Source organism: Natronorubrum sulfidifaciens JCM 14089, from assembly GCF_000337735.1.
Lineage (GTDB): Archaea > Halobacteriota > Halobacteria > Halobacteriales > Natrialbaceae > Natronorubrum > Natronorubrum sulfidifaciens.
The window spans coordinates 1-49,422 of the sequence record NZ_AOHX01000033.1; the positions used below are offsets into that span (position 1 = coordinate 1).

Below are 49,422 nucleotides of genomic sequence, written 5' to 3' on the forward strand. Positions count from 1 at the left end.
GAGATGTGTATAAGAGACAGGTTGCCGTGTCCGCGACTGGAAACCCGTTCTCGAGGTACGGTCGGTCTTCCTCACCGTCGCTGTCCTCGTAGGCGTACGTCTCGTCGTCGGTAGTGTCTTGATGGACCGTCGCTGTCAGCCGGCCGACGAGGTCGACCTCGTCGCGTTCGATCGTCACGTTCTCGTGTGTTCCAGCACCGAGGTAGTCGGAGACGACGAGTGGCTCCTCACCGCTGTCGGTGATGACGATGAAACCGCCGTCCGAGAGGGTGACCTCCTCGATGATGACCGACTCGCCGTCCTGTTGTTGGTCCTCGAATGCGATCGACGCCGTCGGGTCCTCATCGACGCCGAAGATGGCGGGTGCCTGACCGACGACGATCCCCGCGGCGAGCACGACCACGATCGCGATCAGGATCGCGCCGACGCGTTTGATCGTGCCGAAGGTCACTCTCGAACTCATGTGGCTGGGATCGTCCTCGTGTAAGGGCTCGAGCGACGTAAAACGCGCCGTCCGTTCGCAGAAACGGAGTGACTGGACGAGTGTCAGCGAGCAGGACTGTCCGTTCGTTGATAGTACCACAACGCTCTTGTTCCGTGCTGGACACTAGTCAACTATGAAACAAAACGTGGGCAGAACGGACCAGCTCGTGCGTTTGGCCCTCGGTGCGGTTTTGGGACTCGCCTCGCTGGCGATTCTCGGTGGCGTCGTTTCGCTGCCGATGGTCCTCTCGCCCGTTCTCGGCGTGTTCTCGCTCGTGTTCCTCGCAACCGCCGTCACCAGCGTCTGTGGGCTCTATTCGGCGCTTGGCATCAGCACGAAGTAACAAGAGACACCTCCCGCCGTTGGCCACGGCGACACCGAAATGGGTCGACTGTGTAATTCTTGTGCCCACGTCACGGGCGTTTCGGTTACTGTCGCCGGTCATCCGAAGGGCGTTTAGTCACGGCACGCCGACCATCGAGCGATGCCACTGCGCGTGACGTTTCTGGGGACGGCTGGGGCGATTCCGACGACCGAGCGAAACCCGAGCAGTATCTTCGTCGCTCGGGCGGGCGACGAGTTGCTGTTCGACGCCGGCGAGGGAACCCAGCGCCAGATGATGCGCTTTGGAACCGGATTTTCGATCTCACACCTGTTCGTCACGCATCTCCACGGCGACCACGTGCTCGGGATTCCCGGACTGCTCCAGACGATGGCCTTTAACGACCGTGAGGAGCCACTGGCGATCCACACGCCTCACGGCACGCGCCGTCAGATACAGAGCTTAGTCAACGCCCTCGGCAACCGCCCTTCGTTTCCAGTGCGAGTCAACGAGGTCGGCGACGGCGACGTCGCCTATCGGGCCGACGAGTACGAGGTCCGCGTCTTCGGAACCGACCACGACACCCGCTCGGTCGGCTACGCGCTCGTCGAAGACGACCGTAAAGGGCGGTTCGACCGCGACCACGCCGAGGACCTCGGCGTTCCTGTCGGACCGAAGTTCTCAAAACTCCACGCGGGCGAGTCGGTCGAACTCGAGGACGGGACCGTCGTCGAGCCCGAACAGGTCGTCGGCGAGCCCCGCCCCGGTCGTTCGATCGTTTACACCGGCGATACGCGACCGACGACGGCGACGATCGAAGTCACGGACGAACCCGAACTGTTGATTCACGACGCCACGTTCGCCGAGGACCGCGCCGACCGTGCCGGCGCGACTGCCCACTCGACAGCTCGGCAGGCGGCCGAAATCGCCAACCGCGCCGGTGCGGATCGTCTCGCCCTGATGCATCTCTCCTCACGATATGCGGGCTACGCCGACGATCATCTCGAGGACGCCGAGGCGGTCTTCGACGGCGAGGTGTTCGTCCCCGACGACGGACAGACGCTCGAGATTCCGTATCCGGACGACTGAGACGGAGTGCTGTCCCGATCTCCCGCCGATCGCCAGCACGGGTCGGCGATCAACGGTGATCGACTCCAGTAACCGTATCAGACGGTTCGCTGTCACCCGTCAGCTCGCCGGACCGAACGGTGCTATTTCGCCACACGGTTACACCCGTCGCGTTCTCAGTGCGGTATCAAAAGTACCATACCACCCCACGACTCAGTAGACCGTATCAGGTGGTTTCTGTGACCGAAAAACGCGAGTACAAAGACGACTATCCCGACAAGACGCTGTATATTCCGGGTCCGACCGAAGTGCGCGAGGACGTCATCGAGGCGATGTGCGAGCCGATGTTCGGCCACCGCATGGACCAGATGACCGACCTCTATACGACCATCGTCGAGGACACCAAGGAGTTCCTCGGCACCGACAACGAGGTCGTCATCCTCACGGGCTCGGGAACGGAGTTCTGGGAGGCGTCGACGCTCAACCTTGTCGACGAGAACATCCTCGTCCCGACCTGTGGCAGCTTCAGCGAGCGCCACGCCAACGTCGCCGAGCGACTGGGCAAAAACGTCGACCGCCTCGAGTACGAGTGGGGCCAAGCCATCAAACCCGAGGACATCCGCGAGGAACTCGAGGAAAGCGACACCGACTACGACGTGGTCGCAACCGTGATGAACGAGAGTTCGACCGGCGTCCGCAACCCCGTCGAGGAGATCGGTGACGTCGTCGCCGACTATCCGGACACCTACTTCGTCGTCGACGCCGTCTCCTCGCTCGGCGGCGACTACGTCGATATCGACGAGCACAACATCGACGTCATCTTCGCTTCCTCACAGAAGGCCTTCGCCATGCCGCCGGGGCTGTCGATCTGTGTCGTCAGCGACGACGCCTACGAGCGCGAACTCGAGAAAGAGTCCGCGTCGTGGTACGGCGGCTTCCAGCGGACGATCGACTACTACGAGCGGAAAGGACAGACTCACTCCACGCCGGCGATCCCGATCATGCTCGCCTACCGCAAGCAGATGAAACACATGCTCGAGGAAGGCCACGAGGCGCGGAGCGAGCGCCACCGCGAGATGGCCGAGTACGTCCGCGAGTGGGCCGACGAACACTTCGCCATGTTCCCCGAGGAGGGCTACGAGTCCCAGACCGTGGCCTGTATTGAGAACACGCAGGGGATCGACGTCGCCGAAACGATCGAGACCGTCAACGAGGAGTACGACATGGCCTTTTCGAACGGCTACGGCTCCCAACTCGGCGAGAAGACGTTCCGTATCGGCCACATGGGCGAACACGACCTCGAGTCGATCAAAGAACTGACCGACGCCATCGAAGACGTCGCTGACCTCTAAGTCGGCGCTCGAGGACGTGACTCGAGTCTAGGGGTACTCTCGATCAGTTGTCGGATCACGCGCTCAGTGTTCTTTTACAGGAGATCGTCGCACGAGTGTGTTGTTTAGGACTGTCCGCGAGAAACCCGGTAAGTACAGCTGAAGGAATTACTACAGAACTCTCTGCCAATATTGAGCTAACACTGTTCCGTTTCAGCAGAGATGTCACAGGTTTCAGTAACCGTAAATCCGACGTGATCGAACGTGGTGACTTTGATAGTGACGGCTACACAATCAGATTCGGCGTTAGTGAGCTCGCGTTCAACCCACTCTTCATCTCCCTCCAGCTGGCCTGCAATAGCGAACTGGCCCGGTTCACGTGGCCATGTACAGTTGAGGAACGTCCAAGAGTCCTCTGGGGGAGTTCATGAGTAGATTTATCAATGATTTCCCCCTCGTTCGTAATTCGAACGGACAGTGTCCGTTCCTTACTCTGCATATTTCCGAGGGCAACGCCGAGTAGTTCGACATCATCGTTGAAAAAGCCCGTACAGCCAGAAAAGCAGATTGTGGCACCAGCGGTAACTACAGAGAGATACTGCCGTCGATTCATACTATCTATTGATAATAAGTATGTAAATTCTTTTTGGGGGAGAGTGACACGGATACTGTTCAATACGCACACGTAGTTGCCATTCAGTATCGGTGAATCACAAAACAGTCAGCGAGGAACTTGAGTAGCACAGTTGAAGAAAAACTTATGGGTAAATGAAATGAACTTGACAGTGTGTCATCTAAAGAACGTTCATTGCTGATCCCGAGTCTGGTTTATCTTGGTGCCACTATACTAATCGGAATACCAGCAATAATCGCTTCACTATCGGTTTTGACCCATCTCTCCGGTGTAGTACTCAATACCGTAGGGAGTGAACAAATACCGCCAGTCGGCGGCATCTTGTTGCTCGCGGTATCAGTCCTAATTGGTCTTCAGTTAGCCATCGAAGCCGCTGCTGTTCAATTAGGCGGGATTGAAGCATTAGGAAGAGGGTCTCCGCGTGCTACCCTCGCTCGATATGGGTTCTTAACCCTGTGCGTGTTTATCGCGCTGGCAGCCGTTACGTGGGCAGGCCTTTCCGCAGTAGTAGGCGGATATGGGTGGAGCATTATCGTACTTGGACTGCTGGTCGGGTGTGCTGGGTTCATTGTCCTCTGTAGGAGTACACACGCCTTTATTACAGGATTCCGTAGCAGCGAGGTATAAGCATCTGTCGTTGCCGAATCGACCGTTCCAGTTTCACATCCCATTGCGAATAGAGTAGCTACTGAAAGTCGACGTGAACCCGCGTCGGATTTATACGCGACTCGCCCCTAGGGCCGCCTGTGAGTACGCGAACGAGTGCCCTCGATGCAGTCGTCTTCGGGGTCGATATTCAAAGCGGTGACGTGCGGGGCGATGCGCCGTCGTACGCCCTCGTGGTCTACGACGGTGACGACCTCACGCGGGATGTCGTCACTCACCGCAAACTCCGGCGGCTGATCGACGACGAGGAGCCGGCGATCATCGCGACGGACAACATGTACGAGCTGGCGGCCGACAAGGATCAGCTGATTCACTTCCTCGGCTCGCTGCCTTCCGAGACGATGCTCGTGCAGGTAACGGGTGCCGAACAGCCCGAACCACTCTCTCGAGTCGCGAAACGCCACGGCATTCCCTACGGCAAACAGCCGATGGAAGAGGCCGAAGCCGCCGCGCGGCTGGCCGCCCACAACGTCGGCCACGAGGTCTCTGCGTTTACGGATACGACAGAAGTCAAGGTCTCTCGAGGCCGTTCAACCGGCAGCGGTGGCTGGAGCGAGGATCGCTATACGCGTCGCATCCACGGCTCGGTTCGGAAGCGGACGCGAGAGGTCGAGTCCGAACTCGAGGCCGAAACCCTCGAGTACGATCGGGAGATCCGGGAGGCCTACGGTGGCTACGCGAACGCCGTCTTCACCGTCTCCGCCCGCCCCAGTGACATCCCCGTCTCGAGAAATCGGTCGGGCGACGTCCGCGTCGAGATCGAACGCGAGCGCCGCGATGGGATCGAGTTCCGCCCGCTCGCCAAACGCCGGGATCACGTCATCGTCGGTATCGATCCCGGCACGACGACTGCGGCCGCGATCGTCTCTCTCGAGGGTGAGGTGTTAGACGTCTGGAGTTCGCGGACCAGCGACACCGCCGACGTGATCGAGTGGATCGTCGAACGGGGTCGTCCGATCATCGTCGCGGCGGACGTGACGCCGATGCCCGAGACGGTCGAGAAGTTCCGCCGGAGCTTCGACGCCGCGGGCTGGATGCCCACGAGCGATCTGCCGATCGACGAGAAACAACACCGCACGCGTCACGACCCCTACGACGACGACCACCAGCGCGATGCGATGGCCGCGGCGCTGTATGCCTTCGACGCCCACGAAGACCAGTTCGAGCGCATCGCCACAAAGCTCCCGCCGGGGCTCGACCGTGGCGAGGTGACGGCGCGTGTCGTCGCCGACGAGGAAAGCGTCGAGGCCGTCCTCAGGGATCTGGACGACGACGAGGAGAGCACGGAGGAGTCGACCGAGCACGAACCACGCGAGCTGACGCCCGAAGAACAGCGGATCAAAGACCTCGAGCGACAGGTCGAGCGGCTTCAGTCACACGTCGGGACCCTCGAGGGACGGCTTGAGGACCGCGACGAGCGTATCGACGACCTCGAGTCGAAGCTCACCCTCGCGCGTCGCGAGGAACGAACGCAAGTTCGGAAGGATCGTGAGGTGAACCGCCTCGAGCGGAAGGCGAACCGTTTAGAGCGCGAACGCGACACGGCCCGTGAGGAAGTGGACGACCTCGAGCGGAAAGTCGAGCGGATGAAAGCGCTCTGGAAGCTCGATCACTCGAACTTCAGCGACGTGTCGGCCGAAAAGGAGGGGCTGGTCCCAGTCAAGGTCGTCGAGAAGTTCACGAAGGGCGCGCTCCGCGAGGCCAACGAGCAGTACGGGATCGCAGCCGGCGATATCGTCTTCTTGCGGGATGCGAGTGGGGCGGGCCGCTCGACGGCCGAACTGCTTGCCGGCTTCGAACCGCGGGTCGTCTTGAAACAGGGCGGACTCTCGGAGGTCGCCGACGAAATCCTCTTCGACGCCGACATTCCGGTCGGTCCCGCCGACGACGTCGCCATGCAGGAAGTCGACGAACTCGCCGTCGCCCGTGAGGACGACGTCGAGGCGGTCATCGACGACTGGCACGAGCGTGCGACAGAACGAAAACGCGACCGCAAGGCGGCGATGGTCGATCAACTCATCAGCGAACACCGAGCGGGCGACAACCAGGCGTGAACTGCGCTCGCGGGCCGGCTCGGAGTCTCACTCCGCCGACCCCATCGGCGACAGCACCTGCGGCACTTCCTCGACCTCGAGCTCGTCGGTCAGGTCCTCCGGCTCGTCGACCGGACCGTTGACGAACAGCGCGTGCCCGATCAAGCCGATCGCGATGACGCCGAAGACGGCGAGCGCGGGCTCGAGTGGGACCGACGTCACGTAGCCGATCCCGGCACCGAGGCTGAGACTTGCGGCGATACAGGCCAACACGAGATCGTAGTAGTGAAGCGTGTATCCCATACGTCCTCGAGGTGACGCAGCGACAAAATCCTTCGCTGCAGCGTCGCCGGACTGTGACTGTGCGTCAGAACATCCCGAAGCTCTGGAGCATGCCCGAGACCAGTGCCTTGACGACGATGCCGAGACCGGCGAGGACGAGCGCGATGCCGGCGGCGATCAGGAGGTTCTGAGAGGCGATCAGTCCGACACCGGCGAGAAGGATCAGGAGACCGGCGATTCCTTGCGGACCGAGATTTTTCAGCATATGAAGGGCTGGCCAGCCGAGGGAAATAAACGGCGTGGTTTTCCGGGTTCCGTGGCCGGCGGCGACCCGGAGACTGTCAACGGAATCGATAAAGGGTTAAACCACTCGAATGTGAACTACGGGCCATGAGTGACGACGGTGAGGGCGGTCGGAAGAACCTCCGGATGCCTGAGGACGACGAGGTTTTCGCGACCGTCACGAACATGCTCGGAGCGAACCGCGTGAAAGTACGCTGTGCAGACGGGACAGAGCGCACCGCACGTATCCCCGGCAAGATGCAAAAACGCATCTGGATCCGCGAGGACGACGTCGTCCTCGTCGAGCCGTGGGACTGGCAAGACGAGAAAGCCGACATCACCTGGCGTTACGAAAAAAGCGAAGCCGACCAGCTCCGCCGCGAAGGCCACATTCAGTAAGTCCACCCGTCTGTGCTGTGCGTACAGCGAGACGGCGTCACCGACGGCCACGCTTGCGGACCGAACTGCGTTCTCTCGAGATTTCTGCCCGGTAGCGGAGCCGATACCGTCCGTTTGTCAACTCGAGGCCGATGAACCGCGGCTGGGTCACTCGACCTGCAGGTCGCCGACCATCGTCACTTCGTGGGGCGCACAGACGTACTGTGCTATCTCGGAACTGGCCGTGAACGCGAGGAACTGACCGTCGCCACCCTCAGAAGTCAGCTCCGTCGCGAGATCGTCGACGACGTTTCCGTCCGCGTCTCGGAGCTCGAGGTTGTGCACCATGCCGTCGCCCTCGGCCCAGCCGATCTCGTAGGTTTCGCCGTCCTCGAGGACGAGCGTCGGGTTCTCGACGCCCTCGATCGGCGCTGGCTCGAGGCCCTCCCACGCGGCTGTCCCGCCGTAGAGGACGATACGCGTTCCCGGCTCGATCTCGATCGGTCCCACCGACTCGAGTTCTTCGTGGTCGTCGTCTGGCGTGGTCTCCTCCTCGAGATCGGACTCGGGCGCGGTCTCCTCGCCGGTGTCGGTCGACGTGTCCGCGTCGGCGTCCGCTCCGTTGGGGTCGTCGTTTTCGTCGCTCGAGGGCGTCTCGTCGTCCGTGCCGTTGGTCTCGGTAGTCGTGTCGTTCGCATCACCACCAGCACCGAGCGATGACTCGGAATCGACGCGGCTCCGGTCGAGACAGCCGGCGAGGATCGACGCGACCGCCGCGCCGCCGGTGACCTGCAGCACTGCTCGACGCCGTACCCGATTCGTGTCATCCATGTATCCATTTCTCTCCCACGTTGTTATATACCTATGACATTATGGCCGAGTAACAGTTCGATGGCGCAGGCTCGAGTCTGCCGGAGATGGACACCGACGGTCGGATAACAGTGAACGCCACACCGCTTCGATCGAACGGCTACGACACGGACCGGTGTCTATCTGGTACGATACTGCCGTCAAAAAAACGCCTATAGAACCGTATTATTCGACCTGAAGGTCGCCGATCATCGACGTCTCGTGGGGGTCACAGACGTAGGTCGACATCTCTTCGCTGGCCGTGAAGTCGAGGAACTGGTCGTCGCCACCCTCGGAGACCTCCTCGGTCTCGAGGTCGTCGACGACGTCGCCGTCGTCGTTTCGGATCTCGATGTTGTGGGTCTGACCGTCGCCTTCGTTCCAGCCGATTGTGTAGTCTTCGCCCTCCTCGAGGACGAGGGTTGGGTTCGTGACCTCGTCGATGTCGGCGGGCTCTTCGCCGATCCAGCCAGCCGTCTCGGCGTAGAGAACGATTTCCGTGCCTGCTTCGATATCGTAGGTGTCGTCGCCGTCGTCGCCGTTACCGTTGTCGTCGTCGGAACAACCGGCGACGAGCGCCGTCGCCGCTGCCGCACCCGTGACCTTCAGCGCCTTCCGCCGCGTGATTGGGTTATCTCGTGCCATCGAGCGTGAATTAGGGCCGAGCACATAAAAATTGATATCCTCCACCTCTGCGCTGTCATGCGTTTACATACCACATTTATCGGTGGTATTTCTCACTCAGTTACCGGTCGAAATCTCGATGAGAGCGATCAGATGCGATCGCAATCGTCCGCGGTGAGTTGTCGGTCACCGAACGAACGGCGGAGAAACGCCGGCGCGGCGAGGAGGGCGATCGCGATCTCGAGGCCGCCGACGGCGAGAAACGCGACGGCGTAGCCGTAGCTGCCGGCGACGGTCCCGCCGACGAGAAAGCCGGCGAGAAAGCCGAGGCTGCCGGCGATGTTGAAGCCGGCCATCGACACACCGCGTTCGCGGTCGCCGGCGATATCGGTGACCAGCGCCATCGTCGCCGGCGAGACCAGCGCACCGAGGACGCCGACGGTGACCATCGCGACTGCGGCCGTGGCGACCGATGGCGCAGCGCCGACGGCGAGAATGCCGACGCCGTAGCACAGCGAGCCGACGACGATCGGGATCGCCCGCCCGATCCGATCGGACAGCGCGCCCATGGGGTACTGCAACAGGGCGAACGGGGCGAAGAAACAGGCCAGTAACAGGCCGGTCGTGGCGGGCCCGAGACCGAACGTCTCCTGGAAGTACAGCGTCCCGACGAGGGCGAAAAAGCCCGCCGTCATCCGGTCGACGAAGCCGAACGTGTACGGGATCGATAGCGTCGGCCGTCGCCGAACGCCGTGCAGCAGGGCTCGAGCGCTCCGACGACTGTTCGGTGTCCGGTCGTCGACGACCGTCACGAGCGCGCCGACGCCGACGAGCAAGACGGCGGCACCGACCAGTGGCGCGATCGGGTCGAGTTCGGTGAGTTGGCCCCCGATGGGGGCACCGAGGGCGGCCCCGAGCCCGATCGCGATCCCTGCAGCACCCATGTTTCGGCCGTGGCCGCCGTCGAGGTCCATCAGCATGGTCATCGTCAGCGAGAACGCGCCGATGGTCATCGACCCCTGAACGACCCGCAAGAGGAGGACGCCTTCGAACGAGATCGATCCCACCGCGGGAACGACTGCAAGCGCCGCGTAGCCGACGGAACCGGCGAGCGCGCCGGCGATGATAAACGGCGTTCGCCGTCCCGTCACGTCGCTTGCGAGCCCCCAGACACCGACGAAGGCGATGTAGGCGACGAACTCGGAGACGAGAAACCACATGCTCGCATCGAGTGCCGTCGACGCGAACGGCGAGGTCGTCGCGTCGGCTCCAAGCGTTTCTACGAGCGTCGCGACACCCGGATAGAGCAACAGCTGTGAGAACAACACGGCGAAGACGACGGCCGCGAGCACGACTCGGTCCCGGTCACTCGAGTGCACGGCCGATACGTTGCCACTGGGAGACTATCAACCCGTTCGTCTCGTGTGGGCGATGCGGTGTGCGTCTCCGGTCTTCGGGCCAGTCGAAAGCGATACGCTTTCGCCGCTCGGTCCCCTGTTTCTGTCGATGACACCCACACGCCGACGCCTGCTCGCGGCGGGAGCGACTGCCGGCATGGGACTCGTCGCCGGCTGTAGCGACCTCGCTCAGGAGTCGCTTGCCGCGTCTCCGGCGACCGTCTCCCCGGCGGCGCTTACGGAAACCGGCTACGGCGAACACACCGTCGATGAACTGCACATCGAGCGAACCGTCGGCCGGTTCGGACTCGAGCGAACGATCTCGGTTCGAAACTGGAACGCCGAGTACGACCGTTCGCTCGCGCTCGAGGCACTCGGATTCGGTCGGCTGCAGATGGCCGTGGTCTCCGTGCTCAGTACGCCACAGATCGCCGTGCTCGGGCGGACGTTCAACCCCGTCGGCGAGTACTCGACGGACGAACTCGTCGCCCTGATTCAGGACCGCTACGCCGAACTCGAGGCCGTCCAGTACGTCGACGAGGAGCCCGTTTCGGTGCTCGGCAGTGAGACGACGCTGGCTCGCTATCGAGGGCGTGCGCGACTGGTTTCGGCCGGAACCACGCTCGAGGTCACCATGCTGGTCAGCCAAGCCGTCGAGCACGGCGACGATTTCGTGGTCTGTGTCGCGGTCTTCCCTCGGTCGGGGAACGTCGACGCCGAGCGCGAGGCGGTCAGAACGCTGCTTGCAGGTATCGAACACGGATGAGGTGCGAAGAGAGCGGTAACCCGTCCGTCTACGGGTCGCTCGAGCCCGCTCTGCGTAACGGAAACGGGCGGGACGTGTGTGAACGCGACCGAATCGACTACGGTTTTTGCCGTTACTGCGACGCATATGAATCTGCAGGAGTATGCATACTAAACATGAGCGACGACGCAAGCGACGGGACGAACACAGGCTGTCCCGAGCGCGGCCTCGGGACACGAAGCGTCCACGCCGGACAGTCCCCCGACCCGGAGACGGGGGCGATGGCACCGCCGATCTACCAGACGACATCCTACGTCTTCGACGACGCCGACACCGCCGCTGAACGCTACGCCTTGGAGGACGACGGCTACATCTACTCTCGGATCGCCAACCCGACCGTCACGGTCCTCGAGGACCGACTCGCCTCGCTCGAGGGCGGGGCTGGTGCAGTTGCAACGGGCAGCGGTATGGCGGCCCTCGACTCTGCGGTTCTCATCCTCGCACAGGCGGGCGACAACGTCGTCTGTTCGACGGACACCTACGGCGGGACGACCGCCTACTTCTCGAAGACGGCGAGCCGTCGGAACATCGAACCACGATTCGTCCCTACCCTCGAGTACGACGCCTACGAGGAGGCGATCGACGACGACACCGCGTTCGTCCACGTCGAGACGATCGGCAACCCGTCGCTCGTCACTCCCGATTTCGAGCGCGTCGCCGAGATCGCCCACGACAATGGTGTCCCCCTTGTCGTCGACAACACCTTCGCGACGCCGGCGCTGTGTCGACCGCTGGAACACGGCGCGGACGTCGTCTGGGAGTCGACGACGAAATGGCTCCACGGTTCGGGGACGACGGTCGGCGGCGTCCTCGTCGACGGTGGCTCGTTCCCGTGGGGCGAGCACGGCTACGACGAGATCGCCGGCCAGAACCACGCCTACCACGACGTCGATTTCTCGCGGGATTTCTCCGACGCCCCCTTCGCCGCCACGGCTCGCTTCCGGTCGCTGCGCAGTCTCGGCAACCAGCAGTCACCTTTCGACGCGTGGCAGACCTTACAGGGCCTCGAGTCGCTGCCCCTCCGAGTCGAAAAACACTGCGAGAACGCCGCCATCGTCGCCGAGTACCTCGACGACCACGACGACGTCGCCTGGGTCACCCACCCCGGCCTCGAGGACCACCCAACCCACGACAACGCCACGAACTACCTCAACGACTTCGGCGGCATGGTCGCGTTCGGCCTCGAAGCAGGGTACCAGGCAGGCAAGACCTTCTGTGAGAGCGTCGAGGTCGCTTCCTTCCTCGCGAACATCGGCGACGCGAAGACGCTCGTCATCCATCCCGCGAGTACGACCCACGGACAGTTGACCTCCGCAGAGCGCGAAGAAGCGGGCGTGACCGACGACTTGATCCGGATGTCCGTCGGCATCGAAGACCCCGAGGACATTCTGGCCGACCTCGAGCAGGCGATCGAGACGGCGACACGAGCCGCGACCGTCGCAACGAGCGAGGACTGCTAGCCATGACAACCAGAGACACTGTCGATCTCGGCGAGTTCCAGTTCCTTTCCGGTGAGTCGATCCCCTCCCTCGAGGTCGCCTACGAGACCTACGGCGAGTTCACTGGCGACAATGCGGTGCTGGTCTGTCACGCATTGACCGGCAGCCCCCACGTCGCCCGTCGGCCCGACGCCGGTGGTGACACCGCCGGCCAAGCGCGGGCCTGGTGGGGCGACGTCGTCGGTCCTGGGAAAGCGATCGACACCACCGAGTACTACGTCGTCTGTGCGAACGCGCCGGGCTCGTGTTATGGCACGACGGGGCCGGCAAGCGAGAACCCCGAAACTGGCGAGCCTTACGGCACCGACTTCCCACCCGTCACCGTCGGCGACTGGACGCGCTCGCAGCGTCGGCTGCTGGATGAACTCGGCGTCGGCCGACTCCACGCCGTCATCGGCGGCAGCGTCGGTGGCATGAACGCCCTCGATTGGCTGCGACGGTTCCCCGACGACGTCGATCGGGCGGGTGCCGTCGCCACCGCCGCCCGACTCGACCCGCAGTGTCTCGCGCTCGATACGGTCGCCCGCCGGGCGATCACCAGCGATCCCAACTGGAACGGCGGCCACTACTACGGCGGCCCCGAACCCGAAGACGGACTCGCACGCGCACGCCAGATCGGCCACATCATGTATCTCTCGAAGCCCTCGATGGCCCGGAAGTTCGGCCGTCGCTCCGCGGGCCGTGAGACGGTTCGCGAGGAGCCACCGGACCCGGCGGCCGCCTTCTTTCCCTACCGAGAGGTCGAGTCCTACCTCGATTATCAGGCCGACAAGTTCACCGACCGCTTCGACGCGAACAGCTATCTCTACATGACCCGTGCGATGGACGACTTCGATCTCTCGGCGGGGTATGAGTCCGATGCCGACGCGCTGGCGGCGTTCGAGGGTGAGCTGCTGCTCATCTCGTTTACCGGCGACTGGCATTTCACCGTCGAGCAGTCGGAAGCGCTGGCCGAGGCCTGCCGCGAGGCCGACGTCGACGTCGCCCACCACGTCGTCGAATCCGACCACGGCCACGACGCGTTCCTCGTCGAACCCGAAAAAGTCGGCCCGCCGCTTGACGAACTGCTCGAGGACGGACTCGCCGGACGGACGATTACTGATACGGCACCTGAACCCGACCTCGAGGACACAGACTCGTTCGCGCCGGTGCATACGAGTCTCTTTTCAGAATAAGGGTCGCTCACCGACACGACCGGCTTTGTTATCGATGATGATAATGCTGAGCGACGCTCCTCTCACGTGATAACGCGACAGAAAGTACAGCAGGATAGAATATATAGAAATATATAACGTCTGTTCCTTTGATGTATCACTGATGGCAGATAATAGTCAACTCGAGTACGACGACGACGAACAGACAAACGAACAGCCGACACAGCGCGTGGCGACCGGACAGGACGCTGATCTGCCGTTCAAGCAGGGTGCAGTATTCGGTGCGATCGCAGTCGTTCTCTCGTATTTCGCACACCTCTTCTCGACGATCGTTTCGACCGCACAGACGACTCCAGCGACGTACACCGATGATGGGTCGCTGGTCGTCACGGAGATGGTTGCCTCCTGGGAAGCCGCTGGCTGGAGCTACCTCGCTGCGTTCGGGACTGGATTCGAGGCAGAGGGCGAACCCGCAACGCTTGGCGATGCGCCGAACCACGCCGCTGCGGCCGCGTCCCCACCGTTCTTTCTGATCGACACGGCGCTGTTCCTGCTCACTGCCGGTCTGGTGGTCGGGGCCGGATATGCGATCGCCACGTACGTCGACGCCGACGACGCTGTTGGGGCAGTGAAAGCCAGCGTGACGGTCGTTCCAGTGTATCTGGTGTTTGCGGTGCTTGCCGCGTTCCTGATGACGACCACCTACAGTGATCCGGCACTCGTCAGCAGTGTCTTCGACAGTGTCGGTGCACTCGAGGCTGAGTCATTCCTAAACGATTCGGGTGAGGTCACGGGCGAGATTACGTTCGGTCCGGCGACCATGAGCGCGATTCTCCTTGCTGGACTCGTCGTTCCTGCCGTCCTCGCGGCTATCGGTGGCGTGTTAACCCAGCGTCAGGATGCCCTCGAGACGCTGATGGCGAAAGCCACCGATCGCTAACGTCATCGATCACGAACTGCCGAACCAGCCGGTGACGGTTTGGTTTGTACGGAAAATCAGTCTGCAGGTGTTTCCGTCGTGTGCTGGTAGCCGTGTTGCTGGCCGTATGCAGCGTCAGCAGCGACGTACTGTTCGACAGCTGACGACGAGCCGAAACTGCCGAGCCAATGTCGCAGATCGTGGATGAACAGAGCCGGGCTTTCCATGCGGAACAGTCGCAGTGAAATGGCGATACCACCCGGCGAGCGGATCAGCGCGATCAGCGACCACATCGTCCCGGCTGCGAACGCACCAATAGCGGAAAAGGTCATGCCGAGCGTCGCGAACGTCACCCCGTAGACGAAGCCGATCCCCATCGACGGAAGACTCGTCCCGAGCGGAACGCGCGCACTGGCGTCGCGAAGCGTCGGCGCGAGAAAGATGATCGAAAGGCCACTGCCGAGCATGAACACAAGGTCTTGCCACATCATACAACCACTTACTCGGCCCCGAGTTAATAGGCTTCTCGGTATCAAAAACGGCTCTCGAGCCCGATTTTCGCCGAGAGAAGATGTTCGTCCGAACTGGGAAACGAGTCGTTACTGATCGGCGACCGGGAGGACGTCGGCCTCGAGCAGCTCCGCTCGGGCCTCGTCCATCGAGGTCACGACGACGTCACAGTGGGGTTCGACCGCCGGCTTGGGTGCGAAGCCGATCGCGAGGCCGGCGACGTTCAACATCGGGAGGTCGTTTGCGCCGTCACCGACGGCGACGGTGTCTTCCATGTCGGCGCCGACGTCTTCGGCGAGGTTCTCGAGGGCGTCGTCTTTGGTGCCTTCGATGAGTGGTCCGTCGACGTCGCCAGTCAGTTCGGTTTCGTCGTCGGTCATCGGGAGTCGGTTCGAGACGATGTGATCAACGGTGGCTCCCTCGCGCTCGAGAGCGGCCGCGACGCCGCGTTCGAAGCCGCCGGTGAGGATCGCGGTCGTCACGCCGGCGTCGTTTAGCTCCTCGATCAGGTCGGCTGCACCCTCGCGGAGTTCGACCTGATCGTACGCCGCCTCGGCCTCGTCGGCCGGCAGGCCCTCGAGGAGGGCGGCCCGCTTGCGGAGGCTCTCGGCGTAATCGATCTCGTCGTTCATCGATTGCTCGGTGATCTCGGCCATCTCGTCGGCGACACCGCAGCGATCGCCGAGCAGTACGGTCATCTCGGAGTCTGAAAGCGTCCCGTCGAAGTCGAAAGCGACGACTGTCATCGAGCGCTGCTTGTCGCGCCCCGAATAAACCAGTTCAGGTTTTCGTCTGTGCTGTCGTGCGCTGGCCGACTCCTACTCGTCGTCCTCGACCGGCGTCTTCACGATCGTTACCGGTCGCGAGGCCAGTCGTGCGACACGATCGGTGACGCTTCCCAGCAGCCGGCGGTACTCGCCCGAGCGGGCTTTCGACCCCATCACGAGCAGGTCGACGTCTTCGTCGTCGGCGTACGCGAGGATCTCCTCGTGTGGCGCGCCGTGTCGGACGGCTGTCGCCGGCTCGAGGCCAGCCTCGCGTGCCGCCTCGGCGGCCGACTCGAGGGCCTCCTCGCCTTCTTGCTCGAGGGCGGACTCGAGGCCTTCGAACTCGTGGACGTACTCGTCGCCGGTGTAAGAGCTGTAGACGTCGCTGTCGACGACGTACAGCAGGTGGAGTTCGGCACCGCTTGACTCCGCGACGGCGATTGCGTGTTCGGTTGCCAGTTCCGCCCCTTTCTCGGCGTCCGTCGGAAGGAGAATGCGGTCGTACATCGACAGTTCCTACGTGACGAACTAAAATAAGAATCGGTGCCAGTTCGCTCCGTGAGAGACCGGTAACTCGTCTGATCTGACGAGTCGTGCTCGATCACCTGACGATGGGGGCTCAGTCACGATCGGGTGCCGGCTCATCCGTGGCCAGTCGTTCGTCGAACTCGTGGCTGGTGTCCGATGGCTCCTCCAGAAAGCTGAGTTCCCGCTGTGGGAACGGGATCGTAATGTCGGCCTCGTCGAAGGCGTCATAGACGCCTCGATTGATGCTGTCGAGCGCGCGTTTTTCGACCAGCGGATGGTTGATGTAGGCCCGGAGTTCGAAGCCAAGCGCGGAGTCGCCGAACTCAGCGAAGATCACTCTCGGCGTCGGCGTGTCACGGACGAACTGACACTCTTCACAGACCTCGAGGACGAGTTTCTCGACGGTCTCGTAGTCGGTTCCGTAGGCGGCCGTGATCGGCACCCGAAGTCGCATGTGGCGCTGTGGTGCGCTTTCGTTGACCACCTGTGAGGAGTTCAGGATCGCGTTCGGCACCGTTACGAGCAGGTTGTCCTCGGTCAGGACGGTCGTGCTTCGAATGCCGACGTCGGTGACCGTCCCGCGCATGTCGTCTTCGACTCGGATCACGTCGCCGACTTTGTACGTGTTGTCGAAGTACAGCGCGACGCCGCCGATCAGGTTGCCGATCGCATCCTGGGCGGCAAAACCGATTACGATCCCGAGGATGCCGGCCGAGGCGAGAAAGGGGGTGAGATCGAGGTTCCAGATCGAGAGCAACAACAGGACAGCACCGCCGACCACGGTAATCGTCCAGAGGTTCCCGAACATCGGTGCAAACTCGTACCCCGACTGGCCTTCCTGAAGCACCTCGATCCAGCGACGGCCGATCCGGATCGACGCTCGAGCCCAGAGGATAACCAACACCGTGGCGATCCCGCCAACGATCAGCGTCGTCGACTCGAGGAGATCGAGCACGAGCAAGCTGAGATACACCCCGAGCAAGGCGATCGAGATCGCAAGCGGGGTGTGAACTTCGACAAACGCCGCGCGACCGAACGTCGTCTCGGCGGTCTCGCCGTCCAGATACCGACGGCTCCCCCACTGGACGAACCGGGCCAGCAGGACCGAACCGATCAGGATGAGCGCGACCAGCAGCCAGGATTGATCGATGGCCCCGAATCCACTCCCGAACAGGGCCGGGCGCGTCGCCGGCCAGACGGGCAGTGCGCTGTAACCCGTCGACTCGAGCGACGCTGGAGCGGCGTCAGCGACTGGCCACGTGCCGACGGGCGGAGCAGACATCTGTGTCGGTAACGCGTAGTTAACCGAGTGGTAAATACTGTCTGATGTCCGTGGCTGGCCGAACCTGTCGGCTGCATACCACAACGTTGACCCAGCAGCCGACCCCAGTATCGCCGATGGCAGCCTCGTCGGACTCGGAGGTGCGGTGATGACCAGTGCCACGCTCGAGGTGCTGCTCCTCGCCCTGATTCCGGCGATCTTCTGGGGATTTACGCCGATCTTTGATAAGCGCGGGATGGCCGCGGGCGGTGGCTCCGTGCAGGCGTCGCTGGTCGTCGTGGTCGTCGACTCGGCGATCTACTGGCTCGTTATCGCCGCCGTCTACGGCCGGTCGGCGTTTTCGGGACTCACGCTCGAGGTCCTCGCCGTGTTCGTTTTCGCGGGCGTAGTCGGCACTGCACTCGGGCGAATCACGATCTTCGTCGGCGTCGACAAAGTGGGCGCGAGTCTCAACAGTACGATCCTCAGCACGCGGCCGCTGTTCGCGACGCTGATCGCACTCGCCGTCCTCGGCGAGCCACTGGGGCCAGTGACCGGCGTCGGCATCGTCGTTCTCGTCGCCGGGCTTGCCGTGTTGACGGCCTCGAAAGGCGGCGACCTCGCGGGCTGGCAGCCCCGCGACCTGTTGTGGCCGATCGCCGCCGCGGCCACCTTCGCCGTCGCGAACGTCTCTCGACGGTACGGGATGCTCGAGACGCCGATTTCAGCGCTCGAGGCCGTCGCGATAAACGAGACGGCCGGCTTGGTCGCGCTGCTCGCCTACGTGGCTGCCGTCGGCGGGCGCGACGTCCTCGCGAAACCGCGCGCGTCGTACACCTACTTCGCCGGCAGCGGCCTCCTGACGACCGTTGCAATGCTTTCGCTGATGGCCGCACTGGGTCTCGAGGCGGGTCGAATCGCGATCGTCGATCCGCTGGTCGCGACCGCGCCATTGTTCACGCTGCTGTTTGCCGCCGTGTTGTTGCGCGACCTCGAGCGCGTGACGAAAGGCGTCATCGTGGGGGCGGCGCTGGTGGTCATCGGTGCGGTGTTGATCACGCTCTGACTGCTCGACTCCGACACCGTTTCGGCCGACACCACCCCGTTTTCGATGTCTTTACCAGACTACTTTTGTTCGATCCTGCAGACGCCACAGTTATGTGCGCCAATCCCACAACTGAGACGAACACACGATTCGTTCGTCCGTCGAATCCAGTCGGCTACGTTGCGATCGTGATGGCACTCGTGACGGGTGTGTTACACCTGCTGGCCACGATGAACGCGATTCAGTTCAGCGAGGTGCTCGCTGCCCTGTTCGTCCTTAACGGACTCGGCTTTATCGGCGGCACGATCCTGTATCTGACCCCCTACTGGCAGCGCTCGCTGTTTCTCGTCGCGGCGGCGTACTCGATCATCACCATCCTCGCGCTCTTTCCGGTCCAGGGCTGGGGCCTCGAGGCGTTCTACATGGAGGGCAATCTCAACCCGATCGCGGTCATCACCAAAGCCGCCGAGGCTGTGCTCGCTGTCTGTGCCGTTTATTTGTACGCCGATACGGATGCGTAGGCTCCACTGAACGGGGTGCTCGAGGCTAGTTGTCGAAATCAGATCTCTTCTCCGACGCGAGCGGGACGGAACGATACTGAGCAGTGTCGATGGCGTCTGCCAGTGAGGCAGCGACCACACTCGTCGCCGTCGAACTCCTAGTGACCATCACCGGACTCGTGCCGCTTCCCCGACTGCTTGCGATCAGTGCCCTCCCTCCTCCCGTGTTGATCACCGTTCTTGGTATCTCGAGTCTCTGTGGGTCGTCCCGTGGACGCCGTGGGAGCGGGCCTGTTCCAACGACGAATGAACGTCAGTTGACACCAGATCCCGAATTTCCGGGATCAATCACCGTTCCGGGCTACTGTACCCGAGGAGAGTGCATCGATAAACGATCATGTTCGGCCGAATCGAGGTGGTAGATTTTGCCACCGGCGACGACAACGGAAGGGTTTACCTGCTCCACACGATTGTCTCGCGCATGAAAGTACTGGTCACGGATCCCATCGCGGATGCGGGTCTGGACGTACTCAGAGACGCCGGCCACGAGGTCGAGACGGGCTATGAACTCGAGGGTGAGGACCTCCTCGAGGCAATCTCGGACGCACAGGGACTGATCGTCCGATCGGGAACCGAGGTCACCGACGAGGTGCTCGAAGCGGCCGAGGAACTCGTTATCGTCGGCCGAGCGGGCATCGGCGTCGACAACATCGACATCGAGGCGGCGACGGATGAAGGTGTTATCGTCGCCAACGCACCGGAAGGCAACGTTCGCGCGGCAGCCGAACACACCGTCGCGATGACGTTCGCGACCGCACGCTCGATCCCACAGGCACACATCCGCCTGAAAGACGGCGAGTGGGCCAAAAGCGAGTATCTCGGCACCGAACTCGACAGCAAGACGCTCGGCGTTGTCGGTCTCGGCCGCGTCGGCCAGGAGGTCGCCAAGAAACTCGACTCGCTGGGGATGGACATTGTTGCCTTTGACCCCTACATCTCCGAGGAGCGCGCCGACCGCCTCGGTGCTGAACTCGTCGACTTCGAGGACTGTCTCGAGGCCGCCGACTTCCTCACCATCCACACGCCGCTGACCCCTGAGACCGAGGGCATGATCGGCGCGGACGAACTCGACCTCCTCGAGGGCGGCTACATCGTCAACGTCGGCCGCGGTGGCATTATTCAGGAAGACGCTCTCGCCGCGAAGGTCGAAGACGGCACCCTCGCCGGGGCCGCACTCGACGTCTTCGCCGAGGAACCCCTGTCGGCCGACTCGCCGCTGCTCGAGCACGACGACATCATCGTCACGCCTCACCTCGGCGCGTCGACCGAAGCTGCACAGGAGAACGTCGCGACCTCGACGGCCGAACAGATCAACGCCGCCATCGCGGGCGAGCCGGTCGCCAACGCGCTCAACGCGCCGTCGATCGACGAGAGCGCGTTCCCACGCCTCGAGCCGTACATCGACATCGCCGAAACGGGTGGCAAGGTCGCTGCCCAGTTGCTCGACGGTCGCGTCGAGTCCATCGAGATCGCCTACGAGGGCGAGATCGCCGACGAAGACGTCGAGTTCGTCACCGCAAGCGCGCTGAAAGGCGTTTTCGAACCGCTCGAGTGGCAGGTCAACGCCGTCAACGCACCACAGATCGCCGAGGATCGTGGCGTCGACGTCACCGAGTCCAAGACCCGACAGGCCGAGGACTTCCAGAGCCTGATTTCGGTGACCGTCAGCAACGGTGACGACGAGGTCTCCGTCGACGGAACCCTCTTCGCCGGCGACGACCCACGGATCGTCCGTGTCGACGGCTACCGCGTCGACGCCATCCCTCACGGCAAGATGGTCGTCACGCGAAACACCGACGAACCCGGCGTCATCGGCCTCATCGGCTCCGTTATGGGCAAACACGGCGTCAACATCGCCGGCATGTTCAACGCCCGCGAGACGATCGGCGGCGAGGCACTGACCGTCTACAACGTCGACAGCGAGGTCCCCGCAGAAGCGAAAGCCGAACTCGAGTCGGACGACCGGATCATCGGGATCAACTACATCACGCTGAACGGCCAGAACTGAGGCGCTGCCGCTTCGTTTCGTTTTTGCAGTGGTTCTTGGACCGAAATAACCCGCAGCACTGCAGCATGGTTGTCGGATCGTCGCCTTCACATCGAAATTAGTGAACAAATTGTGCAGAATCGAACCGTATCACTCGCAGCGTATATCTGAGCTTTCTAGGAACGATGGATCATCACCTAAGACTCCGTACTCGAAGAGAATACGAAGACAGATTTCCCCGGTTTCGGTCCCACCAATTCCGATTAATTCGCCTCTCGTTGGCCGATCATCGACTACCCCGTGAATTGCGATTGGATCGAAGTTCTCAGGTGCTTCTCTTATCACAGACTCACGAGTCTGTGGCTCCACTTCGTGAGATTCCCAATCGTCAACTCCCGTTGACGTTTCAACGGCGTAATGAAACGTCTGATGATCGGTTGTTCCGTTTGCGAGTTCAACTTCCAACTGAGCTATCGTGGCCGAATCCTCGCCAATATAACTACACCCGGATAGCAGTGTGATCGTGGCGGTGCTACCAACCAAGAACCGCCGACGGGTAGAGGGCATTGATCGAGTAATTCCAGTGATGTGTCCTCAGTCTTCTTGTTTGCTAATCCTCGCAGATCGCCTATCAATCTGTGCCACATTCGCGCCCTACATTCAGCACGACTCCTGAAACCGATCACCTTCCAAGTACTTCGACAGAGTCCCGCGCTCCGGTCCGCTATCCCCGATACTCGGCCAGCACGAACGGCACCGAACTCCCCAGCGGATCGTCGACGACCCGTTCCCAGACGATTGCAAAGTCCGCCGCCTCGAGTGCGTTCCGAGTCTGACGGCGGCCGGGCGTGCTGAAAAACATCGACTGGTCGCTTCCGAGCCAGTTGCGCTGGACTGTTTCGTAGCGACTCGAGCCAACCGTTGCGAGGAGTCGCCCGCCCGACCGGAGGACGCGAGCGAACTCGTCGTAGACGGCCGGGTGCTCGCTCTGGGGAACGTGGAAGACGGCGTGGTAGGCCGTAATCGCGTCGACCGAATTTGCGGCCAGCGGCAGCCTCGTCATCTCGCCGTGAATTAGGTGGGCTTCGGGGACGTTTTCGGCCGCCAACTCGAGTTGCCGGCTCGAGAGATCGAGCCCGATCCGCTCGACGCCCGTGAGGTTCGCAAGCGTTCGCAGCCCGTCGCCACAGCCGACATCGAGGACGGTCGCCTCGTCGGGCAGCGTCTCGAGGAGGTCGTCGATCAGGGCGGCGTCCGCGCCATCGGCGCGGCGGGCGCTGGCGTAGTCGTCGGCGACGGCGTCCCACGCGCGTCTGATGTCTCGCCGGTCCATAGTCGGATGACGGGCGAAGTGGGTATGGCGTTGGTGCCAAACGAGTGGTGTTCGCGTCGATTCCCGTTGCCTGTGTTGGCCGCGCGCTCTTATCATCCGAGGTCGTAGCACCGTCGATGCATTACCATGACGCCTCGCGGCTGGCGGCCGTTCTCGCAGATCTTCGTGATCGCGGCTACCACTGTCCGGAGCCGGCTGACGACGAGCTGTCGGCGGTGGCGACCGACGGCGACCACCCGATCGACGGCTCCGACGACCCGCTGTCGGTCGAACGGGCTCGAGACGTCACGCCGCTGTCGCTCGTCAGTCATATTGGGGCTGCCGCCGACGCCGGTCGGGTGCCGGTGCTCGTTGTCGACAAATGGGATCTCGCGGACGTACGGGAGATTCTCGGCGAGCCGTTCTTGCTCCGAGGGCGTTCGGACGGTCGACGCCAGTTCTACTCGATTCCGGATCGGATCGCGCTCACCGACGGGCGATACGCCTGCGTGCGAACCGACACCGAACCGCGATGGCAGGAGGAATCGCCGGCAATGATGTCGGTCGACGACGACCGCGACCGAACCGGGACCGACGAGCCACGGCTCGTCCTCGAGGCCGACGGGTCGGTCCAGGCCGGCCTTGAGGCCGGCACGCTGACCTGTCCCGGCCCCGATCCGGCGGTGTTCCCGTACCGGTACAGTCGCGGCACGGATAGACGCATCCACGTCTTCGATCAGGATCGCGAGGTCGGTCGCTACGCCGGTATCGCGGCGATGCGCGCCAACGCTTATCGGCCGGTGGCGATGCCACTGGTACCCGAACGCCACGTCAGAACGGGCGGGCAACTGGCTCGCGATGTGACTCTCGCGACCGTGGCGCCCGACGGCGTCGCGTACGAACAGCCCTGAGCGCCGATGGTGGTCCTCAATAGTCGTCGTTGTGGTGACCATCTTGGCAAAAGACCTATCGCCCCGTCGGCCATCCCCTCACGTATGACCGACGACGTTGCGGTTGATTTCGGCGAGAACGGACTCGTCCCCGCCGTCGCACAGGACGCCGACACCGGCGAGGTACTGATGCTCGCGTACGTCTCGCCGGAGGCCCTCGAGCGCACTCGAGAAACCGGCGTCGCCCACTACTACTCGCGCAGCCGAGACGAACTCTGGCAGAAAGGGAAGACCAGCGGCCACACACAGGCCATCGAGGAGGTGCGAGTCGACTGTGACGCCGACACGCTACTGTATCTGGTTGACCAGGAAGGCGGTGCCTGCCACACTGGCCACCGGTCGTGTTTTTACCGGACGATCGACGGCGAGAACGTCGGCGAGAACGTGTTCGATCCCGACGCCGTCTACGACGACTAATCACAGATGAGCGAACGCGTTCACCACCCTGACGCGGACGCTAGCGACGACAGACAGACGCCACTCGAGGCCCTCGAGTCGGCCCGCGAGCGATTCGCCCGGATCGAACAGCGAATCGACGACCACGGTGGCGAGGCGGTGGCCGACGCCGCCGACGCCTACCGCGATGCGACCCGTTTGCTCGAGTCCTACGTCGACCGGGCGACGGGCACCGGGCGGGAGAACTTCAAGGCCTACATCGAACTCGAGGGCAAGTTCGATACGCTGGTTACGAGCCTGCCCGACGATCTGCGTGGCCGGGCGGCGTTCGAGGATGCCCTCGAGGCGATCGACAAACGCCGACTCAGTGAGTCGGATTTCGAACGCGCCCATGCAGCCCTCGAGCCTGCGGCCCAGTATGCCGACCTCCTCGACGAGCGCGAGGCCGCCCGCGAGGCAATCGCCGACGCGCGCACGGCTGGCGCGAAACGTCTGCGCGACCTCGAGGACGAACTCGACGAGCGCGAACGACTACTCGAACTCGCCAGCGCCGACCTCGAGGCCCCCGTCGAGGAGCTTCGCGAGCCGATCGAGGCGTACAACGACGCGATCGAAACCGCGTTCGAGGCGTTTCGACTCGAGGCCTCGGCCCGCGAGGTGTTCGCGTTGGTCGAACGCAGCCGCTGGTACCCGTTCGTCCCCTACGAGCAGCCCCCGACTGATCTGGCCGACTACGTTCAGGACGACCCGGCCGGCGAGTACACGATTCCAGAGCTGCTCGAGTACGCGAACTATTCGCATTCGAAACTCTCCCACTACGTTGAGAGCGCTGACGAACTCAAACGTCGAGTCGCGACCCAGCAGACGTATCTCGACGGGATCGATGCCGAGCCACTAACGATTTCGTGGCCGCCGGCCGAAGCGGGAGTACTCCGGCGACAGATACGCGAGATCCGTCCGTTCGTCGCTCGTGTCGCCGACGAGGACGTTGTCGCCCACCTCCGATCCATCCGTCGGCTCACGACCGACCCCGAGTTCGACTACGATCGGCTGCAAACCGCCGCACAGGCCGTCGTCCAACTCACCCCCGACGAACGCGAGCGGCTTGCTGACGGCCAGATCGCGGGCGAACTCGAGACGCTTCGGGACGAACGCGACGCGCTCGAGGCGGCGCTCGAGGTTGACGATCCGGTCTGAGCCGGCACGGGCGGCGCGGGCGGCGCTCGAGTACGCACTCACGATTGTTCCCGACGCCGAAAGCACGGTGGTCAACGTGGTCGACGACCTCGATGTATCGGCTGCTTTTTTCGGTCCTCGAACGCAGGCTCAGGCGTCAGCTTTCGCGTCGGACAGCGTCTCGTACAGCTCGTTGGCGAGTTCGCGGGCGCGTTCGGTGTCGCGGGCCTCGGCGTACACTCGGACGAGTGGCTCGGTACCGGAGGGACGGGCGAGCACCCACGCGTCGCCGTGGTCGAGTCGGTAGCCGTCGCGGGTGTTGAGGTCGGCGTCGGACGACTGGGCGTGGTTTGCGGCGGCATCTAACATCGCATCGCGTTCGGCCGTCGACTCGTAGGCGAGGTTGTGTCTGACGTTCGCGTAGCCGTCGTAGGGGGCGACGATCTCGCTGACCGGGCGTTCCGCGACGAGTTCGAGGAACCGGGCTGCGGTGAACGCGCCGTCTCGAGTGAGCCGAAACGACGGGAAGAAGATCCCGCCGTTGCCTTCGCCGGCGATCGGCACGTGCTCGCCTTTCGCCTCGAGTTCCTCGATCCGGGTGATGATGTTCGTCGAGCCGATGGGGGTGAGTTCGAGTTCGGCCCCGACCTCGGTGACGACGTCGACCAGTCGTTGGGAGACGTTGACCGCCGAGACAGTCGTGTCGCCGGCCTCGAGTTCGGCGGCGGCGAGGGCAGCCAGCGTCGCGTCGCCGTTGACGTACGCGCCGGTTTCGTCGAAGAAGATGGCGCGGTCGGCGTCGCCGTCGTGGGCGATGCCGACATCGGCGTCGGTCGCTCGGACCAGTGTGCCCAACTCCTCGAGGTTGTCGGGGACGGGCTCGGGATTCCGGCCGGGGAACTTGCCGTCTGCTTGGCCGTTGACGGTGACGACACGACAGCCGAGTTTGCGGAAGAACTCGGGACTCGTGAGCGCGCCGGCACCGTGGCCGGGATCGAGCGCGACCGTCAGGTCGGCGTCGGCGATCGGCTCCCGGTCGGCCGCCGCGAGCAGTTCGTCGATATAGGTCGCTCTGACGCCGTCGACCGCTCGTGAGCGGCCGGTTTCGTCCCACGGCGCGACTGCAAAGCCTTCCGCGAGCAGCACCTGTTCGATCTCCTCAAGGTCGGAGACGACGAGTTCGATCCCGTCGCTGCCGACGAGTTTGACGCCGTTGTACTGGGGCGGGTTGTGCGACGCCGTGATCATCATGACGGGGACCCCTTCCCGATCGGCGTACGCCTGTGCGCCCGGCGTCGGGATAATCCCAAGGCGATCGACGTCTGTGCCCGTACTCGCCAGCCCACTTGCGGCCGCATCCGCGAGCATCCGTCCGGTATAGCGCGTATCGCGCGCGATCGCAACCCGGTCGGCTTCCCAAGCCGTTCCCGCCGCTTTCGCGACGCGCAGGACGAACGCGGGCGTCAGCTCTTCGTTGGCGACGCCCCGCGTCCCGCTTGATCCGAACACTTGCATTGTCCACTAGTCTGCGCGGCCACCTCAAAGGGATTCCGGAGCAGACAGAACGCTTTCGGGATGGGGGACTCGAGGTCTACGTATGCACTCGATCGAGGAGAAACGCGTCTACGGCGATCGTGCGGGAGCCATCGAGGCCTACGTCTCGAGTTCGATCGGCGTCGTCCGCGTCCGTGTTGCCGGCGACACCGTCGGCGAGTTCGGTCTCTGTGACCGCTGTACCGCCCGCGACATCGCAGCGACCGAGAGAGCGGTTGCGGTCGCAACCGACGAGGATGTCCGGCTGTTGGTGCCATCGGCCGACGATGACGAGTCGACAGCTGACGACCCGGCGATCGTCGAAACCGGCTTCGGCCCCGCAGTCGCTGTCGGTGCCGACGACGCAGGGCTGCTGGCAGCGAGCCCCGACGGCGGTATCGCTCGGCTGGAAGGGGAGTTGACGGCCGCCGACGGCGACTGGAACACGCTCGAGTCCGACGGCATCGGGACGGTTCGGGCGATCGACCGCGACCTCATCGGCACCGATAGCGGTGTCTACCGTGTCCACGACGGTGGACTCGACCACGCCGGTCTCACGGCCGTCCGGGATGTCTCCGCGGCGGGCGTCCCGCTCGCTGCGACCGCCGACGGCCTCTACAAACTCGGCAACGGCTGGATGGAGATCCTCGAGGGGTCCTTTGAGGTCGTCGCTGCGGACCCACACACCGACCCGGGACGGCTTACGCGCGCTCACGCGGTCTCCGGAGAAACGGTCTACGCCTACAGCGAGGACGGCTGGCAGGTGTACGACCGCTCGAGTGAACCCATCGTCGGCATCGGCTACGGCGAGACGTGCTATGCCGTCACCGAACGGGGCACGTTCTGCTCGGCCACGCCGGACGACGACACCGGCCAGTGGCGGTCACGAACGCTCGGGATCGGAGACGTGACGGGACTCGCTGTGTCGTGGTAGGCCGCCTCGAGTGCCGACGTGGGCGACGACTGGCACCTGTGTCGGTGCCGGACAGTTTAACTATCGTGAATTCGTTCGCTCCGAACATGAACGAACTTCCACGACGTAAACTCCTCGCCGTCACCGGGACTGCCCTGACCGGTGCCGTCGCCGGCTGTTCCGGCAGCGACGACGATCCGGACGACTCCACCGAGGCCGACGACCCGGATGCCGGTGACGAGGCCGACCCCGAACCGAGCGAAACGGACAGTTCGACCGGCGTCGCGGGCACCGTACTCGGTGATGTCATCGTCGACAACTCGGGCGAGACCGAACACACGGTCGATGTCCTCGTCGAGTTCGATCGCGAGATCGAAGCCTGGTCGACCGAGACGCTCGAGGCAAACGAGGACGTGACCCTCGAGCGGAACTGGCCGACCGATCCGGGCCAGTTTCGCGTGGTCGCCCGCCTCGATCAGGGCGAGCCCGTCGAGATCACGCCCGCCCGGTGGAACGACCCCGACTGTCTCAATCTCTACGTTCGAATCGGTCGAGAGGGGACACTGACGTTCCTGAGTGACACCAGCGGTGGCCCCTGTGGTGACGGCGACGCCGATATCGACGACGCCGAGGCGTAATCGCTCGAGCCACCACCACGACACTGCGAGTCACTCACGGTGTGCGCGAGAACGAAAACGGGTTTTATCCTTCGTCCAGTCCACTCGAGTATGACCACGATCGTCAGCGGTGCTGACTCACAGACGCTTGCCGCTGCGCTTGCCCGTGAACTCGACGTTTCGCTCGCCACTGCCGAGTACAACCGGTTTCCCGACGGCGAACTGCTGGCTGCTGCGCCCGACTTCGACGACGACCGCGCCATCATCGTCGCTTCGACCGTCTCGAGCGACGCCCACATGGAACTGCTCCAGTTGCAGGATGCCGTCCGCGAAGCCGGTGCCGAAGAGGTCGTCACCATCCTCCCGTACATGGGCTACGGCCGGCAGGACAAGGCGTTCGAGGCGGGCCACCCGATCTCCGCCCGTGCGGTCGCCCGTGCTATCTCGACCGGCGCGGATCGTGTGCTGACCGTCACGCCCCACGAAGAAGCAGTGTGTGAGTTCTTCGAACCGACGGCGACCGCCGTCGATGCGGCCGGCCGCCTCGCCGAACCGCTGCCAGACGACCTCGAGGACCCCGTCTTCCTCTCGCCCGACGCGGGCGCGATCGAACTCGCCGAGACGGTTCGTGACGCCTACGGCGACGGCGAGACGGACTACTTCGAGAAGAAACGCCACTCCGGCACCGACGTCGAGATCACCCCGAGCGATGTCGACGTGGCCGGCCGCGACGTCGTCGTCGCGGACGACATCATCGCGACCGGGTCGACGATGAGTGAGTCCGTCGCCGTCCTGCAAGAGCGTGGCGTCGGCCGCGTGTTCCTCACCTGCGTTCATCCGCTGCTCGCCGACAACGCAGTGACGAAACTCTCTCGAGCCGGTGTCGAGGCGATCTACGGCACGGATACGATCGAACGGCCGATGAGCGACGTCTCGGTCGCACCGTCGATCGCCGAACACCTCTAAACGACCGCGACGCGGCGGCGCTCGAGTGGGTGTAACTGTTAAGTCGCTTCACGTGACATTCTCACGCAGAGACGATTCGGTCCGGGCCAATGGGTACCTGCTGGTGGACTCGAGTAACCGGCCGTCGCCCGTGGGGGCAATCGAGGGAGTGAGACCTGATGCACGGAATCATCCACAAAACACTCGAGGAGTATGTCATCGCAAAGACCGACGAGGAGACGTGGGACTCGATCGTCGACCGCGCCGACATCGAGCCAACGCTGTATCTTCCCGTCTCGTCGTACGACGACGCCGAAATCGAGGCCGTCCTCGAGACGCTCTCGTCGCTGGCCGTCCAAAAACGCCGGCAGATCGAACGCGATTTCGGGCGAGCGCTCGCCCCCGAACTCCTGTCGACGTTCGCCGCCCACGTTCGCGACGATGGGGATCTGTTCGCCGTGCTTGAACGCCTCGAGTCGATCGTCGAGAGCGTCGACACGACGACGAACGCGAACGCAGTGCCAACCGTTTCGGGGACTCGAGAGTCGCCTGACTGCGTTCGTGTGACCTACCGAACCCACCGGGAGCCGTGTTACTGTGGGGTCGCACAGGGGATTCTCGAGGGGATGGCCGATACGTTCGAGACCGAGGCGACCGTCACCGAAACGGCGTGTGTCGCCGACGGCGACGAGACGTGTGTGTTTCGCGTGGAACGCGTGGAACGAGTGTAACGCCGGTGACTGACGGCTCGATATGCTGCCGTGGCTACTCGAGGTCCGGGGCCGTTATCGTCGTCGACCGAGCAGCGCAATCGCGAGTACCACTGCGAGCGCGACGACGCCGGCGACGCCGCCGAAGCCGGGCATCGACTCGAGGCCTCCGAGCACGCCACCGACGGTGACCGTCGTCGACTGCCCGCCGGCGACGATCTCGTAGCGTCCGTCCTCGCTGAACTGGAGGTCGACCTCGACAGTGCCGGTTTCGCCGGGTGCGAGCGCGATCGGCTGTCCGCTGACGGTCTCCGCGGCGGTTCGGAACTCGAGTGTGCCCGCTGCCGGATACTCGTCGCTCGTCGTCACCGTCGCCGTCGCCGTCACCGACTCGCCGGGGTCGACGCTGTCGGGGCTGACCTGTAGCTCGGTGACGGTCAAACTCGGTGCCGACCGAACGACGACAGTCAGTCGATCCGAGCCGATCCGGACGTCGTGGATACCGGGTTCCATCGGCGTCCACGACAGCGTCTCGTTCACCCGTGCACCGCCCTCGAGGTGGGTCTGTGTGTGCGCCATGATTTTCCCGTCAACCTGTAGCGTCGCATCCGCGGTGCCGGCTCGAGTGTCGACGTTCTCGACCGTGACTGGAACCGTGACGCGCTCGCCGGCCGGCACCGCCAACACGCCACGGTCGGTCGCGCTGTCTGCGGTTTGCGTATCGAGACTACCGATGTCGGCGCGATCCCAGCGCTCCCACGGTTGGTCGCTAACCCTGATCGAGTCCACCCCAACTCCGTACGCGATGGTCGCCCGCGGCTGGTCGAATGCGGCCCGGTGTTCGAAGCGGTTCCACGCCTCCGGCGTCTCGTCTGTGCGGGTGTATCGATCGGCACGGTCTCGAACGGTCGGTCCGCCCGCAGCCTCGAGCGCCTCGAGGAACTCGGCCTCGCTCACCCGCTCGTCGCGAGCGTTCAGCGTCCGGAACACGTCGTCGAGGCTTCGGTCGCCCTCGGTCGCGAGCCGGAGCTGTCGATCCAGGTCGCCGTACACCAGCGCCCCTTTCAGGTAGTCCGCGTTGCTGTCGCCCCAGGTCGACGGCTCGGTGAGGACGGCGTCCGACGCGGGCGACTCCGCACCACGCTCGAGTGAGCGACGGAACTCACGGAACGTGATCAGCTCCTGTTCGTACGCGAGCAGGGCCGCGTAGTACTCCGCTTGCGCTTCGACGAGCCATCTGCTATCGCTTGCAGTCCCGACGTCTGGGTTGGCAAATCGCTGTCTGACGTGGACGTACTCGTGGAGCCAGACGTTCGTCGCCGTCTCGAGCGGTGCGTCGGCGACGACCCACGCGTCGCTGGGGCCGTACTGCATCCCGCGTGACCCCCAGTCGACGTCGCTCGGCACGGCGACCATGACAGCCTCGGTAGCGCTCGAGCCCACGTCGAGACGCCCGCTTGCGGCCTCGAGGCTGTCGAGGATCTCGGTCGGTCGCTCTCGAAGGTCGGCGGCCTCGAGCACGACCAGTCTGATCCGTTCGCCGTCGACGACGCGTTCGTGTTCGGTCACCGCCCCAAAGACGGCCAGCTCCGTGCCGGCTGCGCCGGGGCCGTCGACGGTGACCGTTTCCTCGATACCGATCGGGTCGCTGGTCGCCGTCCGATAAGAGAGGCCCACGGTGGGGACCTGAACCACGCCCCACTCGCCGGTCTCGAGGAAGGCGTAGCCGCCCTCGCCGTCGCTTGTTGGTGCCGTCGCCGCCTCTGTTTCGGCGACGGGCTGGGCCGCGTGGCCGTCGATCGCCCCTGTTCGGTTCGCCGGCATGGTAAACCGAACAGTCGGCGACTCGGTCGTCTCGTCCCACCGGTACGTTCCTCGATCGGTCGCCTCGAAGCCCGCAGCGGTGTGGACCTCGGCTTCCGACTCGAGGTCGATCTCGAGGGCGGTCATCGACTCCGGCACGTCGAACGTCATCTCGGTTTCGAACGTCCCCGGTTGTGCCGGGAGCTGTCGGAGCGTCGTCGTCCGCTCGAGAACGTCGTTCGTGCTGGACAGGCTGGCTGTCGACCCGCTGTTCACGCTGGGAACGCTCGCGGCGTCGCCATCGGCCGTGTCAGTCTCGGGAGCTATCTGCGACCCGCCGGCACCGGCGACACCCGCAGGGAGTGCGGTGAGCAGTAATACGACGAGCACGACGGCGACTCGAGTGGTCACTACCTTGCTCTGTCGAGTCCGCGATGATGACTGTTACGGCACAGAGACTGTCTGGCAAAAACCCACCTCGCTCCGCTCGGCGCGCTACTTCGACGCGTCCGCAGCCGCCAGCGGCTCGAGTGCGATTTCCATCATTACACCTTCGACCTCCCACTCCTTGCGAGCGCCGTTGTCGACCTCGAGGTCGCCCAGTTCGTCGGCACGGACTTCCTCGCGGATGAGGGCCTCGCGCTCGCTGACGAGGTCGGCGACGCGGTCGTCGTCGATCGCGAGGTCCAGTGCGATCCGTTCTTCGACGTCTAAGTCGAGGTCTTTGCGCATCTCCTGGACACGGCGGATGACCTCGCGGGCGTAGCCCTCGCTTTCGATATCCTCGGTCAGCGAGGCGTCGACGTAAACGACGCCGCGGTCGTCGTTGTCGAGGCCGAACGCGGTGCCGGCGACACCGTCGGGCGTCTCGGTGACAAAGGAGACCATTGCCTCGGTGATCGACTCGTCGTCTTCGAGCACGTCCGAGACGGCCTCTTCGAGTGCCTCGAGGGTCGTCTCCTCGATACGGGCCTCGTTGAGCGCGGTCATGACCTCGCCAGCGCGGCCACCGAAGGCCGGGCCGAGCTCGCTCATGTCGGCTTCGGCGCTGTAGTCGAGTTCGCCCCACTGACTGTCGGGTGAGACGAGTTCGATCTCGCGGGCGTTGAGTCGCTCCTCGAGCAGCGTCGTGTGTCGCTCGACAGCTTCGACGACGCGCTGGTCGTCAGCTGCGACGACGACCCGTGGGACGGGCCAGCGCAGCTTGCGACCGGCCTGCTGGCGCGCGTTCGCGCCGGCTTCTTCGATCGCTCGCAGCAGGGCAACGTCCTCCTCGAGCTGTTCGTCGACCCAGTACTCCTCGACGGCCGGCCAGTCTTCCATGTGGACGGTGTCGTGGTCGGCCTCGCCGGCGAGCGTGCCGTAGATCTCCTCGCTGACGAACGGCGCGAACGGGGCCAGCAGAGTGACGCTCTCCCGGAGCACCCGGTAGATCGTCGCGTAGGCGGCCGTTTTGGAGCCGCTGTCCTCTTCATCCCACATCCGTTCGCGGACGGCCTGGATGTAGAATCGGGAGACGTCCTCGACGACGAACTCGAGCAGGGCCTCGAGGGCGCGGTCTTGTCGGAACGCCTCTAAGTGCTCGGTCATCTCGGCTTTGGTGGCCTGCAGGCGGGCGAGGACCCACTCATCGACCAGTTCGAGGTCGTCGTCGACCGACTCGAGGTCCGTCTCGGACGGTTCGAAGCCGTCTAAGCGCATGTACGGCAGTGGGAACCGGAAGACGTTCCACAGCGTCCGGAGGTGGTTCTCCATCGTCCCCATCTCGTCCCACGAGAAGCGCATGTCGTCGCCCTGTGGGTTCGCAGACAGGAGGAACATCCGCATCGCGTCGGAGCCGTGGCGCTCGATCGCCACGTCGGGCTCGACGACGTTGCCGACGGATTTGGACATCTTGCGGCCGTCTTCGTCCAGTGCGTGGCCGTGCATGAGGACCTTGTCGTAGGGGATCTCGCCCATCGCGGCGGTGCCCATCCCGAGCTGGGACCAGAACCAGCCGCGGGTCTGGTCGTGGGCCTCGAGGATGAGGTCGGCGGGCCAGAGTTCGTCGAATCGGCTGTCGTCGGATGGGAAATCAAGGGTGCCCCACGACGCCACCGAGGAGTCGAGCCAGACGTCGAAGACGTCGGGAACGCGGGTGTAGGTCGTGCCGTCCTCGGTGATCGTGAGATCGTCGACCGTGTCCTTGTGGAGGTCGACGGCCTCGGGGTCGACATCTTGGTCGACCCGTTCGGCGAGTTCCTCGCGGGTTCCGACGACGATCATGTCTTCATCGTCATCGCGGTCTTCGGGGGTCCAGACCGGCAGCGGGATGCCCCAGTAACGCTGGCGCGAGACGTTCCAGTCCGGGGCCTCTTCGACGAAGTCCCGGAACCGGTTGTCGCGAGCCCACTGTGGGTACCACTCGCTGTCCTCGATGTTGTCGAGGAGTTCGTCTTTGACGTCCGTGATCGTGATGAACCACTGGTCGGTGACGATCTGCAGGATGCCCGTATCACACCGCCAACAGTGGCCGTAGCTGTGATTGACTGTGCCCGAGGCGAGCAACGCGCCGTTTGCCTCGAGGTCGGCCATGATCTCGTCGTCGGCCTCTTTGACGAACTGGCCCTCGTACTTTCCGGCCTCGTCGGTGTAGACGCCGTCGCCGCCGACGGGACAGAAGATCGGGAGCTCGAGTTCGGTGCCGCGGTAGAAGTCCTCCTCACCGTGGCCGGGTGCGGAGTGGACGAGTCCGGTACCGCTTCCGTGGGTGTCGACGTAGTCGCCGGCATACACTTCGAACACGCCCTCGCCGTCGACGTGGTCGGGCACCTCCTCGGCGAGTGGGTGCTCGTAGGACCAGCCAAGCAGGTCCTCACCGGTCAGCTCTTCGACGACCTCGTAGTCGTCGTAGCGCCCTTCTTTGAGGACGTCCTCGTGTTTGGCTTCGGCGACGTACAGCAGTTCCTCCTCGCCATCTTTTTCCGCGCGCACGCCGACGTAGTCGCCCTCCTCGTCGACGGCAACGAACGTGTTCGCCGGAATCGTCCACGGCGTCGTCGTCCAGATGACGATCGAGCCCTCGCGGTCCTCGAGATCAAATTTGACGTAGATCGAGGGGTCCTCGACGTCCTCGTACTCGACTTCGTTGTTCGCGATTGCGGTCTCACAGCGTGGACACTGCGAGATCGAGCGATGGCCCTGCTCGACCAAGTCGCGGTCTGCAGCCTTCGAAAAGCCCCACCAGGCGGCTTCCATGTACTCGGGGCTGACCGTTCGGTAGGGGTTGTCCCAGTCCATCCAGACGCCGAAGGATTTGAAATCCGACTGGAGTCCCTCGAGTTGCTCGTCGGCGTAGTCTTTACACTCCTGAATGAAGTTCTCCTCGCCGAACTCCTCGATGTCTTTTTTGTTCTCGAAGCCGAGTTTTTCCTCGACTTTGGTCTCGATCGGGAGGCCGTGCATGTCATAGCCCGGTCGGTCGGTGACGTCGTACCCCTGCATGCGCAGGAAGCGGATGTAGACGTCTTTCAGGGACTTGTTCCACGTCGTCCCCATGTGTGCCGACCCCGACGTGTACGGCGGGCCGTCGACGAAGAAGAACGATTCACCGTCGGAGCGATGCTCGACCGTCTGCTCGTAGGCGTCGACGTCGTCCCAGTAGTCGAACACCCGTTGCTCTAAGGCGTGGGGATCGTACTGGTCGTCGACCTCGCCGAACCTGCTCATACGTGACGTAACTGGCTGGGATAGTAAAGAGGAATCGATATGCGAGGTTCGACTGCGGGGGACGATCGGTCGCCATCGATCGTTCGGTGTGTCTATGGGACGGCACTCGAAACAGCCACCGTATGGATGCACGTGACGCGATTGACGTCCTCTTCGATCAGGAGGTTCTGAAACTCATCACGATCGCCGTAGTTGGTTGGTGGCTGCTCAACGCGAGTGTAACGGGCGGGGCCAGTGGGAGTGTCGGGGTCGGAACCGCCGCACCGCTGCGATTCCTCTATGACGGACTGGTCACACTCACGTGGCTCACTGGCACCGTCATCTACTACGGTGGCGTTCTCGCGTTGCTCGTCAAACTCGTCTACGAAGCGTCCCGCCGGGCCAACTCGAGCTAGCTCGAGCGAATCGACACAAAGAGCTTCTGATAGCCGATCCCGTAGAGCCCAGCATACAGCATGACCATGCCGAGCGCAGCGAGCCAGATGCCGACCATTGCCTCGCCCGAGCCGAGGTGCTGGACACTCGCGTACTCAGCAGCGATGCCGCCTGCGGTCAACACGCCACCGATAATCGTGTAGGCAACAAGCGGGAGTAGTTCGACGACTAGTTCCGGGGCAGCCGATCCCATACAGGGTGGAGAACCACCCAGTAAAGGTAAATCTGTCCCCTCGAGAAGGACTCGAGTTCGTGCCAGCTATAGTAACAACTGAAACGATTTACACACTGACCGCACAGCCGTCGTGCGGCCAGGTGTGCAGTGACTTTCAGTGGCTACTATAACGTGTTCGAGACCAACCACTCGACTGTGTCTCCGTCCAATTCCGATCCGAACGCGGCCGGCGCGTCCGATGGCGACTCGACGCGAGCGCCCGCGTTCCCGACCACGCGAAACGTGATCGAACCTGACTGCGACCGCTGTCCGGCGCTCGCCGCGTGTCGCGAGCGCATCTCGTGGGGGACCGGCCCGCTCGAGGCGACCGTGGTGGTCGTCGGGGAAGCGCCCGGGTACGGCACCCCCGACGCCGACCGCTGGCGGGGCGGCAACTGGACCGGGAAAGCCTACACCTCCCGTCACTCTGGACGGCGTATCCGGCGCATGCTCGCCCAACTTGGCTACGACGAGACGGCTTACTATACTAACGCCGTCAAATGTTTTCCGGCAAGCGAGGAGCCGACATCCAACCGTGAGCCGACGGCCGACGAACGCGAGACCTGTCGCGACCACCTGCTGGCAGAACTCGAGGCCATCGACCCGGACGTGGTGCTCGCGACCGGCAAACACGCGACGAAAACGGTGCTCGCCGCCGAGGGCCGGGGCCTCGAGGGCTTTCTCGAGCACGTCCTCGAGCCGACGTGGTGTGACCGCCTCGATGTCTGGCTCGTCCCGATTCTCCACCCCTCGTATCAAGACGTCTGGATCGGGCGTTTGGGGTACGAGCCGGAGGGGTATCTCGAGGCGATCGGGGAGATACTCGAGAACTGTCGCGAAACGACGGGCGGGGACTCGGCGGGTCATTGACCCTACTGCGGACTCGAGGGTCGACGACGGTGCTCGAGTTGTATGGCCGACGATTCGTGGCTACCCCTGTGTCGTCATCGTCGGCTTGAGTGCGGGTGGGACGATGTCCCAGCGATCCGCAGTGACGCCGTCGACGCCGAGTTCGTGGAGGGTACGGACATCGTCGACCGTCCGCGCGGCTTTCCAGGCGATGACGTTTAGGTCGTGCTCGCGTGCGTTTGGAACCACGTCCGTCTCGACACAGAGGTCGTAGTGGGGGAAGACGTGCGTGCAGTCGTACTCGAGCGCCCGCGAGAGGTTGGTTTCGGGTTCTTCGCCGAAGAGCAATCCGTTGGGAACGTCGAGACAGGCCGCGTCGATCTCTGCGATCGCGTCGGGCAGAAACGACGAGACGCGGACGTCCGCGCCGGCCGCCATCGCCAACTGCAACGTATCCGCCGCGATCTCTCGCTCTTTGAGTTCGAGTTGGACGGTGACGTCGTCGGGCACGGCTCGTAACACCGACTCGAGGCGCGGAATCGATTCCGCCGAGTCGAGGACGGTGAGTTCTTGCAGCTCGGACCACGACGTCTCCGCGACTCGCCGGTCGACGTCGGCGACGCGCTCGAGCGTCTCGTCGTGTACGACGACCAGTTCACCCGAGCCACACCGTCGCACGTCGACCTCGACGGCGGGCAGTCGGCGGGCGGCTTCACGGATCGCAAGAAGAGTGTTCTCTGGGCACTGTGCTGCACAGCCACGATGGCCGATAATCTCCATCTACCGAGACCGCAGGAGCCAGTCCCCATCAATATTTTCTTTTCTCCGCAATCAAGTGGTTGATCGTACAGAATCTACCATCTTTTGTACTGTCTCGAGCACCGACAGTCGGTGACGGGAGTTCGTCGGGACAGCCCTCTCGTTGGCCGTCGATCACGCACACTGTATCCGCTCGGACGCGAGCCACGCTCGAGCGCGCTCTAAGTCGGCCGGACGGTTGACCTCGACGTGACGGGTGGCCGGGATCAACAGCGGCTGTGTCGGCGTCTGTGGGTAGATGTAGGGGTACCAGTCACCGAGCCGTGCTTGGAGGACTCGAATCGCTGCCGGGCGGTGGGTGTGGCTCACGATGCCGAAGCCGGCGTGCTGGTGGCCCTCGATGAGCCCGTAGGCCGTCACGCGTCCCGAGCCGTCCCAGCGGATCGCGGTCGCGTCGTTCTGGAGGCCCGGAATGCAGCCGACGAGGTTGAGCCGCCCTCTGAGTGCGTCGAACTGCTCGGTCAGCCGTCCGATCTCGCGTTCGTCGACGAGGATGTCGCCGTTGAGCACCAACAGGTCGTCGTCGATGCGTCTGAGCGCGAGAAGCAACGACGCGGCGTTCTCGTATCGGTCCCAGTCCTCGAGGACGATCGGGTCGTCGGGATCGTACCGCTCGAGAACCGTCTCGTGGCGATAGCCAAGCACGATACTCGTCCCGTCGACGTGTGGCTCGAGTAAGCCGCGCTGGCGGTCGTACAGCGTTCGCCCGTCGAACTCGAGGAACGCTTTCGGGACATCGTCGGTGTGATGGCCCATCCGTTTGCCCTCACCCGCGGCCAAGATCACTGCGTGCATCGCAGCACCTCCTCGGCGGCTCGTTCGCCTGCTCGGCCGTCCATCGGGATGCCGAGGTCTTCGAGCCACGCCTCGCGTCGGCGGGCAACGGCCTCGGGTTCGCCGTCGTGATAGAGGTCGTCGACGAGTTCGACCTCGAGTGTGTCCGTCGTTGCGCCGATCTGTGGCACCTCGCGGTCCGGCGCGTCGATGTCGGTCAACTGGATCAGCGGCCGGCCCGTGTGGAGCCACTCGGCGATCGACCCCGAGTAATCCGAGATGAGCACGTCCGAGCGGCGCATGCTCTCGGCGGGCGTCGTGGTCGTATCGAAAACGACGTTCGGGAGTTCTGCGATTCGGTCGCGACAGGCCTCTGTGATGGCCAGTCCCGGCCCCTCGCGTCGGTCGGTCGGGTGGGGCCGAAAGAGCAGTTCGTATTCGGTGTCGGCGAAACACTCGAGGACCGAGCGAGCCGTGTTCGCGTACGCGCCCTGCCCGACCTTGTAGTTGGTCGGCGCGTACAGCACCCGCCGGTCGCGAGGCGGCGGCGAATCGACCAGCACGTCGGCTTCCGGAATGCCGACGACGGCGACGCGAACGTCCGGCGGGGCAGCCTCCCGGTATGCCCGTGCCCACCGCTCGCCGGGAGCGAGTGCGGTGTTGACGTGCGCTAAGATCGTCGTCGCCGTCACGGATCGCTCGCCGCGCCCGATCGACGCCCCGTGGCGGACGTGCACGAGCGGGTACTCCTCGTAGAACGTGAAGCGCTCGATGCCGAACCGGTGGTTGTAGACGACCACGGCGGGGTCGATCGCCCGCACGTTCTCGTCGACCGCGCCGGGGTCGTCCACTTCGATTTCGTCGATGCGGTCGCTACAGCCGCGGGCGTCCGCTCGAACCGGGACGTACGCCGACTCGCTGTCGACGTGACGGTCGATCGCTTCGAACGTCTTTCGCATGAACGGTCGCTCGATGGCGTACAGTATCGTACACATCCTGTAATTCTCCTGTCCCGCACGTGGTGTGCGACGGCTCCAGCGACACTCCAGATGGGGACCTCGAGAGCGCTCGACACCGGTCGACGACGTGGCAAGCCGCCGACTCGAGTAAACGACACAGCCGAGTACGCCGACGACTACTATAGTGCTTTCAGTACCTCTCTTGTGCACACAGTCTGTCCATCCAACACCAACCGAGCGATACAGATTTCCTCGAGTCGGTGTGCGGTGACTGTCGGTGCACACTTCTGCCCGACACGCTGTGGGGAGCCAGTACACACACCGCTGGCGGGTAACCTTCTTACAGTGGGCCGACAGACAGTTCCCTATGAGCTCGATCTTTACACAGATCGTCGACGGAGAGATTCCCGCACGAATCGTCTACGAAGACGAGACCACGATCGCCTTTCTCGACGCCAATCCGCTGGCACCGGGGCACACGCTGGTCATCCCGAAAGCCGAGTACGAGCGGGTAAACGACATGCCCGAAGACGTCGCTGCCGACGTTTATGCGACGATCCATCGCTTGGTCCCCGCCGTCGAGGAAAGCGTCGACGCCGACGCCTCGACTATCGCGTTCAACAACGGCGAGGCGGCCGGCCAAGAGGTGCCCCACGTCCACTGCCATATCGTCCCCCGCTTCGAAGACGACAGCGCCGGCCCCATCCACAGCATTTTCAGCGACGCCGGCTCGTTCAGCGTCGACGACCTTGATCAGCTCACCGAAGACCTTTCCGACGACGAACTCGACGAGATCGCGGCCGATATCGAGTCTCGAGCCTAACTGGTCGGACTCGAGTCGATCGGTCGACGCCTCGTCGTGACGCTTTTCCCGCTCGCGCGTGAGCCACCCGTATGATCGCCGACTTCGTCGCCCGGTTGCGAGCGATCCCTCTCGCTGCAGTGCTCGAACTCGGGAGCCTCTTCGTCTGTGTGCTGTTGTTCGTCGGGACGCTCGGCTTGCTCTCGAGTGGTCCACCGACTGGCCGGGGCGACCTGTGGCTCGCGCTGATCGGGCTTGGAGCCGCGTTCGTCGTCTTCTGGACGGTGTTGGTGCCGCTGTACGAACGGACGCTGTAATGGTCAGATGAACGTCCCGATGAGCAGGTCGCCGTACACCAGCGCGATCGCCAGCCCGACGAACACGGGCACGAGAAACGGCGCACCCGGCGAGATCCAGACGGTGTCTTTCTCTGCGAGGACCTCGAGTCCTTCCCGAAGCTCCGCGGGCGTCGTGCCGTAGGCCGTCCCCTCGATATCCGCGAGGAACGCCTCCGCTCCCCACGGGTCGGCATCGCTCGAGCCGTCGTCGGTGGTGTCGGGGGTGTTGGCCTCGAGTGTTGCCCCGCCGTCGCTGCGAACCGTGGCGGTGACGGCTCCGTCGGTCGGCGGATTCGGCTCGTCGGGGAGAGTCGCCGGATCACGGTACCGATTGGGGTCCTCGCGAACGTCAGCCAGCGAGAGCCCTCGCCAGCGCAGGTACATCCGCAGAGCATCGAGGTCGAGCCCGCCTCGAGAGCGGCCCTCGAGCGTCTCGAGGAGTCGCCCGTGTGTTTCGGGCACATCGTCCCACGAGACGGGCCAGCCGATGACCATCACGGACGTGATGCGGCCGGCGGCGGCGTTGCGAACCGCGAGGGCGAGCGGAATCGCCATCCCGACGATGACGGCGTTCGTTAGCACCGTAAACGAGAACGTCCCGATGGGGGTGGTCGTCATCGGCAGGGTCCACGACCCGAGCGTATACTGTGGAAACGTCGGGAACAAGAGCGCAAGCACGAGCAACGCCTTCGCGTCGGCCCCGCCGAACCCGCCGAACCACCAGAACAGGTACGCGATGGGGACGACGAAGCCGAGACTCACCGCCGTCGGGATGAGAAACTCGTGACTCCAGGCGAAGCCACCCGCCTCCCAGGCGCGTCGCCCCTCCCAGACGAGAGCGATGAGCCCCACTACTGTCAGTGGAATCCAGACGCCACTCGAGACCCGTCTGGTCTTGATATCCCGAACGGCAACCCAGGCGAAGACGGGGACGGCGACGAGGCGAAGCAGATCCGGCATCGTCGCCGACACGCCAGCGAATGTCACAGACGTGTTTCTCGAGTGCGACGGTGTTATTGTTTCGACCTCGTCGTCGGCTGACTCGAGCGTGTCACCAGTGTGGCCCGCTCGAGACGGCTCTCGATTCCGCTTTCGCTGTCGGGTCGCGGTCGGTCACTGCTGGTCGTCGTCAGTGTCGTCTTCAGACCGGTCAGCGATGTCGTTCTGTTCCGTTGTCGGCGGCTCCGGCGGTTCGAACGCCGCACTGAGCAACTGGGCCGCTCGAGTTGCCTGCAGTTCCTCGAGCGTCGTCGTCGAACGGAGTCCGGCCGCAGCGAGCGCGGCGAGGGCGACGAGGGCGGCGACCGGGACAGTTGACAGCGTTCCCGTGAACGTGCCGAGGAGTAGAGACCCGAAGAGGGCGGGGAGAAGGGCTAGACTCGCGGCCCTGATCGGTCGCGCTTGGACAAACGTAGCAACATCGGTCCCAATTCCCGTGATCGTTGCGGTCGGGACGCCGGCCGCGAGTTCCCGACACGTTCGATCGATGGTGGTGATGACTGGGCCGGCGGTCCACGTCTCGCGGAGATCGATCTCGATGACTTCTGGCTCGGGTTCGGCAGTGAGCCACCGGTAACAAAACGACCCGGTGACGGCGCTTTTGATCGCCGTCGTCAGGTTGGTGACTCGAGCAGTGTCCGTGGCTGCGGTGAGTCGATTCTCGAGGGCGAGTGCGGACGCGCCGACAACCGAGGTACTGAGTAGGGCACCGACCCGACTGTCGGAGTGCCCGTCGTCGGTCGAGCGAGACCGGATACGTTCGTTCCCGGACACGGCACTGTGGAGACGCGAGCCGGCGGCTGCCGATCGGACTCGGGAAAGTCCGCGTCGGGCGAGTGCAACAGCCGTCGATCGGTCTCGAATGGTGTCGCCCATCCTAGTCGTCAGCGTTCAGCGTCGTGACGGTCCCTCGAACCATCGTGGTTCCGACGTCGAGTCTGAGGTCGTCTCCTTCCCGCAATGACTCGCCGTGGAATCGAACGCCGGAGTCGGTTCGCATCGTTCGAAGTTCGACCGTCAGCCTGACGTCTTTGTTTTTCGGATGTTCGTGGAGGTAGATCCCGCCGCTGTCGCCCTCGAGCACGATGTCTGCGGGCTGGCTGTCGACGGACTGGATCGTCGCCAGCGTCTCGCCGCGCACGGTCTCGGTCATCCCCACCTCGAGGCCGTCGGCGACGTCCGGATCGATGTCCTCGAGTTTGAGTTCGACTGTCGTGTGCTCGAGTTCGCCTGCGGGCTCGGTCGTGCCCCGCCGGATGACCTCACCGTCGAGCGAGTAGGCGTCGAGTGTCAGCGAGAGCTGGTTCCCGATCGAGACCGCTTGCCCGGCAAAGCGCGGGGTCGTCCCGTCACGGATGGTCTCGAGTTCGACGCCCAGATGCACGCGGTACTGGTCGTTATCGATCGGATACGGCTGGACGGTTTGGACCGTCGCGATCGTGTTCGAGCCTGCGTCGAACGTATCACCTTCGGTGATCTCGTCGGCGGTGTTCGCCGACACCATTGTCTCGAGGAGGACGGGCGTCGTCTCGACGTTCAGGTCGGCCCCATCCTGCTCGAGGCTCGTCACCTGCCCATCGGTGACGTACTCGTCGGTCTCGAGGGCAAGCGTGTCGCCGACGCGGAGGCGCTCGCCAGCGAACTCGAATATCGGCTCGTCGTCGCTTCGGTCGATGAGTTCGCCGTTCACTTCCGCGCGGACGATGACGCGGGTCCCGTTGTCTTCGTCGTCAGTTGCGGTGACGTAGACGTCCGTCACCGTGAGGTTCTGGTCGTAGCCCTCAATTGGCACTTCGTCGCCCGCTTCGACGCGGTCGACGACGTACTCGGGCTGACTGCCGAGATCGATCGTCGCATATCTCGTCTCCGGTTCGCCGCCCCCGGAGAGGACGCCGACGGCTGCAACCCCAGCAACGACGACTGCAAGCACCAACAGTACTGCCAGCGCGTCGATGACGTTGACGACGCCGAAGAGATCGCCGTCGTCGTCGATTATAGGCATAGATCACCAGTTCCGAGCATTAGAAAAACGATACTATCGGCGGAGTATATATGTTGTTATCCGCTGATATCTGTCGAATCGAGCGGTGACGGTCGCGTGGACCCAGTTACTAAGCCGCCTGCGCCTCGAGTTCGCGCTCGCTTTCTTCGCGGAGACGCTTCTCGGCGGCATCCCGATCGTCGGGATAGCCGATATCAGTCCGCCAGCCGTCGAGTCGGATCGCGTCGATGGTGCGGCCGGATTGGATCAACAGGTCGATCGCTTCGCTGATCTCGTACTCGCCGCGGTCGCTGGGCTGGACGAGGTGACAGGCGTGGAAGATCGCGGGCGTGAACGTGTAGAAGCCGGTCATGACGAGATTGGACGGTGGCTCGTCGGGCTTTTCGATCACGTCGGTGATCTCGCCGTACTTGTTGGTGTCACAGACGCCGTAGCGGGAGGCTTCCTCCCAGGGAACCTCCTCGACGAGGAAGGCGGCGTCGGCGCGCTCTTCTTGTTGTCGGTTGACGACGTCACTGAGGTTCGCACTGAAGATGTTGTCGCCCAGAATCAGCATGAAGTCGTCGTCGACGTGTTCCTCGACGGTGAGCAGGGCGTGGGCCAGCCCGTTTTGCTCGCGCTGGTGCGTGTAGGTGATTGGCACCCCCTGGAACTCGTCGCCGTAGTGTTCAATGATCCGCTCTTTCTCGTAGCCGACGACAACGAGGAGTTCCTCAGCCCCGAGGTCGATGACCTGTTCGAAGCAGTGGGTCAGAATGGGTTTGTCGTCGACTTCTACCATCCCCTTCGGTTTGTCCTCGGTCAACGGTCGCAGCCGGGTCCCCTCGCCGGCCGCGAGTACGACAGCTTGCATATCATACTCCGGGTGATTCAACCACTAAATACTTTTTTGCTTACCAGTAGTTACTACTACGGTTTCTTTATTCAGTTCCGCGTTGAAACCATCAGTGAGGATTTTGTGTTTGTGTATGTATACACAAACTATGGGGACGAAAACCATCGGCATCCGAGATGACGTATACGAGCGGCTGAAAGCTCGAAAACGAGAGGATGAGAGCTTTACGGACCTTATGAACCGCATGCTGGATGATACGACTGTCGATTGGCGTGAGGGATTCGGAACACTCTCCGAAGGAGACGCCGACGAACTCGAGCGAATCGTTGCGGACTCCCGTGACCAAACAAGTGACGGGCTTTCCGCACGGCAACGAGAGGCTCTTGATGAGTTCGCGGATATCGAGGCAGACGATGAAACTGCTTGATACGACGTTCCTCATCCATTACTGGGCGGGACGGGAAGCGGTTGCAGACTATCTCGAAACGCACGACGAAGCGGAGTTTGTAACGACGACACTGAACATCAAAGAAATCGCCGTCGGAAGGGAGATTCAGGGGAAACTTGACCCAGTTGAGATTCAGTCACACTTCGAGTGGATGACCATCCTCCCGTTTCAGGTGGAACACGCCTTTATTGCTGGCGAGTTAGAATCGGAATTTCACCGGGATGAAACTGTGAATCAGGACAAGATAAACTCCCTCTCTGGAGATTTATTGATTGCCGCCGTTGCGAAAGAGACAGGCGCGACAGTTGTCACGCAAAATACGGACGACTTCCAGCTATTCGATGGCGTATCCGTAGAGACCTATTAACATCTATCTCTGGTTGTGAACAACGATACCGTGCTCCTCTCTACTGTTACTGATCAGTTTCGGGTTTGGGTCGCGTTCGGTCTCGCAGCCAGACGAGGAGGGCCGCGAGTCCGGCGACGGCGAGGACGGCCGGATCAGCCGAGACGTACAGGCTCGGCGTCGGATGGCGATACCACGTGAGCGGATACAGCCACGCGCCGGCAGCCCCGTCGGCGTACACTTTGAGCCCGTCGACGAGCAGGTGCGAGAGCGCCCCCGCGAGCAACACGCCGAACGTCCGGCGGTGGTGTGTGTCGACGACCATCGCGCCGACGACGGCCAGCAGGACGACGCCGCCGAGCGTGTGGACCGCGTTGAGATCGAACGGGACGCCGAGGGCGCTCTCGAGCGTCGCGTCGGTGACGAAAAGCCCGATTCGGTTGATGTCAGGGAGGAGGGCTCCGATCATCGCGATCGCCACCCACCGCTTCGTCAGCCACTCGTAGTGCCAGCTCGCGGCGGTCGCGAGGGCGTAGGCGATGAGAACGTGTGAGAGGAGTTCAGCCATCGTTCGTGGTGTCGGTCGGTCGTGGCTCGAGAGCGAGCGTGCGCGGGTCGATTCTCCAGTGACGGAACAGGTAGCCGATCGCGAGCAGGACGCCGACGACGGAGACGCCGAGTTTGTAGTACAGCGCGTGCGAGTCGGGGTTGACGACGACCACGTCGGCGGTCGTTACTGTTTGGTCCGCCTCGAGGACGCCGTACACCTGGACGGTCCCACCGGAGTCGACTGTCGTGTCAGGTGCATGGACCTCGAGGTCGGCTGCGGTTCGGTCGGCGGAGTCCGTGATGTGGACCTCGAGCGTGTCGCCGTCGACGGCCTGGACGTCGCCGATGAGGAGGACGCGCTCGCCCGCGTACGCGTCGTAGTCGTCTCGGAGCTGGTCGCCCGTCGGATGGGGCCAGTTGTCGTCGTAGGTCGCGCCGTAGTGGACACAGAGCCCGAGCAGGGCCGTAAGGGAGAGTGCGACGATCGCGAGTCTAACGGCGAGACGCATTCGTCTCCCGCGTCTCGCGTCGGCGGTTTGGGTGTATCGATCCGCAACGGCTCGAGGGCGATCACGCCGATAGCGAAGAGAGACGGCTCACCAGCGTCACTCGCCGCTGTTTTTCGTCGCTCCGCTTCGCACAGCATCGCCGTGCTTTCGGGCAATCGGATCGGTTCCTTCGGTACGTGGCGTCGTCTCCCCTCGCTCCGACGCCGTTTCCGCGACGAGTCGCTCCATCCGCTCGAGAATTTCGTCCGGGTCGTTTTCAGGGACGACGACTGCGTTCCCGTCTTCTTCGTGGACGGTCACCTCTGTCCCCGGCGTCATACCGAGTCGCTCTCGCACCTCCTTCGGGAGGACGATTCGCCCTTTTGAGTCCACCTTCACCATATTCACACTCTGTGCGGGAACGGACAGAATCGTTTCGGTCAGCACACTGATTTCAGCTCTCACTCTGAATGACAAACTCGGCCTCCAAACTACTGAGGCCCGCGACAGTGGCCGGTTTGTGTCGACGGGTTTCCGTCGCATTCGGTCGCGTTTTCTCGAGCAGCAGCACGCGACTTTCGTTTGATTTCGTCGATCGGTTCGTCGTCGAACGCATCACCGACAGCATCACGCAGCCCTTCGATGGGGTCTTCCTCGAGCGGACGCAGTTCGACCCGATCGTCGAGTTCGATAACGCGGTATCGATTACCGTGTTTCTCTCGGATCTCGTGGGGGATGACGATTCGACCTCGATCGTCGGCCTCCACCGTTTTACTCATTATCGTCTGTAGTACTGCGGGAAGGGTAAAACCCTCTTCCGACCGCTGATTCGGTCCCCGCAGCCGATCAGCACCTGGTGTCGTCTCCAGTTGAATCGGTGTGTTGATTTCGGCTCCAGGATCGACGCGCCTCGCTCGAGGCCGGTCTCAGGTGCGAGCGCGCGGATACGCAGTTTAAACGCACCCGGTGACGTTGTGTTTCGGTCCGTTGACCGCCCTTTCGGCGACGACACCGGCCACAACAGTTAAGATGACATTCGTAAACCGCCGTGACTCATCACAGTATTTATACGAATGCAGGGACCTCCCTCTGACGATGGTTACTGGGTGGCGCTACCGGATCGGCAGCAGTCTCGGCGCGATCGTTCTCACCGCGTGTGCGGTGCTCGCCGCGAACCACCCCGCGACGCAGTCGGTGTTTACGGCTCACGTGCCGCTGTTCGATCGCCTCGAGCCGACCGTTCTCTCCGGGGCGTCGCTGTGGTGGGCGGTCCTGTTGAGCGTGCTCGCCGTCGCGGGCGCGCTGTTGCCGCTGTACAAACCGCAGCCGCGGCGGATCCTCGATACGGTCTTTCTGGCCCAGAAACGCGTGCTTGCGGGCGGGCTCGCGCTGGCCACGCTCGGGTATTTCAAATGGTCACACCGGCTGCCACGGGCGACGCTCGTGATGACGTTCGGGTTCCTCTTCGTGGCGATCCCCGCGTGGTTCGTCTGGATTCGCCGGCCCGCCGGGGGCTCCGAGCGAACGCTGCTCGTCGGCGACGACCTCGCCCAGCTCGAGCAGGTCGCGCCCGCCGTCGAGGGGCCGGTGGTCGGCTACCTCTGTCCCACGAGTGCACTGGTGCGGTCGTCGGGTCGGGTCGCCACCGACGGCGGCGTGGCAGTGGAGGCGAGCGGCTCCCAACCCCGTGACCTCGAGACCATTCTCGAGGACATCGAGACACACGGGCGACTCGGCGCGCTGGATCGCCTCGGCGGGCTCTCGCGACTCGAGGACGTCCTCCTCGAGTACGACATCGACACCGTCGTGCTCGCGTTCGGGCGGGCCGACCGCGCGGAGTTTTTCGGCGCATTGGATGCCTGTCACGACCACGGCGTCAGCGCGACCGTCCACCGGGAGTACGCCGACAGCGTGCTGGTTGCGGATGGGGCCGTCGGCGAGTTGGTGGATGTGGATCTCGAGCCCTGGGACCCGCTGGATCACCTGTTCAAGCGGGTGTTCGACGTGGTGTTTGCGTCGGTTGGGTTGGTCGTCTTCGCGCCGCTGCTGGTGGTGATCGCCGCGGCGATCAAACTCGACAGTCCGGGGCCGGTGTTCTACAGCCAGGACCGCACCGCCGGCTTCGGCGAGACGTTTCCCGTCTACAAGTTCCGATCGATGCTCCCGGAAAGCGAGGACGCAACCCCCGGCGAAGTAGACGATCGGATCACGCGTGTTGGTCGCGTGTTGCGCAAGACGCACCTCGACGAACTGCCACAGCTGTGGTCGATCTTCGTCGGCGACATGAGCGTCGTCGGGCCGCGAGCCGCCTGGACGGAAGAGGAAGTGTTGCTCGAGGAAGACGCCCCCGCGTGGCGCAAACGCTGGTTCGTGAAACCCGGCTTGACCGGGTTGGCGCAGATCAACGACGCGAAAAGTACCGATCCGAACCTGAAACTTCGCTACGACCTCGAGTACATCCGCAAGCAATCGCTGTGGTTCGATCTGCAGATCGTGATTCGGCAGGTGTGGACGGTGCTTGTGGACATTCTGGAGACGGTCCGTGGGTAGTCGCTGAGGGTCGGATCTCAGGACTGACGGACGAGCGGCTCGTACCACTCGCGGTTTTGCTCGTACCATTCGACGAACTTCGCGACGCCCTCGCGGATCGTGTGATCGGGAGCGTAGCCGAGCAACTCCTGTGCCTTCGTCGTCTCGGCGTGGGTGTGATCCGCGTCGGCGTCGTAGCGCTCGGCGTACTCGATCTCGAGGTCGGGTGCGAGCTGGTCGCGGATCTCTTCGGCGAGAGTCTTGATCTGGATGTTGTCCGTCGAGCCGATGTTGACCGCCTCGCCGTCGGCGGCGTCGGTCTCGAGGAGTGTGCGGTTCGCCTCGATAACGTCCTCGATGTAGGTGAAATCGCGGGTCTGGGTGCCATCGCCGTAGACGACGGGCGGTTCGTCGTTGTAGCACCTGGAGACGAAATTCGAGATGGCCATGTTCGGGCGCATCCGCGGCCCGTAGACGGTGAAATACCGCAGTGAGACCGTCGGCAGGCCGTAGACCTCGTGGTAGGAACTGGCGTAGCGTTCGGCGGCGAGTTTGGAAGTTCCGTACGGCTGTCTCTTATACACATCT

The 49,422-nt window shown here is 63.5% G+C and carries 53 protein-coding genes; 26 read left to right on the top strand and 27 right to left on the bottom strand.

Annotation, left to right across the window (positions count from 1 at the left end):
- Nucleotides 1-463: DUF7282 domain-containing protein (locus tag C495_RS07625; RefSeq protein ID WP_449406472.1), on the bottom strand; the 463-nt coding region annotated here is incomplete at its 3' end.
- 154 nt (nucleotides 464-617) lie between these two features.
- Here C495_RS07625 and C495_RS07630 point away from each other — a divergent pair.
- From C495_RS07630 to C495_RS07645, 4 genes are all read left to right on the top strand, one after another.
- A complete protein-coding gene (locus tag C495_RS07630) occupies nucleotides 618-827 on the top strand; it encodes a YgaP family membrane protein (protein WP_008161617.1) in 210 nt (69 codons plus the stop codon).
- A gap of 141 nt (nucleotides 828-968) precedes the next feature.
- Complete coding sequence (gene rnz / locus C495_RS07635; RefSeq protein ID WP_008161620.1) at nucleotides 969-1,895, top strand: ribonuclease Z; 927 nt, start codon at nucleotides 969-971, stop codon at nucleotides 1,893-1,895.
- A gap of 218 nt (nucleotides 1,896-2,113) precedes the next feature.
- The gene (locus tag C495_RS07640; RefSeq protein WP_008161622.1) at nucleotides 2,114-3,226 is read left to right on the top strand and encodes a pyridoxal-phosphate-dependent aminotransferase family protein; all 1,113 of its coding nucleotides are present in this window, start codon (nucleotides 2,114-2,116) and stop codon (nucleotides 3,224-3,226) included.
- 1,359 nt (nucleotides 3,227-4,585) lie between these two features.
- Nucleotides 4,586-6,559, top strand: coding sequence for a DUF460 domain-containing protein (locus C495_RS07645; protein WP_008161624.1), 1,974 nt, complete (start codon nucleotides 4,586-4,588; stop codon nucleotides 6,557-6,559).
- Nucleotides 6,560-6,586: 27 nt separating this feature from the next.
- On the opposite strand, the gene C495_RS07650 is transcribed toward C495_RS07645, so the two are convergent.
- On the bottom strand, nucleotides 6,587-6,841 hold the full coding sequence (locus C495_RS07650; RefSeq protein ID WP_008161626.1) for a hypothetical protein: 255 nt from the start codon (nucleotides 6,839-6,841) through the stop codon (nucleotides 6,587-6,589).
- A gap of 64 nt (nucleotides 6,842-6,905) precedes the next feature.
- Nucleotides 6,906-7,085 (bottom strand): DUF7470 family protein, encoded by a 180-nt coding sequence (locus C495_RS07655; RefSeq protein ID WP_008161628.1) that lies wholly within the window; start codon nucleotides 7,083-7,085, stop codon nucleotides 6,906-6,908.
- Between the two features lie 125 nt (nucleotides 7,086-7,210).
- Between C495_RS07655 and eif1A the strand changes: the two genes are divergently transcribed.
- Nucleotides 7,211-7,501 carry a translation initiation factor eIF-1A gene (gene eif1A, locus C495_RS07660; RefSeq protein ID WP_008161630.1) on the top strand — a complete coding sequence of 97 codons (291 nt, stop codon included), beginning with the start codon at nucleotides 7,211-7,213 and terminating at the stop codon, nucleotides 7,499-7,501.
- Between the two features lie 147 nt (nucleotides 7,502-7,648).
- On the opposite strand, the gene C495_RS18205 is transcribed toward eif1A, so the two are convergent.
- The 3 genes from C495_RS18205 to C495_RS07675 all read right to left on the bottom strand — a co-directional run bounded on the left by C495_RS18205 (nucleotide 7,649) and on the right by C495_RS07675 (nucleotide 10,332).
- A complete protein-coding gene (locus tag C495_RS18205; protein WP_193788008.1) occupies nucleotides 7,649-8,311 on the bottom strand; it encodes a plastocyanin/azurin family copper-binding protein in 663 nt (220 codons plus the stop codon).
- Nucleotides 8,312-8,515: 204 nt separating this feature from the next.
- Nucleotides 8,516-8,974 carry a plastocyanin/azurin family copper-binding protein gene (locus C495_RS07670; RefSeq protein WP_008161633.1) on the bottom strand — a complete coding sequence of 153 codons (459 nt, stop codon included), beginning with the start codon at nucleotides 8,972-8,974 and terminating at the stop codon, nucleotides 8,516-8,518.
- Between the two features lie 128 nt (nucleotides 8,975-9,102).
- Nucleotides 9,103-10,332, bottom strand: a complete 1,230-nt coding sequence (locus tag C495_RS07675; protein WP_049890207.1) for an MFS transporter — start codon at nucleotides 10,330-10,332, stop codon at nucleotides 9,103-9,105.
- A 127-nt stretch (nucleotides 10,333-10,459) separates the two neighbouring features.
- Here C495_RS07675 and C495_RS07680 point away from each other — a divergent pair, with 127 nt between their 5' ends.
- From C495_RS07680 to C495_RS07695, 4 genes are all read left to right on the top strand, one after another.
- The gene (locus C495_RS07680) at nucleotides 10,460-11,116 is read left to right on the top strand and encodes a DUF6517 family protein (protein WP_049890209.1); all 657 of its coding nucleotides are present in this window, start codon (nucleotides 10,460-10,462) and stop codon (nucleotides 11,114-11,116) included.
- Nucleotides 11,117-11,271: 155 nt separating this feature from the next.
- Nucleotides 11,272-12,615 carry an O-acetylhomoserine aminocarboxypropyltransferase/cysteine synthase family protein gene (locus C495_RS07685; protein ID WP_008161638.1) on the top strand — a complete coding sequence of 448 codons (1,344 nt, stop codon included), beginning with the start codon at nucleotides 11,272-11,274 and terminating at the stop codon, nucleotides 12,613-12,615.
- Nucleotides 12,616-12,617: 2 nt separating this feature from the next.
- Nucleotides 12,618-13,829 (top strand): homoserine O-acetyltransferase MetX, encoded by a 1,212-nt coding sequence (gene metX / locus C495_RS07690; RefSeq protein ID WP_008161640.1) that lies wholly within the window; start codon nucleotides 12,618-12,620, stop codon nucleotides 13,827-13,829.
- Nucleotides 13,830-13,971: 142 nt separating this feature from the next.
- Nucleotides 13,972-14,748 (top strand): hypothetical protein, encoded by a 777-nt coding sequence (locus tag C495_RS07695; protein ID WP_008161642.1) that lies wholly within the window; start codon nucleotides 13,972-13,974, stop codon nucleotides 14,746-14,748.
- A gap of 56 nt (nucleotides 14,749-14,804) precedes the next feature.
- On the opposite strand, the gene C495_RS07700 is transcribed toward C495_RS07695, so the two are convergent.
- From C495_RS07700 to C495_RS07715, 4 genes are all read right to left on the bottom strand, one after another.
- Nucleotides 14,805-15,218 carry a hypothetical protein gene (locus C495_RS07700; protein ID WP_008161644.1) on the bottom strand — a complete coding sequence of 138 codons (414 nt, stop codon included), beginning with the start codon at nucleotides 15,216-15,218 and terminating at the stop codon, nucleotides 14,805-14,807.
- 108 nt (nucleotides 15,219-15,326) lie between these two features.
- The gene (serB, locus tag C495_RS07705) at nucleotides 15,327-15,983 is read right to left on the bottom strand and encodes a phosphoserine phosphatase SerB (RefSeq protein WP_008161646.1); all 657 of its coding nucleotides are present in this window, start codon (nucleotides 15,981-15,983) and stop codon (nucleotides 15,327-15,329) included.
- Between the two features lie 72 nt (nucleotides 15,984-16,055).
- The gene (locus C495_RS07710; RefSeq protein WP_008161647.1) at nucleotides 16,056-16,511 is read right to left on the bottom strand and encodes a universal stress protein; all 456 of its coding nucleotides are present in this window, start codon (nucleotides 16,509-16,511) and stop codon (nucleotides 16,056-16,058) included.
- Between the two features lie 112 nt (nucleotides 16,512-16,623).
- The gene (locus tag C495_RS07715; RefSeq protein WP_008161650.1) at nucleotides 16,624-17,814 is read right to left on the bottom strand and encodes a mechanosensitive ion channel family protein; all 1,191 of its coding nucleotides are present in this window, start codon (nucleotides 17,812-17,814) and stop codon (nucleotides 16,624-16,626) included.
- 148 nt (nucleotides 17,815-17,962) lie between these two features.
- Between C495_RS07715 and C495_RS07720 the strand changes: the two genes are divergently transcribed.
- From C495_RS07720 to serA, 3 genes are all read left to right on the top strand, one after another.
- Nucleotides 17,963-18,859: a DMT family transporter gene (locus C495_RS07720; protein ID WP_008161652.1), complete on the top strand. Its 897-nt coding sequence runs from the start codon at nucleotides 17,963-17,965 to the stop codon at nucleotides 18,857-18,859.
- A 92-nt stretch (nucleotides 18,860-18,951) separates the two neighbouring features.
- The gene (locus C495_RS07725; protein WP_008161654.1) at nucleotides 18,952-19,359 is read left to right on the top strand and encodes a DUF7475 family protein; all 408 of its coding nucleotides are present in this window, start codon (nucleotides 18,952-18,954) and stop codon (nucleotides 19,357-19,359) included.
- A 460-nt stretch (nucleotides 19,360-19,819) separates the two neighbouring features.
- On the top strand, nucleotides 19,820-21,406 hold the full coding sequence (gene serA / locus C495_RS07730) for a phosphoglycerate dehydrogenase (protein ID WP_008161656.1): 1,587 nt from the start codon (nucleotides 19,820-19,822) through the stop codon (nucleotides 21,404-21,406).
- Nucleotides 21,407-22,109: 703 nt separating this feature from the next.
- Here the strand turns inward: serA and C495_RS07735 are convergent.
- Complete coding sequence (locus C495_RS07735) at nucleotides 22,110-22,718, bottom strand: class I SAM-dependent methyltransferase (RefSeq protein WP_008161658.1); 609 nt, start codon at nucleotides 22,716-22,718, stop codon at nucleotides 22,110-22,112.
- Between the two features lie 116 nt (nucleotides 22,719-22,834).
- Here C495_RS07735 and C495_RS07740 point away from each other — a divergent pair, with 116 nt between their 5' ends.
- From C495_RS07740 to C495_RS07750, 3 genes are all read left to right on the top strand, one after another.
- The gene (locus C495_RS07740) at nucleotides 22,835-23,608 is read left to right on the top strand and encodes a hypothetical protein (RefSeq protein WP_152418885.1); all 774 of its coding nucleotides are present in this window, start codon (nucleotides 22,835-22,837) and stop codon (nucleotides 23,606-23,608) included.
- 84 nt (nucleotides 23,609-23,692) lie between these two features.
- Nucleotides 23,693-24,064, top strand: coding sequence for a phosphoribosyl-AMP cyclohydrolase (gene hisI, locus C495_RS07745; RefSeq protein WP_008161661.1), 372 nt, complete (start codon nucleotides 23,693-23,695; stop codon nucleotides 24,062-24,064).
- A gap of 6 nt (nucleotides 24,065-24,070) precedes the next feature.
- On the top strand, nucleotides 24,071-25,240 hold the full coding sequence (locus tag C495_RS07750) for a DUF7118 family protein (protein ID WP_008161662.1): 1,170 nt from the start codon (nucleotides 24,071-24,073) through the stop codon (nucleotides 25,238-25,240).
- A 129-nt stretch (nucleotides 25,241-25,369) separates the two neighbouring features.
- Here the strand turns inward: C495_RS07750 and glmM are convergent, their stop codons facing one another.
- On the bottom strand, nucleotides 25,370-26,734 hold the full coding sequence (gene glmM, locus C495_RS07755) for a phosphoglucosamine mutase (RefSeq protein ID WP_008161664.1): 1,365 nt from the start codon (nucleotides 26,732-26,734) through the stop codon (nucleotides 25,370-25,372).
- Nucleotides 26,735-26,816: 82 nt separating this feature from the next.
- Between glmM and C495_RS07760 the strand changes: the two genes are divergently transcribed.
- The 4 genes from C495_RS07760 to C495_RS07775 all read left to right on the top strand — a co-directional run bounded on the left by C495_RS07760 (nucleotide 26,817) and on the right by C495_RS07775 (nucleotide 29,958).
- Nucleotides 26,817-27,686: an HVO_0234 family beta-propeller protein gene (locus tag C495_RS07760; RefSeq protein ID WP_008161667.1), complete on the top strand. Its 870-nt coding sequence runs from the start codon at nucleotides 26,817-26,819 to the stop codon at nucleotides 27,684-27,686.
- Between the two features lie 86 nt (nucleotides 27,687-27,772).
- Nucleotides 27,773-28,303, top strand: coding sequence for a hypothetical protein (locus tag C495_RS07765; RefSeq protein WP_008161669.1), 531 nt, complete (start codon nucleotides 27,773-27,775; stop codon nucleotides 28,301-28,303).
- A gap of 90 nt (nucleotides 28,304-28,393) precedes the next feature.
- Nucleotides 28,394-29,248, top strand: a complete 855-nt coding sequence (locus C495_RS07770; protein WP_008161671.1) for a ribose-phosphate diphosphokinase — start codon at nucleotides 28,394-28,396, stop codon at nucleotides 29,246-29,248.
- Nucleotides 29,249-29,406: 158 nt separating this feature from the next.
- Nucleotides 29,407-29,958: a heme NO-binding domain-containing protein gene (locus tag C495_RS07775; RefSeq protein ID WP_008161672.1), complete on the top strand. Its 552-nt coding sequence runs from the start codon at nucleotides 29,407-29,409 to the stop codon at nucleotides 29,956-29,958.
- Between the two features lie 54 nt (nucleotides 29,959-30,012).
- Here C495_RS07775 and C495_RS07780 read toward each other — a convergent pair whose 3' ends face one another.
- Together C495_RS07780 and ileS are read right to left on the bottom strand one after the other, a co-directional pair.
- Entirely contained in the window at nucleotides 30,013-32,151 is a 2,139-nt protein-coding gene (locus C495_RS07780; protein WP_008161674.1) for a M61 metallopeptidase family protein, read from the bottom strand.
- Between the two features lie 84 nt (nucleotides 32,152-32,235).
- Nucleotides 32,236-35,448 carry an isoleucine--tRNA ligase gene (ileS, locus tag C495_RS07785; RefSeq protein ID WP_008161676.1) on the bottom strand — a complete coding sequence of 1,071 codons (3,213 nt, stop codon included), beginning with the start codon at nucleotides 35,446-35,448 and terminating at the stop codon, nucleotides 32,236-32,238.
- Between the two features lie 122 nt (nucleotides 35,449-35,570).
- Here ileS and C495_RS07790 point away from each other — a divergent pair, with 122 nt between their 5' ends.
- Nucleotides 35,571-35,843, top strand: a complete 273-nt coding sequence (locus tag C495_RS07790) for a hypothetical protein (protein ID WP_008161678.1) — start codon at nucleotides 35,571-35,573, stop codon at nucleotides 35,841-35,843.
- On the opposite strand, the gene C495_RS07795 is transcribed toward C495_RS07790, so the two are convergent.
- Nucleotides 35,840-36,076, bottom strand: a complete 237-nt coding sequence (locus tag C495_RS07795) for a hypothetical protein (RefSeq protein WP_008161681.1) — start codon at nucleotides 36,074-36,076, stop codon at nucleotides 35,840-35,842. The genes C495_RS07790 and C495_RS07795 overlap by 4 nt on opposite strands.
- A gap of 177 nt (nucleotides 36,077-36,253) precedes the next feature.
- On the opposite strand from C495_RS07795, the gene C495_RS07800 reads away from it, so the two are divergent.
- Nucleotides 36,254-36,967 carry a uracil-DNA glycosylase gene (locus C495_RS07800; RefSeq protein ID WP_049890210.1) on the top strand — a complete coding sequence of 238 codons (714 nt, stop codon included), beginning with the start codon at nucleotides 36,254-36,256 and terminating at the stop codon, nucleotides 36,965-36,967.
- A gap of 60 nt (nucleotides 36,968-37,027) precedes the next feature.
- On the opposite strand, the gene C495_RS07805 is transcribed toward C495_RS07800, so the two are convergent.
- The 3 genes from C495_RS07805 to C495_RS07815 all read right to left on the bottom strand — a co-directional run bounded on the left by C495_RS07805 (nucleotide 37,028) and on the right by C495_RS07815 (nucleotide 39,534).
- Nucleotides 37,028-37,726 (bottom strand): glycerophosphodiester phosphodiesterase, encoded by a 699-nt coding sequence (locus C495_RS07805; RefSeq protein WP_008161685.1) that lies wholly within the window; start codon nucleotides 37,724-37,726, stop codon nucleotides 37,028-37,030.
- 153 nt (nucleotides 37,727-37,879) lie between these two features.
- Entirely contained in the window at nucleotides 37,880-38,560 is a 681-nt protein-coding gene (locus C495_RS07810; RefSeq protein ID WP_008161688.1) for an NTP transferase domain-containing protein, read from the bottom strand.
- The gene (locus tag C495_RS07815; protein ID WP_008161690.1) at nucleotides 38,548-39,534 is read right to left on the bottom strand and encodes a CDP-glycerol glycerophosphotransferase family protein; all 987 of its coding nucleotides are present in this window, start codon (nucleotides 39,532-39,534) and stop codon (nucleotides 38,548-38,550) included. The genes C495_RS07810 and C495_RS07815 overlap by 13 nt, the downstream gene beginning before the upstream one ends.
- 331 nt (nucleotides 39,535-39,865) lie before the next feature.
- Between C495_RS07815 and C495_RS07820 the strand changes: the two genes are divergently transcribed.
- A complete protein-coding gene (locus C495_RS07820; RefSeq protein WP_008161692.1) occupies nucleotides 39,866-40,321 on the top strand; it encodes an HIT family protein in 456 nt (151 codons plus the stop codon).
- A gap of 71 nt (nucleotides 40,322-40,392) precedes the next feature.
- Complete coding sequence (locus tag C495_RS07825; RefSeq protein ID WP_008161693.1) at nucleotides 40,393-40,617, top strand: hypothetical protein; 225 nt, start codon at nucleotides 40,393-40,395, stop codon at nucleotides 40,615-40,617.
- 3 nt (nucleotides 40,618-40,620) lie between these two features.
- Here the strand turns inward: C495_RS07825 and C495_RS07830 are convergent, their stop codons facing one another.
- The 4 genes from C495_RS07830 to aglF all read right to left on the bottom strand — a co-directional run bounded on the left by C495_RS07830 (nucleotide 40,621) and on the right by aglF (nucleotide 44,492).
- Nucleotides 40,621-41,625, bottom strand: a complete 1,005-nt coding sequence (locus C495_RS07830; protein WP_008161696.1) for an A24 family peptidase C-terminal domain-containing protein — start codon at nucleotides 41,623-41,625, stop codon at nucleotides 40,621-40,623.
- A gap of 126 nt (nucleotides 41,626-41,751) precedes the next feature.
- A complete protein-coding gene (locus C495_RS07835; protein WP_008161697.1) occupies nucleotides 41,752-42,513 on the bottom strand; it encodes a hypothetical protein in 762 nt (253 codons plus the stop codon).
- Nucleotide 42,514: 1 nt separating this feature from the next.
- Complete coding sequence (locus C495_RS07840) at nucleotides 42,515-43,639, bottom strand: DUF4330 family protein (RefSeq protein ID WP_008161698.1); 1,125 nt, start codon at nucleotides 43,637-43,639, stop codon at nucleotides 42,515-42,517.
- A 109-nt stretch (nucleotides 43,640-43,748) separates the two neighbouring features.
- Complete coding sequence (aglF, locus tag C495_RS07845) at nucleotides 43,749-44,492, bottom strand: UTP--glucose-1-phosphate uridylyltransferase AglF (protein WP_008161701.1); 744 nt, start codon at nucleotides 44,490-44,492, stop codon at nucleotides 43,749-43,751.
- 130 nt (nucleotides 44,493-44,622) lie between these two features.
- On the opposite strand from aglF, the gene C495_RS07850 reads away from it, so the two are divergent.
- Entirely contained in the window at nucleotides 44,623-44,901 is a 279-nt protein-coding gene (locus C495_RS07850; RefSeq protein ID WP_008161703.1) for an antitoxin VapB family protein, read from the top strand.
- Complete coding sequence (locus C495_RS07855; RefSeq protein ID WP_008161705.1) at nucleotides 44,888-45,289, top strand: PIN domain-containing protein; 402 nt, start codon at nucleotides 44,888-44,890, stop codon at nucleotides 45,287-45,289. Before C495_RS07850 ends, C495_RS07855 begins: the two co-directional genes overlap by 14 nt.
- A gap of 46 nt (nucleotides 45,290-45,335) precedes the next feature.
- Here C495_RS07855 and C495_RS07860 read toward each other — a convergent pair whose 3' ends face one another.
- From C495_RS07860 to C495_RS07875, 4 genes are all read right to left on the bottom strand, one after another.
- Nucleotides 45,336-45,836: a metal-dependent hydrolase gene (locus C495_RS07860; RefSeq protein WP_008161707.1), complete on the bottom strand. Its 501-nt coding sequence runs from the start codon at nucleotides 45,834-45,836 to the stop codon at nucleotides 45,336-45,338.
- The gene (locus tag C495_RS07865; protein WP_008161709.1) at nucleotides 45,829-46,326 is read right to left on the bottom strand and encodes a hypothetical protein; all 498 of its coding nucleotides are present in this window, start codon (nucleotides 46,324-46,326) and stop codon (nucleotides 45,829-45,831) included. The genes C495_RS07860 and C495_RS07865 overlap by 8 nt, the downstream gene beginning before the upstream one ends.
- 96 nt (nucleotides 46,327-46,422) lie before the next feature.
- The gene (locus C495_RS07870; RefSeq protein ID WP_049890208.1) at nucleotides 46,423-46,707 is read right to left on the bottom strand and encodes an AbrB/MazE/SpoVT family DNA-binding domain-containing protein; all 285 of its coding nucleotides are present in this window, start codon (nucleotides 46,705-46,707) and stop codon (nucleotides 46,423-46,425) included.
- A gap of 89 nt (nucleotides 46,708-46,796) precedes the next feature.
- Nucleotides 46,797-47,084, bottom strand: a complete 288-nt coding sequence (locus C495_RS07875; RefSeq protein WP_008161713.1) for an AbrB/MazE/SpoVT family DNA-binding domain-containing protein — start codon at nucleotides 47,082-47,084, stop codon at nucleotides 46,797-46,799.
- Between the two features lie 316 nt (nucleotides 47,085-47,400).
- On the opposite strand from C495_RS07875, the gene C495_RS07880 reads away from it, so the two are divergent.
- Nucleotides 47,401-48,855: a sugar transferase gene (locus C495_RS07880; protein WP_008161714.1), complete on the top strand. Its 1,455-nt coding sequence runs from the start codon at nucleotides 47,401-47,403 to the stop codon at nucleotides 48,853-48,855.
- A gap of 17 nt (nucleotides 48,856-48,872) precedes the next feature.
- Here the strand turns inward: C495_RS07880 and C495_RS07885 are convergent.
- Nucleotides 48,873-49,422: NAD-dependent epimerase/dehydratase family protein (locus C495_RS07885; RefSeq protein ID WP_008161716.1), on the bottom strand; the 550-nt coding region annotated here is incomplete at its 5' end.

Coding starts and splice junctions, on each gene's coding strand:
- C495_RS07630 (WP_008161617.1), top strand. CDS start 618: ATGAAACAAAACGTGGGCAGAACGGACCAGCTCGTGCGTTTGGCCCTC.
- rnz (WP_008161620.1), top strand. CDS start 969: ATGCCACTGCGCGTGACGTTTCTGGGGACGGCTGGGGCGATTCCGACG.
- C495_RS07650 (WP_008161626.1), bottom strand. CDS start 6,841: ATGGGATACACGCTTCACTACTACGATCTCGTGTTGGCCTGTATCGCC.
- C495_RS07655 (WP_008161628.1), bottom strand. CDS start 7,085: ATGCTGAAAAATCTCGGTCCGCAAGGAATCGCCGGTCTCCTGATCCTT.
- eif1A (WP_008161630.1), top strand. CDS start 7,211: ATGAGTGACGACGGTGAGGGCGGTCGGAAGAACCTCCGGATGCCTGAG.
- C495_RS18205 (WP_193788008.1), bottom strand. CDS start 8,311: ATGGATGACACGAATCGGGTACGGCGTCGAGCAGTGCTGCAGGTCACC.
- C495_RS07670 (WP_008161633.1), bottom strand. CDS start 8,974: ATGGCACGAGATAACCCAATCACGCGGCGGAAGGCGCTGAAGGTCACG.
- C495_RS07680 (WP_049890209.1), top strand. CDS start 10,460: ATGACACCCACACGCCGACGCCTGCTCGCGGCGGGAGCGACTGCCGGC.
- C495_RS07685 (WP_008161638.1), top strand. CDS start 11,272: ATGAGCGACGACGCAAGCGACGGGACGAACACAGGCTGTCCCGAGCGC.
- metX (WP_008161640.1), top strand. CDS start 12,618: ATGACAACCAGAGACACTGTCGATCTCGGCGAGTTCCAGTTCCTTTCC.
- C495_RS07695 (WP_008161642.1), top strand. CDS start 13,972: ATGGCAGATAATAGTCAACTCGAGTACGACGACGACGAACAGACAAAC.
- C495_RS07700 (WP_008161644.1), bottom strand. CDS start 15,218: ATGATGTGGCAAGACCTTGTGTTCATGCTCGGCAGTGGCCTTTCGATC.
- serB (WP_008161646.1), bottom strand. CDS start 15,983: ATGACAGTCGTCGCTTTCGACTTCGACGGGACGCTTTCAGACTCCGAG.
- C495_RS07710 (WP_008161647.1), bottom strand. CDS start 16,511: ATGTACGACCGCATTCTCCTTCCGACGGACGCCGAGAAAGGGGCGGAA.
- C495_RS07715 (WP_008161650.1), bottom strand. CDS start 17,814: ATGTCTGCTCCGCCCGTCGGCACGTGGCCAGTCGCTGACGCCGCTCCA.
- C495_RS07720 (WP_008161652.1), top strand. CDS start 17,963: ATGACCAGTGCCACGCTCGAGGTGCTGCTCCTCGCCCTGATTCCGGCG.
- C495_RS07725 (WP_008161654.1), top strand. CDS start 18,952: ATGTGCGCCAATCCCACAACTGAGACGAACACACGATTCGTTCGTCCG.
- serA (WP_008161656.1), top strand. CDS start 19,820: ATGAAAGTACTGGTCACGGATCCCATCGCGGATGCGGGTCTGGACGTA.
- C495_RS07735 (WP_008161658.1), bottom strand. CDS start 22,718: ATGGACCGGCGAGACATCAGACGCGCGTGGGACGCCGTCGCCGACGAC.
- C495_RS07740 (WP_152418885.1), top strand. CDS start 22,835: ATGCATTACCATGACGCCTCGCGGCTGGCGGCCGTTCTCGCAGATCTT.
- hisI (WP_008161661.1), top strand. CDS start 23,693: ATGACCGACGACGTTGCGGTTGATTTCGGCGAGAACGGACTCGTCCCC.
- C495_RS07750 (WP_008161662.1), top strand. CDS start 24,071: ATGAGCGAACGCGTTCACCACCCTGACGCGGACGCTAGCGACGACAGA.
- glmM (WP_008161664.1), bottom strand. CDS start 26,734: ATGCAAGTGTTCGGATCAAGCGGGACGCGGGGCGTCGCCAACGAAGAG.
- C495_RS07760 (WP_008161667.1), top strand. CDS start 26,817: ATGCACTCGATCGAGGAGAAACGCGTCTACGGCGATCGTGCGGGAGCC.
- C495_RS07765 (WP_008161669.1), top strand. CDS start 27,773: ATGAACGAACTTCCACGACGTAAACTCCTCGCCGTCACCGGGACTGCC.
- C495_RS07770 (WP_008161671.1), top strand. CDS start 28,394: ATGACCACGATCGTCAGCGGTGCTGACTCACAGACGCTTGCCGCTGCG.
- C495_RS07775 (WP_008161672.1), top strand. CDS start 29,407: ATGCACGGAATCATCCACAAAACACTCGAGGAGTATGTCATCGCAAAG.
- ileS (WP_008161676.1), bottom strand. CDS start 35,448: ATGAGCAGGTTCGGCGAGGTCGACGACCAGTACGATCCCCACGCCTTA.
- C495_RS07790 (WP_008161678.1), top strand. CDS start 35,571: ATGGATGCACGTGACGCGATTGACGTCCTCTTCGATCAGGAGGTTCTG.
- C495_RS07795 (WP_008161681.1), bottom strand. CDS start 36,076: ATGGGATCGGCTGCCCCGGAACTAGTCGTCGAACTACTCCCGCTTGTT.
- C495_RS07805 (WP_008161685.1), bottom strand. CDS start 37,726: ATGGAGATTATCGGCCATCGTGGCTGTGCAGCACAGTGCCCAGAGAAC.
- C495_RS07810 (WP_008161688.1), bottom strand. CDS start 38,560: ATGCACGCAGTGATCTTGGCCGCGGGTGAGGGCAAACGGATGGGCCAT.
- C495_RS07815 (WP_008161690.1), bottom strand. CDS start 39,534: ATGTGTACGATACTGTACGCCATCGAGCGACCGTTCATGCGAAAGACG.
- C495_RS07820 (WP_008161692.1), top strand. CDS start 39,866: ATGAGCTCGATCTTTACACAGATCGTCGACGGAGAGATTCCCGCACGA.
- C495_RS07825 (WP_008161693.1), top strand. CDS start 40,393: ATGATCGCCGACTTCGTCGCCCGGTTGCGAGCGATCCCTCTCGCTGCA.
- C495_RS07835 (WP_008161697.1), bottom strand. CDS start 42,513: ATGGGCGACACCATTCGAGACCGATCGACGGCTGTTGCACTCGCCCGA.
- C495_RS07840 (WP_008161698.1), bottom strand. CDS start 43,639: ATGCCTATAATCGACGACGACGGCGATCTCTTCGGCGTCGTCAACGTC.
- aglF (WP_008161701.1), bottom strand. CDS start 44,492: ATGCAAGCTGTCGTACTCGCGGCCGGCGAGGGGACCCGGCTGCGACCG.
- C495_RS07850 (WP_008161703.1), top strand. CDS start 44,623: ATGGGGACGAAAACCATCGGCATCCGAGATGACGTATACGAGCGGCTG.
- C495_RS07855 (WP_008161705.1), top strand. CDS start 44,888: ATGAAACTGCTTGATACGACGTTCCTCATCCATTACTGGGCGGGACGG.
- C495_RS07860 (WP_008161707.1), bottom strand. CDS start 45,836: ATGGCTGAACTCCTCTCACACGTTCTCATCGCCTACGCCCTCGCGACC.
- C495_RS07865 (WP_008161709.1), bottom strand. CDS start 46,326: ATGCGTCTCGCCGTTAGACTCGCGATCGTCGCACTCTCCCTTACGGCC.
- C495_RS07870 (WP_049890208.1), bottom strand. CDS start 46,707: ATGGTGAAGGTGGACTCAAAAGGGCGAATCGTCCTCCCGAAGGAGGTG.
- C495_RS07875 (WP_008161713.1), bottom strand. CDS start 47,084: ATGAGTAAAACGGTGGAGGCCGACGATCGAGGTCGAATCGTCATCCCC.
- C495_RS07880 (WP_008161714.1), top strand. CDS start 47,401: ATGGTTACTGGGTGGCGCTACCGGATCGGCAGCAGTCTCGGCGCGATC.